Consider the following 57,671-nt stretch of genomic DNA (forward strand, 5'->3'; position numbering starts at 1 on the left):
TGCTCGCTGACGATGTTGGCGCTGTTGATGTAGATGTTGCTGGTGACGGTGGTGCCTTTCTCAACCAGAATCGCCGGTGCGTTTGGCGTATTCACCAGGACATCGTTGGCGATGGTGGTTCCCTTTTCTCCGACGATGATGGTGTCACAGGTCGCATTATTGGGATCGCAAACTTCTGCCGCCCAGGCAGTATTATAGAGGGCAGAGACAATGGCGGTATAAAGGAAAAGGTGCTGGTATTTATTCACGTGATAACCTCGGCGTTGGCAATTTTTATTGATGAATTAGAAACTCGCGCGTACGGCGACCTTAAAGTAGTCGTACTCGGTTTTCTTATCGCTATCTTTGGTTTTGATTTTCTCGTGATAATATTCAGTCATAAGGCGCCACTGATTATTAATCGGATAAGCTAATTGCAGGCTGTAACGTGACATATCTTTCTTGATCACATCACCCAAGGCATTACGCTCGGTTATTTCACTGAATACCGACTGACGGGTAGATGGTGAGATGACCAGGCCGATAGGCGTGTTCCAGCTTAGGTATAAACGTACCTGTTGGTTGCGCTGGATTTCACGCGTATCGAAATCATTTTGCTTATTGGCATGCTTGCCGCTTTGGTAATAGGCCAGCGTAGTGTTGATCTTGGGGGTGATAAAGTAGCGAATACCAGGTTCAAACTCCCATGAAAGATAATCGGTGTTAGTGGTCAAGCCTTTCTTCAGATCTTCTTTCTTTTCGATGCTGAACATGCCGCTACCGGCCAGCGCCCAGTTATTCGAGAGGTTGTAGTAATAGGAGGTTTTGGTGCTATAGAAATCGACGGTGAGGCGGTTGCCATTATCATAAGAGGTAATATCTTGACGTACCTTGAAGCTGGGTTGGATCCAGCCATTATTGATCTTGTAGCGGTAGCCCGCTTGGAGATCCAGACGCTGATAACGACTGTTGTTATCGGCTTCGCGCTGACGCAGGCCGGCGTCGAAGTACCAGTTAGATTTGGTTGGGTTAATGTTGATGTCGAGACGATAGCCGGAATAGTTAGCAGGGGTATCGTAATCGGCGGTTTCCCAGGAGAAGACGGTATTGATATTAGCGGCATGCGCACTCAATGAAGTCAGTGAAAGCGCCAGCAGCGAGCCCAGAAATAATTGGTTATTCTTGTTCATAGCATTCCTTACGATAATAATCGTGATGCATTAATGCCGTTATTTATTTTGTTATGGTAATGATGTCAACGCAGGCCAGACGGCATCCTTACTATCGCCGTAGACGATAGTAAGGTGCTGTAGGGTAATTACGTATGGTGAGTGGCGATTAGCTAGCTTTGGCGCACTCGGCCACTTTCTTATTCAGTTTATTGGTGGTCGCTGTGGTGAATTCAACCGGGCGCCAGGAGTCGCCGGTTTTTTCCAACCAAGGGAGCAACTCTTCATCGGTCAGCTTTTGAATCAATGCTTGATTACCCGCCGCAATATTTTTCATCTGGTAGGGATCGTTAATATTGTCGTACAGGGTATATTTTAGCGGTTGACCATCTTGGCGATCGATCACCAGAGTATGGCTGGCGGTACGTACGCCGCGACGTCCGAAGGAGGGCTCACCATAGGGGACGAATAAGTACAGCTGTGAGCTGGCTGTTTCACCCTTACCGCTGGTGATCCGCTCGGCTAAGTTGTTGCCCTCGACCGTCCCCGGGATCCACTGCTCCAGCCCCATCAAGCCGAGGATGGTCGGGTAGATATCCGGTGCCGACATCAATGCGTCGTCGTTGCCCGGCGCGATCTTGCCCGGCAGGCGGAACATCATCGGGATACGCATCGCCTCTTCGTAGGCAACGTTCTTGGTCGGTTGGCCGTTAGCGCCCAGGCAGCAGCCATGGTCGGAGAAGAACACCACCAGGGTGTTATCCGCCAGCCCCTGCTTATCCAACTCGGCCAGGATACGACCAAACTGCTCGTCGACCCCGTTGACCATCGCCATATACTCTTTGAAGTATTGCGGGCCGTAGCCTTCTTGGTAGTTGGCTTGCCAATCGACATTGGGACGGGTATTGAGATCGCGCGAGGTCTTACCCGCGAAGCGATCCAGATATTTTTGCGGCACCTGGTCGTAAGGCGAATGGGGGGGATTCATGGAAACCACTAACGCAAACGGCTTATCCGCCGCGCGGAAGTTACCCTCATCGTTACGCAGGAACTTGATGGCCATGTCGGCCTCATGTTCGGCACTCCACTGATCGACGAACATCGGCTTCTCGCGTGGGGTGGTGTTGCCCCAGTACATCGGACGCATGTGCAGATCGTAGGTGCCATAGGAGTACCAGAAGTCGAAGCCGTGGCGACGATCCGGGGCGGTCCAGTCGTTCCAGTAACGGCCTTCCATCGGGTTGTTGTAGCTTTCGATGTAGGGGGCATGCGGGGCATCCAGATGCCATTTACCGATGTAGCCGGTGCTGTAGTCCAGCTTCTTCAGCACGTCGGACCAACACTGAGCGTAGCGTGACAGTTCGATGCCGACCTTACCGCCGAAGTCGTGCGCATTGCCGGTGATGCCGTTGCGGATCGGGTATTGACCGGTCATCAGCATGCCACGAAACGGCGTACACAATGGGTAGTTAGAGACGGCCTGGCGCATCACACGGGATTGCTTGGCGAAGGCGTTCAGGTTGGGGGTCAGCGAGGGATCCTGCCCCATAAACTGTAGCGCCTGTGTGCGGAATTCATCGGGAAAGACGATCAGCAGGTTAGGCGCATCCTTGGGCCGGCCTGGCTTGTCTTGGCCCTGCGTTTGCCCTAGCGTGGCGGCGAGGGTCGCCGGCGCCGAGATGGCGGCGCCTCCGGCGGCCAACCCTTTCAGAAAGCTCCTGCGAGTAACGGACATTAACCCCCCTTCTTGTTCTTTGCGTTTTCTTTCGATTGGTTTTTACACATCTTATTTATACTTTTTGTGCAGCTCAAATCATAAATTAACGAAACTTTTGGAAATAGAAGCGGGATCACACTAAATCGTCTCTTATCCCCGTAGAGGAAGGGCGAGTGAGGAGGAAAACTGTGAGGGAGTTAACAAGGATAGCGATTTGTCATCCTATTATTCATGGAGTTATAACCGGTTGAGGGTTCGGTAATCGCGGAGTATAAGACGCAGGATTTCCGTCGTATCAGCGGGGGTGAGTGATCTTTCATTGTCGCTTTCGACATTGTCGCGTACGGCGTTAATCTCACGATCGAAAGCCGAGTGATTAATAGATAATTAACTATAAATTATGTGATTAGCGGCGCTTCGTTTTAATAAATTTAAAACGAAAGCCGTTTGGTGATCGATTTGTGATTAAAAATCGCTCAGTTTGTTTTCGTTGTCTTTCGTGTGGCTGGTATTTAAGCATTGCGTGAGCGCGATAACTTCGGCGTGCAACGCGCTGATAAAGGCGTCGACCGGCGCCGAGCCGGGACGATGTTGAGGCCGAATGAGGCTGATGGTGAAGGGGACGGCGATACTGAATGGCCGCCAGGCCAATCCCTGTTCGGCAAAGTCGAGCGCCGTGAGCGGATTGACGATGGATAGACCCACCCCCTGTCGCACCAAGGCGCAGATGGCGGCGGCACTGTGCGTTTCCGCGACCATACGACGCCGCACGCCGGCCTGTAGAAAGAGCGCATCCAGCGTGTGGCGGTAGCTATCGTCTGCCGCCAGACTGATGTAGGGCTGGTCGGCGAAATGCGCCGGCGTCAGGCAGGCGTAGCGCAACAGGGGATGGTTGGCGGGGAGCACGCAGACCTCGTTCATGACCGCCAGGGTATGGCGTTGGCAACCCGGGGGCGTGCGACTCTCTTCCGTTAACCCGAGATCGTAACGCTGTGCGGAGAGCCACTCTTCCAGCAGAGGGGACTCCTGGGGGGTGATGGTCAGGCTGACATCGGGATACTGGCCGAGAAAACGGCGGCAGACGAGCGGCAGCAGAGACTGGGCGAAGGCCGGTAGACAAGCGATGCTGAGGCTAGCCCGGCGGAACTGGCGGATCTGACCGGCGGCATCCACGATGCGCTCCAAGCCGTGATAGGCACGTTGCACCTCCTCGAACAGTTGGCGTCCTTGTACCGTGGGGCGTAAGCGTCCCCGCACACGATCGAAGAGTTTCAGCGCCAGGAGGTGCTCTAGCTGGGCGAGCTCGCGACTGACGGTGGGCTGTGAGGTCTGTAAGAGTGCCGCCGCCTCGGTCAGGCTACCGCTGGTCATCACGGCGTGAAAGATCTCTATTTGACGTAGGGAAACACGGCGCATGGCGTCCTCCGTTGGCACGCGTGAGCGCGGCGAGATAGCTAATCCATATCATAAATGAATAGACTTGCGACAAATAGATATTTTTTCCACGCCGCGCGGGCTGTTACATATAACCCATGGTCGACTGCTTCAGGAGCCTCGCGTCATGCCTTATCCCCTTAATCAGGCTGGTTATGCCTTAAATGACACCCTACTCGGCGCCTTACCGGCACAGTTCGGTACACCGCTATGGATCTACGATGCGGGGGTGATCTCGCGCCAGATCGACACCCTGCGCCAGTTCGATACCATTCGCTTTGCGCAGAAGGCGTGCTCCAATCTCCATATTCTGCGTCTGATGCGTCAGGCGGGCGTCAGAGTGGATGCGGTCTCGCTAGGAGAGATCGAACGCGCCTTGTTGGCGGGTTTCCAGCCGGGGGGGGATGAGATCGTCTTTACCGCCGATGTGATCGATGAGGCGACGTTGGATCGTGTGTGTGCATTGGCGATCCCGGTCAACGCCGGATCATGCGACATGTTGCGTCAACTGGGGGAGCGTGCGCCCGGCCATCCGGTCTGGCTGCGCATCAATCCCGGTTTCGGGCATGGTCATAGTCAGAAGACCAATACCGGTGGCGAGAACAGTAAGCATGGTATCTGGCATCAGGATCTGGATCAGGCCTTGGCGCTGATCGATGCCTATGATCTGCGCCTCGTCGGGCTGCATATGCATATCGGGTCGGGCGTGGATTACGATCACTTGGCGCGGGTGTGCGACACGCTGGCTAATCAGGCGATTGCCCTGGGGCGCGACATTCAGGCGATTTCAGCCGGAGGCGGCTTGAGTATTCCCTATCGCGCCGACGAGCAATCGGTCGATGTGACGCACTATTTTGGTCTGTGGGACGCTGCGCGGCGGCGTATCGCCGCGCATCTGGGGCATCCGGTGCGTCTGGAGATCGAACCGGGGCGCTATCTGGTCGCCCAGTCAGGCCTGTTGATGGCTGAGGTCCGTGCGGTGAAGACGATGGGGCAGCGCCACTTCGTCCTAGCGGATGCGGGGTTTAACGACTTGATGCGTCCGGCGATGTATGGCAGTCATCATCATATCTCTCTGTTAGCGCGGGATGGCCGTGCGCTAAGTGGTCCGCTGATCGAGACGGTCGTCGGGGGGCCATTGTGTGAGTCGGGCGATGTGTTTACCCAGCGCGAGGGGGGAACGGTTACCGCCTGCGCCCTACCGGCGGCGCAAGTCGGCGATTGGTTGGTGTTTCATGACACGGGGGCCTACGGTGCGTCGATGTCATCGAATTACAACAGCCGGCCATTGTTGCCGGAGGTCTTGGTGACGGAGCAGGGGGTCACCTTGATCCGTCGTCGCCAGCGGATGGAGGAATTATTCGCCTTGGAGCAGCTATAATAAAACACACCGTATGCAGCGGATTGACGCTTAATTAAATTGTTGCCTTATGTTTCATAACCCAACAATAACCTTATTTAACTAATTAGATCATATTTAGCCGGACTCGGATCGCCTAGACTCAGCAGCCTGACTTCTTACCGCGTAATTGGTTTGGTTATGAATAATAAAGCAACCTGTTCCTTGTCGCGTATGGAGCCGGTCTGGCAAGATTTGCTGCATCAGGCGACGCGTAGTCTACTGGCCCAGCGTAACTTGCCAGGGCTGATGCGAGCCCTGCACCAGCTCTCCTTCTCGGTGATCCGCTTCGATCGCGTCAACATTCTGCGGCTGGACCCGCTGCATAACCGCATCACCCTGTACCGCTACGATCCACAACGGGATTGCGTCACACAGGATAGCGATGTGCTGCTGGCCGACGGTCCCGGCGGCCGCGTCTGGGCCGAACAACGCCCAGTCTGTTGCTCTGGGGCGACCTTTCGCCACGATTTCGCCGCCTTGGCCGCGCTGCCACAGTACGCCGCGATTGGCGCTTACTGCCAGATGCCGCTGACCACGGAGCAACAACGCCTGGGCGGCCTCGAACTGATTAAAGAGGGGGCTGACGCCTTCAGCGAAGGGGAGTTGGCGCTGGCGGCGCCGCTGGCCGAGGTGGTGGCGCAGATCTTCGAACGCTTGCTCGAGCGAGAACAGTTTCAGCAGCAAGAGGAGCAGCTGCGGCGTGAACGCGACCACTTTCGCATTCTGGTCGATGTGACGAACGCGGTGACCAGCAAACTGGAGCTGGATGCGTTGGCGGCAGAGGTCTCGAAAGAGATCCATCGCTTCTTTGGCATCGACTATATCGGCCTGTCGCTGGTGGAGCAGCATGACGATCGTCTACGCTCCTACATCACCGGTTACCAAGAGGGCCAGCCGGTACTGCGTGAGCAGAAGCTGTTGCCGTTGGCCGGCTCTCTCGCGCAGCAAGTGATCCGTGACAAGAGCATGTTGTTGATGGATCTCTCCGATTCGGCACGCCTGGCACCACAAGATCGCCAATTGGCCCAGATGCTCAACTTCGGTCATCGCACCATCTGCCAGTTACCGTTGATCTTTGGCAATAAGGTGTTGGGGGTCTTGAAACTGGCGCAGTGCCAACCGGGGATCTTCACACCGCGTAACCTCAAGCTATTGCGCCAGATCGCCGCGCGTATCGCCATCGCCGTCGACAATGCCTTGGCCTACGGCGAGATCTCGCGCCTGAAGGATAGCCTAGTGCATGAGAACCGCTATCTGACGGAATGCATCCGCCAAGAGGGGGATTTCGGCGAGATCGTCGGTCAAAGTGAGGCGATGCGCAGCGTGCTGGAGCAGGTGGAGATGGTGGCGGCCAGCGACTGTAGCGTGTTGATTCTGGGGGAGACAGGGACCGGCAAGGAGTTGATTGCCCAGGCTATCCACAATCTTAGCCTGCGGAATCAGAAACGCATGGTGAAGATGAACTGTGCCGCCATTCCCAGCGGGTTGCTCGAAAGCGATCTGTTTGGTCACGAGAAGGGGGCCTTCACCGGGGCGAGCGCTCAACGTATGGGGCGTTTCGAACTGGCTAACCATGGCACCCTGTTTCTGGATGAGGTGGGGGACATTCCGCTGGAGCTACAGCCTAAGCTGTTGCGCGTATTGCAGGAGCGGGAGATCGAGCGGGTAGGCGGCAGCAAGGTGATCCCGGTCGATGTCCGGTTGATCGCCGCCACCAATCGCGATCTCAAGCAGATGGTGCAGGATCGTCAATACCGCAGCGATCTCTACTATCGGCTCAATGTCTTTCCCATCGTGATCCCACCGTTACGGGAGCGGCCACAAGATATCCCACTGTTGGTCAAGTTCTTCACCCGCAAGATCGCCAAGCGGATGAATCGCACCATCGACAGTATTCCGACGGAGACCATTCGCATGTTGAGCCAGTTACCCTGGCCGGGCAACGTGCGTGAGTTGGAAAATATTATCGAGCGCGCGGTGATCCTTAGCCGTGGCCCGGTGCTCACCCTGCCGATGAACGAATTGCAGTATCACCTCTCGCCTCCGCTGGCCAACCGTGCGCCGGCGGGATTGGAAACGTTGCCGACCCTGCCAGCCGCCGCGCAGGCGGACACGGCGTTGAGCGAGCGCGAGCGCATCCTACAGGTGTTGCGTGAATGCAATGGCATTGTCGCCGGTCCGCGTGGGGCGGCGATGCGTCTGGGCGTGAAGCGAACGACCCTGATCTCACGTATGCAGCGTCTGGGGATCTCTGTTCACGATCTCAGCGTGTGACGTCAGCGTTGTCTGACGGCGTCGACAGTTATGTCGACGCCGCTTGCCAGCGTGAGCGTGGCAGGTCAGCGCGCAGTCAGATTCGGCGATAAAGTCGCCATCCTCGCCGAAATTAGTTATTAACGTTACTAATTTTCTGTAAAACATCATACAAATAATTAATAATTAAAGCTGGCATGTATCCTGCTTATTTATTACCGCAGAGGGAGCGATATATGCCTCCGTCTGGTGTGCGGCGCATCACATCGCGATGCGTACAATCTTTGGGAGTATGGTGGAGTATTTACTATGAAGGTCAGCGAACTAACCGAGAAGTCGCTATTTATCCATAATAAAAATGAAAAACTGATGGCGCAGTGGGCGACCTATAAGAGCAGTCTCATTAAGGCGACCACCTCTTCCCGGCTGAAGATTTTCCATGAGTTCAGCTGTGGTGATGGCGACAGCGTCAACTTCACGGTCTTCGACCACTTTATGGTGGAGATCCGTCTGGCGGGCGAGTTTTACAGTAAGACGATCCAATATGGTTTGCGTCTGGATACGGGCGATGAGGCGCGTTTTGTCGAACTGGGACGGGCGAGCTTCGATGATGAGGGGATGCTGGACGGCCGAGTCAACAACCGTGATCGGGATGGGGTACTGGAGCACTATCTGGAGAAGATCCAGTCGCTGTATGACACCCTGTACCACGCGATGCAGGATACCCGCCCATTGAATGAGGTGCTGTTAGCGCGTTGGGGCGCCACGGCTAGCGTCTGATGCGAACCGCCGTCGGCGTTTAAGGGGAAGCCTTCCCCACTGATGCCGGCGTGGCCGGTTACGGCTCCCGCATCGCCGCCATCTGGCCCGATGGCGTGGGCGAAATCGACCGGGTGCGGGTGCACCCGGCCAAAGCTGCGTGGCATCAACAGATGCGCGGCAGCGGTTCGCTGTGTGGCAGATCGAGCAGGCGTGCGGCGCCGAACAGGCCGACCAGACGCACCTGACGCCGATCGGTGGCGACCCCGATGGTGGCCGCATCGACGCCTAACGGGTGCGCGTGCAGGCAATCCAATACCGCCTGTTCCGCCTCCGGTGCGACGGCCAGCACCAGCTTGCCTTCGTTGGCGAAGTTGAGCGGCTCCAGGCCGAGCAGTTCACAGATGCCACGTACCGCATCCTTCACCGGCAGGCTCTTCTCGTTGACATCCATGCCGCAGCCGCTGGCTTGGGCAAACTCGTGCAGGATGGCGGTCACCCCACCGCGCGTCGCATCGCGTAGGGCGCGTACCCCAGGGATGTTACGCAGCGGGGCGATCAGCGGCGCCAGGACGGCACAGTCGCTGGAGAGTTGCGCTTCCAGTCCCAGCTTTTCCCGCAGGTTGAGGATGGTGGCGCCGTGATCCCCCAGCGTGCCGCTCACGATCAGACGATCGCCAGGCTGGATCTCGCTGGCGGCCCAACGGATATCCGCAGGAATGGCGCCGATCCCGGCGGTGTTGATGAAGAGCTTATCCGCCGCGCCGCGCTGCACAACCTTGGTGTCGCCAGTGACGATCTGGATGCCCGCCTCACGGGCGGTTTGCGCCATGCTCTGTACGATCTGTTCCAGATCGCGCAGTGGCAGCCCCTCTTCCAGGATGAAGCCGCAGGAGAGGTATTTGGGATGAGCGCCGCTGACCGCCAGGTCATTGGCGGTGCCGCAGACGGCCAGCTTGCCGATGTTACCGCCGGGGAAGAAGAGCGGATCGATCACATAGCTGTCGGTGGTAAAGGCCAAGCGGTCACCCTGCTGGTTAAAACTACACAGCGGCAGTCGCGCCTGGTCTTCGCGCGCATTGAGCGCCGGATTATCAAACAACGGCAGAAACAGGCTCTCCAGCAATTGTTGCATTGCCAGGCCGCCGCTACCGTGCGCCATGGTAATCACATCGTCTTCAGACCATTTACTACTCACGGTTATTGCTCCATTCCTCGACGATATTGGTAGAACGCCGCACAGGCCCCTTCCGAAGAGACCATCAGTGCGCCAAAGGCATTCTGTGGGTTACAACGAGCGCCAAACAGCGGGCAATCCGCCGGTTTGCAGCGCCCGGTCAGGACATCGCCGCAACGTGCCTGTGGATCATCGGCGACGTGCTGGCTCTGCGGTTGGAAACGCCGCTCGGCATCGAACGCGGCGTAGGCCGGACTCAGGGCGACCCCGGAGTGTTCGATCTCACCCAGGCCGCGCCATTCGCTGCGCTCACGGGTGACGAAGACCTCGTCTAACGCCTGCTGCGCCAGGGTATTGCCGCTATCGGGGACGATGCGGCGATATTGGTTCTCTACCTCACAGCGTCCCTCGCACAGCTGCGCCAGCAACATGTCCAACGATTGCAGAATATCCAGCGGCTCGAAGCCGGTGATCACCAACGGCTTGTGGAACTCGTCGCAGATGAAGGCGTAGGGGTGGGCGCCGATCACCATGCTGACGTGCCCCGGTGCGATAAAGCCGTCGATGCGGACATCGGGCTGTTGCAACAGGCTGCGCAGGGTGGGGGTGATGGTGATGTGTTGGCAGAATACGCTGAAGTTATTGACGCCCTGGCGACGCGCCTGCTGCAGGGTGACCGCGGTGCTGGGCATGGTGGTTTCGAAGCCGAGGCCGAAGAAGACCACCTCACGGTCAGGTAGCTGTTGCGCCAGCGTCAGGGCGTCGAGCGGCGAGTACACGATGCGGACGTCCGCACCTTGGCGCTTGGCGTCTAGCAGGGAGCCGTTGCGTCCCGGGACACGCATGGCGTCGCCGAAGGTACAGAACACCACGCCGGGACGGCGGGCAATCTCGACGCATTGATCGATACGCCCCATCGGCAGCACACAGACCGGGCAACCCGGGCCATGGACAAACTCGATTTCCGGCGGTAGCAGCTGGTCGAGGCCAAACTTGAAGATGGCGTGTGTATGGCCACCGCACACCTCCATGATTTGTAAGGGTAGGCGGCAGTCGGCCGGTAGGTCGGCGGCGCGCTGGCGGATCCGCGCTAACAGCGCCTCGGCCAGTTGGGGATCGCGGAATTCATCAACAAACTGCATCGATCACTCCCCGCTGCGTGCCGCGCCGGCGCCGCCGCGCATGAAATGCGCCACGTCGGCCTCAACCGCTTCCATCGCCTGTAAGGCCTCCAGAGTATCCTGGGCCTCTTGCTCGTCCAGTATGCTCATGGCGAAGCCGACATGCACCAGTACCCACTGGTCAAGCAGATCGCTCGGCGCCCCTTCACACACCAGCGCGATGTTGACTTCGCGCTTGACGCCGCAGACATCGACTTGCGCCAGCTGATGGATATCGTCGCCCACGGCGACCACTTTTCCCGGTATTCCCAGACACATTATTGATTCTCTCCCAGCGTGGTTTCCAGCCAAGCCAACCAAGCCTCCATCCCGTCGCCACGGCTGGCGGACAGTTGGATCACCTGGATCTGCGGGTTGATGCGGCGCGCATTGGCGATGCAGGCCTCGACATCGAATTGCAGATAGGGCAGCAGATCGATCTTGTTGATGATCATCAGGCTGGATGCGGCAAACATATGCGGATATTTCAGCGGCTTGTCTTCACCTTCGGTGACGGACAGCACCGCGACTTTGTGGCGCTCGCCCAGATCGAAGCTGGCCGGGCACACCAGGTTGCCGACGTTTTCGATAAACAGCAGGCTGTGATCCGGCAGATCCAGGCGATGCATGGCGTCATGCACCATCTGTGCATCCAGATGACACCCTTTGCCGGTGTTGACCTGGATAGCGCTGACGCCGGTGGCGCGGATACGCTCGGCATCGTTGGTGGTTTGTTGATCCCCCTCGATCACCGCGCAAGGAATACGATCGGCGATGCGTTTCAGGGTTTCGGTCAGCAGTGTGGTCTTACCGGATCCCGGGCTGGAGACCAGGTTGAGGGCCGCAATGTGCTGCTGAGTGAAGTGCTCGCGGTTATGCTCGGCCAGCGTATTGTTTTTGCTCAGCACATCCTGCTCGATCTGCACCATGCGGCGCTGGCTGATGCCGGGGGCGTGTGCGCCCGCCTCGCCGTGGCCATAGTGCAGATCGTCGTGGTGTTGATGCGGAACGAATGCGCTATTGTGCTCGTGCTCGTGCTCGTGCTCGTGCTCGTGCTCGTGGCTATGGGCGTGTGTATGCGCGTGATCGTGAGCATGTTCATGCGCGTGTTCATGTTCATGTGTGTGTTCGTGCGCCTGCGCCTGTTCTGGCGTAGCGAACACATAGTGGTAGTGGTGATGCACATCACCATTATGGTGGTAGTGGTGGTGGACGTTGACGACGCGCGCGGACGCTTGCCCCTCATGGTCGTGATGATGGTCATGCTCATGATGATGACCATGGTGGTGACCATGGCGATGCGCGTGCCCGTCGTGAGCGTGGGCGTGATGGTGTTCGTCGCCTTCAATATGCAGTTCGCCGGCTGCACAGCCGCAGGTGGTACACATAAGGGGTCTCCTGAGCGTTAAGGTTACTCAATCTCAATCTGTTTGATTTGCATGCTATCGCCGTCATCGACGCGCAGGTTATGGCTCTGGCAGTGCGGGCAACCGGCATCATGGCTGGTCACCGTGATGGGCTGGCTGCAACTCCAGCACCAGGCTTGCGCCGGGATGGTGTTGATATGCAGCGCGCAGCCCTCGGCTAGCGTACCGCGACAGACGATGTCAAAACAGAAGGTTAAGGCGCTCTCCTCGATGCAGGAGAGCGCGCCGATGTCCAGCCAGACCGCGGTGACGCGCTGGGCGTCGCTGGCGCGCGCCTGGCGTTCGATAATGTCAAATGCGCTTTGGCAAAGGGATAATTCATGCATGATCGTTCTTCTTTTGTTGTGCCGGCCTATCCTCGGGGAAAGCGGGCGGCTGAACTTTGATGCGCGTCATCAGTTCACCGATTCCTCTTCGCCGGATGGCGCATCAGCGGCGGAGATCGCATCATTTTGGCGATAAGCGGCGATGATCGCCTGGCCGAGCGCCAATGCACCGTCACCGGCGGGGAGGCGTTGGGGGAGTAGCAGGCGGTAGTCCGCCAGGCGCTCCTGCAACAGTTGGCGCAGCAGTCGATTGTGCAGCACCCCGCCGGACAATACCAGCGTTTGGCACCCTTCCCGCGCGGCATGGTGACGCAGCAGCGCCGCCAGGCCATCGGCCAGTGCGCGGTGGAAGGCCAGCGCGCGCAGCGGGAGCGGGGCTTGCCAGCTGAGCCAATCGTGCCAGAAGTCCCCCATCGCCAACTCGCCTTGAGGGGTCAATCGCAGGGTGATGGGGGTCGCTTGCGGCCAGGCCTGCCAGGCTTGTGCCTCCAGGCGGCAGGCCGCCTCACCCTCGAAGCTGATCGCCTCGTGGCAGATGCCTAACGCCGCCGCCGCCGCGTCGAACAGACGGCCACAGGAGGAGGCGGGCGGGCAGTTGAGTCCCCGTTCGATCGCCTTAGCCAGCAGGGGCCAGTTCTTCTGCTGGAGGGCGTGTGTCTCCGGGTAGCGTTGCCAATCGGGGAGGAAACGCAGCAGTTGTGCCAGTAGGTTACGCCAGGGCTGGCGCGCGGCCAGATCTCCACCGGGCAGCGCCACCGCCGGCAGCCCACCCAGCCGGTGATAATCACGGTAGTCGACGCGGAGACACTCGCCGCCCCAGAACTCGCCCTCCTCGCCGTAACCGATACCGTCCAGTGCCAGGCCGATCAGCGGAGTCTGCTGCGGGGTGATGCCATGCTCGGCCATGCAGGCGACCAGATGAGCGTGATGATGTTGCACCGCAATCAACGGCAGCGCCTGTTGCTCGGCCAACTGCTGTGCCAGGCGGCGGCTGTGATAGCCGGGATGACGGTCGCAGGCGATGGCCTGCGGGGTGAATTGGTAGATCTGTTGTAGCAGTTGCCAAGTTTGGCGCATCTGCTGCTGGATACGCGCCTCCCCCAAATCACCGAGGTGTTGGCTGAGTAGGGCGCGCCCCTTGTGTAGCAGGCAGAAGGTATTTTTCAGATCGCCGCCGACGGCGGCCACATCGGGCAACCGCTGAAAGGCCTCGGGGAGATCGAGCGTATCCGGCACATAGCCGCGTGCCCGGCGTAGCATTTCGCTGCCGTCGGGATGGTAGCGCAGCAACGAATCGTCGGCGCGTTGTACGATGTCGCGGTTATGCATCAGCCACAGATCGGCGATGCCCTCCAGATCGCTCAACGCCTGGTCGTTGCTCAATGCCGGCGGTTGACCACTGGCATTGCCGGAGGTCATCACCAGCGGGCGGCCGAGGCGTGCCAGCAGCAGATGGTGCAGCGGGGTGCTGGGCAGCATCACGCCGACTTCATCCAGGCCGGGAGCGACCCCGGTCGGTACCGCGTCGGAGGCGGGGATCAGGACGATGGGCGCCGCGGGGCTGTTCAACAGGGCCACGAGTCCCGCCTCCGGCGTGGTGCGGCAGTAGCGTGCCAGCCAGTCGATTCCCGGCAACATCAGGGCCAGCGGCTTCGCCGGGCGCTGCTTACGGGTACGTAGGCGGGCGATGGCGGCGGCATCGCTGGCGTCGCAGGCGAGGTGAAATCCGCCTAATCCCTTGATGGCGACGATACCTCCGCTCTCCAGTACCTGGCAGACGGCCTGCCAGGCCTCCTCACCGTCGCGCCGCGCCTGCCCGCCCGCCTCACAGGACCACAGCGTTGGACCACACAGGGCACAGGCGGTCGGCTGGGCGTGAAAGCGGCGATCGGCGGGATCGCCATATTCGCGCGCGCAACGCGGGCAGAGTGGAAAGTCGGCCATGGCGGTGTTGGGCCGATCGTAGGGCATGCGGCGGATGATGGTGAAGCGTGGGCCACAGTGGGTGCAATTGATAAAGGGGTAGCCATGGCGTCGATTGCGCGGATCGCGCATCTCCGCCAGGCAGTGCGGGCAGGTGGCGGCATCGGGCACGATCTGGGTGTCCATGGCTCCCTGGCGACTTTCGACGATGCGAAAACCGTCGGCGGGGCAGGTCGGCCAAGGTTGGGGCTCGATGCTATCGATGCGTGCCAGCGGCGGGCAGTCGGCATACAGCCGTTGGCAGAGCGCCGCGAGATCCAGCGGTAGCCGCACCACCAGCCAGACGCCGCCGGCATCGTTGCTGACCTCGCCATGTAGCCCCATCTCGTGGGCTATCTGCCAGACATAGGGGCGAAAACCGACGCCCTGAACCTTTCCTTTTATCCGTAGTGCGATGGCGTTGTGTTCCAAAAAAATAACTCCGAGCCAGCGCGCCGCGGGGCTGGCGATGTTGCTATATAAGCGGGAAGCGCGGCGTTACGCCCTACGCGCTGAGGACGACGGTCTTGCGATGGTGGCGGCACCCTACCGTATAACCAGGCAGCCTACACGCAAATCGCGCCGCGTTAAATAAAGCGAACGGTGAATAAATTGTCGCAAATGGGCCGCGGGGGACGCAATGCGGCATGTCATATCTGAGGGATAGTTCTCGCTTTCGTGGCGGGCGAGCCGTCCAGACGAACGCCCCCGCGCAACGCGGCGCGCGGCGGGGGAGGCGGCGATTACAGCAGATCGCCGAGATTATCGAAGGCGGCGCGTTGGCGGCGCTCTTGGATCAGCGCCTGCATGGCATTGCGGTCGATCAGGCGCAGCGCCTCGGTCGGGCAGGCCTCTACGCAGGCTGGACCGTTGGCGCGGTGGTGGCACAGATCGCACTTATTGGCCTCGGCCTTGCTGCCGCTGAGGCACCCTTGGCTGCCATAGCGTTGCGTCACCGCCGTGGTGACCACCTCCATGGTGCCGTAGGGGCAGGCGACCACGCAGGTCTTACAACCGATGCATTTCTCCTGGTCAACGCAGATAAAGTCCTGTTGACGGCTGATGGCGCCATTGGGGCAGACATTGGCACAGGGGGCATCTTCGCACTGGCGGCAGAGAATCGCCGTGCTGATGTTGTCTCCCTTGATGACGTGAATGCGTGGCGTGAAGTTGTCGCGGCTGAGGTTATGCAGCTCGCTCTCTTCCCGATGGGCCATGACGCAGGCGATTTCGCAGGTACGGCAGCCGATGCATTTCTTGGGATCCGCAATGACAAACCGATTCATTCAATTACTCCCGATATCGTTATAGTGTCGCGCCGTATCGTGCCGACGGGGGGCATAGACCCTCACCGTCGGGGGGATTATCAAAAGTGATACGCGGTGTGTTAGTTTGATACGGCACCGCGTACCCCGTTGATAAGCCATTTAAAGGCGCGTTATTGTTTTGAGAGCCGTCGGCCCGTCAACCCTCTGCGCTTTCGCGTAGATGACGCTTAATGCTGTCGTACTCGCGCACCACATAGGCTTCCGCCGCCGCTTGATCGGCGATGGCTTCCAGGGTGACGGCGCAGTACTTGTATTCCGGCGTCTTGGTGATCGGACTCAAGTTCTCGGCGACCAGTTCGTTACAGGCGCCGATCCACCATTGGTAGGTCATGTAGACCGCCCCGCGGTTGGCGCGCTCGCTGACGGACGCCCGGCTGATGACCTTGCCTTGGCGTGAGCGGATCCACACCAGATCTTGATCGCGGATGCCGAAGGTCTTGGCGTCTGCGGTGTTGATCTGAACGTAGCCCGGTTCGTCGGCCAGCGCGGCCAGCGCCTTACAGTTACCGGTCATGGAGCGGCAGGAGTAATGGCCGACTTCACGTACCGTCGCCAGCACCAGCGGATAGTCGTCGCTGACGCGATCGATCGGCGGACGCCATTCGCAGGTGAAGAACTGGCCTTTGCCATTCGGCGTATCGAACTTACCGCCCTGATACAGATATTGCGTGCCGGGGCTATCCAGGGTCGGGCACGGCCACTGGACATAGGCCAGATCCGCCATCTTCTCGTACGTGGCACCATAGTAGATCGGGCACAGCTCGCGCAGCTCGTCCCAAATCTCCTGGGTGTTGTGGTAGTGCATCGGGTAGCCCATCGCCGTTGACATCAGGCTGATGATCTCCCAGTCACGCTTCACGTCACCCTCGGGCTCTACCGCCTTATAGAAACGCTGGAAGCCGCGATCCGCCGAGGTATAGACCCCTTCATGCTCGCCCCAGCTGGTGGCCGGGAAGATCACGTCGGCGATGGCCGCGGTCTTGGTCATGAAGATATCTTGTACGATCAACAGATCGAGCTGTTCGAAGGTGCGGCGAATGGTGGCCAGATCCGGTTCGGTTTGCAGCGGATCTTCGCCCATCACATAGTGCGCCTTCAGCAGACCGTGCTCGATGTTGTGCGGCACCTCGCTCAGGGCATAACCGATCTTATCGTTCAGTTTCTCGACGCCCCAGGCCTTGGCGAATTTCTCCAACACCTCCGGCTGGTTAACGTACTGGTAGCCGGGGAAGGTGTTGGGCAGTGCGCCCATGTCACAGGCCCCCTGCACGTTGTTCTGGCCGCGTACCGGGCCGACACCGACGTAAGGCTTGCCCAGGTTGCTGGTCAGCAACGCGATGCTGGTCAGGGTACGGACGGTCTCCACCCCTTGGTAGAATTGGGTCACACCCATTCCCCACAGGATGGTGGCGGTCGGCGCCTTGGCGTACATGCGCGCCGTCTCGCGGATCATCTGTGCGCTGATGCCGGTGGTCTCTTCCACCGACTCCGGGGTATAGGTGGCGACCAGATCGCGGAAGGTCTCGAACGCTTCCGTATGCTGCTCGATGAAGGCCCGGTCATGCAGGTTTTCGGCGATGATCACCTGCGCCATGGCGTTCAGGAACGCGATATTGGAGCCGTTTTTCAGCGGCACGTGAATATCGGCGATGCGCGCGGTCTCGATGCGCCGCGGATCGCAGACAATGATTTTTGCCCCTTTCGCCTTCGCCTTGATGATACGGCGCGCGACGATGGGGTGAGAGTCCGCGGCATTGTAGCCGAAGACAAAAATACAGTCGGTATCTTCAATTTCGACGATGGAGTTGCTCATGGCGCCGTTACCGACCGATCGCTGCAGACCTGCAACCGAAGGGCCGTGTCAGACGCGTGCGCAACAGTCGATATTGTTAGTACCGATCGCCGCACGGGCAAACTTTTGCATCACGTAGTTGGCTTCGTTGCCGGGACCGCGCGATGAACCGGTGGTCATGATGGCATCGGGACCATACTTCTCTTTGACCGCCAGCAGTCGGGAGCTGGCGAAGGCGATCGCCTCGTCCCAGGAAACCGCTTCCAGTTTGCCGCCGCGCTCGCGACGGATCATCGGTGACTTCAGGCGAGGCGTCAGGATCTTGGTGTCGTGGATAAAATCCCAGCCGTAATACCCTTTCAGGCACAGCTCACCCTGGTTCGTCACGCCATTCGCCCCTTCGGCGCGAATGATCCTGCCGTTATCCACCACCAGGTTGATTTTGCAACCTGAGGCGCAATAAGGGCAGACCGTGATGACTTTTTTCATCAACATTGCTCCTATTATTATGATCACCGGCGGCTTATGGCCCATCCGATGTAACGATGCTACAGAGAGCCGGGGCGCATCGCGTTGCTGCCCCGCCCGGTGACGGACGGCGTCATGACCTCTCCGCCGCGCTCTCCCGTTTATATATGCATGATGCGTGCCAGGTTTTCCCATCAAGCCGAGTGGCTTAATTGCCTGAACTATAAAGGCAGGTGGGGGAAGCCCGTGATGATCCGCATCAAAGTGCCGACGGACTCGACAAAAGTGTCGATCCCGTCGTCGCGTGACTCAGCGCATGACCTCGTCGTCCGGCACGGCCAGACGAGGGATGCCGCCATCCTCCTGCCAATGGTGTAGGCGCTGATACAACGCCTCGACCGCCTCCTTGACCGGCTGCATCATCGGCGCATAGAAGGCGACGATGGCCGGTTGGATACCGATAAAGGTGATGTCGGCGACATCCTCGCGCAGCTGGGCTATCAGGTAGCTCAGCGGCAGATTATGGGTGGTGACGATAAACAGCTCGGCGATGTCGCGCTCGTCGATGATGCGCATCTCGCCCGGCTCCAATCCCATCTCTGTCGCATCGACGATCAGCAGTTTGTCTGGACGCAGTTCTCGGATCTGGTGGGCGTAGCTCTCGGGACTACTGCCGCCGTCGATGACACGCCAACCGGGGATCGGGTGCCCGCATAGCTTCTCGGCCAGCAGCGGACCGGCGCCGTCGTCGCCCATCATGCTGTTGCCTACACACAGGATAAGATTGTCAGCCATTGTGTCGTTTCACCATCAGATAGATTGTCGGTTCATTCTCAATCAGCCGCAGGGTGTCGATCAGCGCGTGACTCCACGCCTGCTGCTGGGCGGTCATCGTCGGCCGCGCCCGATCCAGGGCACAGGCCAGCAGATGGGTGTGGCTACTGTCGATGGTGATCTCGCCGAAGCGTAGCAGCCCCGCCAGCTTACGTCGTGCCTCCCCCTCCTCCAACTGACCGATCCAGTCGCGATAGTCGCTCAGGGGCAGGGAGAGACAGGGCTTCAGGCAGTCGATCACCCCCAGGTGGTGGCCGATGGCCAGGCTGTAGTAGATCACCTCACGGGCCGCCGGCGGTGTCGCCGCTTCCTCTTCGGCCTGTTGAATAAACTTGGCGTTGAGGATGTGGAACACCACCGTCGGATCGGGGAAGTAGGCGGCGGCGCGATCGTTCATCGTATGCCTCCGTTGGGGGCGGCCTGGTTGCATACCTGCAACAGACGGCCCATCACCTCGTTTAAGCGCGGATCATTCTCGTCGGCGAGGAAGCGCGCCAGGCGCTCCTCCACGCTCAGCGCATCGCGGCTGGCCAGCAGGGTCATGAATTTGTCGGCCAGCTGGCGGCCATAACGGTAGCCGGACATGCGCCGTGCCTCACGGTCGATCAACACGCGCAGGGGTTGCGGGATCGCCGGATGCAGGATGGCGGCCTGCTCGTCTTCGCCTTGTGGGTGGTGCTCCGCCTTGAGTTTTTGATCCAGCAAGCCGAGCGCCACGGCGAAGCCATACAGCGTCGCCGCTGGCGTTGGCGGGCAACCAGGGATATAGACATCCACCGGCACGATCTTGTCGGTGCCGCCCCAGACGCAGTAGAGATCGTGGAAGATGCCGCCGCTACAGCCGCAGGCACCGTATGAGATCACGATCTTGGGATCGGGGGCCGATTGGTAGGCGCGTAGCGCCGGGACGCGCATCGCACGGGTGACGGCACCGGTAAACAGCAGGATGTCGGCGTGGCGTGGCGAGGCGACCACTTTGATACCGAAGCGCTCGGCATCGAACAGCGGCGAGATGGCGGCGAAGATCTCGATTTCGCAGCCGTTGCAGCCGCCGCAGTCGACGCGGTAGACGTAGGCGGAGCGGCGGATGTCCTTCAGCAGGGTCTGCTTCAGGCGAGCGGCCTGCTCATCCAGGGTGATCGGGATGGGTTGGCCGTTGGCGTCGCGCGGACCGATTAGATGACCTTGTGCGGACGGGGTCGTGAGGATGTGGCTCATTGTGACGCCTCCGGCATCAGGTGACGACTCAGGGTAATGCGTGTCGTCGGAATGGTGTTGTGTTTCTGCTTACAGGCCGGACAGGTTTCGAACTGAGCGCGGCGCGCCTCGGCCTGTTCGGCGCTGAGTTGACCCGCTTGCACCAGCAGGGCCATGGCGTAGTCGATCTCCTTCTGGGCGGCGTAGGGGGCACCGCACTCGACACAATGGCAGATGGCGAAGTCGGCGCGTTGTTGTAGATCCTCCTTGCGCCACACCGCCAGTTCAAACTCCGGCGAGAGCACGATGGCGGCGGTGGGGCAGACCTCCTCACAGCGGGCGCAGAAGATGCAGCGTCCCAGGTTGAGCGACCAGCGGCGCAGCCCGTTGGCGACGTCGTTCTCCATGGTCAAGGCGTTGGCCGGACAGGCGGCGGTGCAGGCGCCGCAGGCGATGCACTGGCGGGCGTCATATTGCGGCTTGCCGCGAAAGTTGGGATCGACATCCAGCGGCCGTGCCGGGTAGGCGACGGTGGCGTGGCGATGCCGTAGGGCAGTTTTGAGTAGTTTCAACATGGTCTCGGGTCTCCGGCGATCACTTCAGCGGTGAATCCTTGCGTTCCAGTCCGTAGCGCTCGATCTCCTTGTAGGGAACGGTCACCGACTTGCGGCGGTTGACGTCCACCAGGGTGACGCGGTCGGTACAGGAGTAGCAGGGGTCGAGGCTGCCGATGATCAACGGAGCATCGGACACGGTGTTGCCGCGTAGCATGTAGCGCAGGGTCGGCCAGTTGGCGTAGGTCGCCGCCCGACAGCGCCAGCGGTACAGCTTTTGGTTGTCGCCGGTCATCGACCAGTGGATGTCGTCGCCGCGCGGCGCCTCGGTGAAGCCCAGGGCGAAACGGTGCGGCACATAGTTGAAGCCTTCGACGGCCAGTGGGCCGCCCGGCAGATTATCCAGGCCGAATTCGATCATATTGAGGGCGGTGAACACCTCGTTGATGCGCACCTTGACGCGTGAGATGACGTCACAGCCCTGTTCGCTGTGCACCGTCATCGGCAGCAGATCGTACCCGGCGAACGGGTGGTCGGCACGGGTGTCGCGTGCGTGGCCGCTGGCGCGTACCATCGGGCCGACGTTACTGAAGTCGCGCGCGATCTGCGGGTCGAGGCGGCCGATGCCGACGGTGCGTTGCTCGATGTTGGGGGTACTGAACAGGATGTCGATCAGCGCCTTCACCTCGGCGCGCATCTCGGCGGCCAGCTGGCGCGTGGCGATCATATCCGCTTTCAGCATGTCGCGGCGGATGCCGCCAATCAGGTTCAGACCGTAGGTTTTGCGCGCGCCGGTGAGGATCTCCGCCATCTTCATCGACTTCTCGCGTACGCGGAAGAATTGCATGAAGCCGGCGTCGAAACCGACGAAGTGGCAAGAGAGTCCCAGGTTGAGCAGGTGACTGTGCAACCGCTCCACCTCCAACAGGATCGAGCGGATGGCCTTGGCGCGCAACGGTACCTCGATGCCTAACGCATTCTCCACCGAGCTGGTGTAGGCGGTGCTGTGAGCGAAGCCGCAGATGCCGCAAACGCGATCGGAGAGGAAGGTGACTTCGTTGTAGCCCATGCGGGTCTCCGCCAGCTTCTCCATGCCGCGATGGACATAGAACAGGCGGTAGTCGGCATCGACAATGTCTTCGCCATCGACGAATAGCCGGAAGTGGCCCGGTTCGTCGGAGGTGATGTGTAGTGGGCCGATGGGGACGATCTTGCCGCTGCCGCTCTCGTTAACGAAGGGGTAGGTCTCCTGGTCGGTGGTCGGCGCCGGACGCTGGCGATAGTCCATGGCATCCTTACGCAGCGGATAGAGATCGTCCGGCCAATCGTCCGGCAGCACCAGACGGCGCTCATCCGGCAGGCCGACGGCGATCAGCCCATACATGTCGCGCACCTCGCGCTCGCCCCAGACGGCGGCGGGGACACGCGGGGTGACGGAGGGGTATTCGCGCGTGTTGGCGTCGACCAGCGCCTTGACGGTGATCCAGCACTTGGTGCCTTGCTCCATCGACAAGACATAGTAGACCGCATAGCTGCCGCACAGCGGGCGCTCGTCGTTGCCGAACAGGACCGAGAGCCAGCCGCCTTGCTGGTAGTACAGGTATTCGACCACCTCCGGCAGCATGCCGGTCTTCACCGTGATGGTGGCCTGCGTCGCGGTCTGCCAGCTCTCGTCGAGGATGGCGTGGGGGAACTGCTGGCGCAGCGCCGCAATGTAGTGTTGTCCGATGTGTTGAGTCATTTTACTTTGCGGCCTTCTGAGTTAGGGCAAAAAAGGAGAAACGGATCGCCGAAATAGGGAATGTCATGGTTCACCTCACGCGATCAGCCAAGAGAAGAAGGCCAGTAGCGCCAGGCCGAAGCCGGCCCAGGTGGTGTAGCCGGTCTTCAGGAAGCGTAGCCGGGCCATGCTGTTTTCCAGCAGGGCGACGATGACGATGCCGACGAGCAACTTCACCAGTGCGATCACTGTCGCCAGCAGCAGGGCGCCAGCACTCAGGGTGGCGCTCTGCCCCCAGGGGAAGAACACAGCGATGAACAGTTGCAAGACCACCAGCTGTTTCAGGCCGATGCCCAGCTTGAGGATGCCCAGTCCTGGGCCCGCGTATTCGGTCAGCGGCCCCTCTTGGAGCTCCTGCTCGGCTTCGGCCAGATCGAAGGGCAACTTGCCCATCTCGATGAAGGTGGCGAAGGCACAGGCCAATAGCGCCAAGGCCAGTGCCAGCGAGGCGTGTTGCGACCAGTCACGGACATAATCGCCCATCAGCCCCAGATTGCTGGAGCCCGCCAGCAGCGCGGTGACCCACAACGCCAACATCAGGATCGGTTCGACCAGGATGCCGAGCAGCGACTCGCGGCTGGCACCGATGGCGCTAAACGGGCTACCGGTATCCAATCCCGCCAGGATGAAGAAGAAGCGGGTGACGGCGAACAGATAGACCAGGGTGATGACATCGCCCAACGCTGGCAGCGGGGTGCTGCGAGTCACCAACGGCAGGGCACTGGCGATGGTCAGCATGGTGCCGACCATGACGTATGGCATCATCTGGAACAGGGCTCCGCTACAGTGTGGCGCGATGTTCTGGCGGCGCAGCAGTTTGCCGATGTCCCGGTACTCTTGCAGGAGGCCGGGGCCACGTCGACTGTGCATCCGCGCGCGCAATACCCGCGAGATGCCGCAGGCTAGCGGTGCCAACGCCAGCAGGATCAGCGCCTGGAACAGCGCCAGCAGCAGAATGGAAAGTGAACTCATCATCATCTCCTCAGGAGAACACGGCGACTAGCAGCAGCGCCATTTCGCACAGCGCCAGTACCGGGTAGACACGCAGGGCGCCCTCGCTCAGCAGTCCGCCGCATAGCGGCGCCGGGTTGCAGAGGCGACGTAGGGTGAACAGCGGGGCAAACAGGACACGCAGTGGCTGGGCGAAACCGCCAGCAGTGACCACCATGCCCGGCTCGTGGCCGTAGCCGCAGGTCCAGGCGTCGCCGTGGCGGCGCGCCGGCAGGCGGCTGCTGCGATACAGGGCGCTCAGCAGCAGAGGTAGCAGTGGGAAGGCCAGCAACAGCAGGGCGATCAGCGGTGGTGACAGCAGGGTCATGTTGCTGCTGCCCGGCGACATGATGGCGCCCATGGTCAGCGCGTCGTTACCCATCACCAGTTGCAGCGTGTTGGCGCAGAGGTGTAGCAGCGCGGGGACGATCCACGGTGCGCCGATACCGAACAGCACACAGGCCAGGCTGAGCAGTAGCGCGGGCAGTAACAGGCTCCAGGGCGTGCGGCCCGGATTGGCGGCCGCCTCGCTACGCGCCGCGCCGAGGAAGGTCATGGCGAAGATCTTCGCCACGCACATCACCGCCAACGCTCCGGTGATCGCCAGGGCAATCATGGCCAGCGGGGCCAGCAGCCGCAACGCCCCAGGGCTTTGCTGGCTCAGACTGAACAGGGACTGGTAGGTGTACCATTCGCTGACGAAGCCGTTGAGCGGCGGCAGGGCCGCCATCGACATCAGGGCCAATAACATCAGTAGACCGGTCAGCGGCATGCGGCGCAGCAGTCCCCCCATCTTATCGATGTCGTGTAATCCGGTGGCATGCATCACGGCGCCGGCACCGAAGAATAACCCGCCCTTAAACAGGGTGTGGTTGATCAGATGGAATAGCCCGGCGAGCAGGCCCATGACGGCCAGCAGTGGGTTACCTAGGCTGAAACCGATGACGCAGGCCGCTAGGCCGAGCAGGATGATGCCGCTGTTTTCGATGGTGTGATAGGCCAGCAGGCGGCGCAGGTCGTGCTCAGCCAGGGCATACAACCCCCCGATGAACGCGGTGACGGCGCCGACGATCAGCAGCAGCAGTCCCCACCACAGCGGTGGGACACCGAGCCAGTCGATGCTGAGCTTGAGGAGACCGAACAGGCCGATCTTGAGCATCACGCTGGCAAACAGCGCCGCCGCCGGTGCCGGGGCGTTAGCGTGTAGCTCGGGGATCCAGCCGTGCAGCGGCACCAGGCCGGTGACGATGCCGAAGCCGAGCAGCCCGAGCAGCAGGATCGCCGCTTGTTGACCGTGGCTAAGGAGCGCCAGATGGAACTCGCTCAATACCAGGGTGCCACTGGCGCGCCACAGTAGCCAGAAGCAGAGCAGCAGCGCCAGAGAGCCGAGGCGAGACATCAGCCAATAGAGTCCGGCGGCGCGGCGCGCCTTGGCGTTGCCCCCCAGCCAGACCAGCAGCGCCGCGCTCAGGCTCATCAGCTCCAACATCACCATAAAGGTTGGGGCGTCGTTACATACCACCAGCAGGCTGATGGCGGCGCTGAGCAGATTCATCAACCCAGCGTGGCAGGCGGCCTTTCCGCCGGCGTGCGGCGTCGTACCGAAGGCGTACAGGGCGCAGAGCAGGCTCAGTAACGAGGTGAGCAGCAGCATTAGGCTGTTTAGTGGACTGAACAGTAATGGGACGCTGCCGAATAACAGCGTGCTGGGAGAGAGCGGTGACGCCTGCAGCAGCAGCGAGGCGGCGGCAACGCTGCCGCATAGGCCCGCCAGGATCCCGCCCGTGGCGGCGAGGCGTGCGGCGCAACGGCCAAGGCCGCCGAGTGCCAGCGCGATGACGGCGCTGATCAGATACAGTGCCAGCATCAGATTAAACAGTTGCAGAATACTCATTGGGCGTCATTTCCCCCGGATAGGCTTGCGAGCGCCAGCAGATCGGCGCGTTGGGCATCGAGAACGTGTAGACGTTTGGCGGCGCTGGCAGCCTCCAGGCGGCGCTCATCCACCAACATGATGGCGTGGGTCGGACAGGCGCGAACACAGGCGGGGCCTGCCTCGCTAAACTGGCACAGGTCGCACTTCACCGCGATGCTGCGGATGCCGGGATACCAATCTAAGAAGGGGCCAACGCTGAGGTGCGCCGGTGGCGCCGGGGGGGCCAGGGGCGAGTTGCTGTTAGCCGGAATATGCAACGGTTTGCTGCCGGCCAAGGTGATGGCGCCGAAGGGGCAGGCGATACCGCACAGCTTGCAGCCGACGCACAGGCTTTCATTGAGCTGAACGGCGCCGTCTTGGTGGGTAATGGCGTTAACCGGGCAAACCAGGGCGCAGGGTGCATCTTCGCAGTGGTGACACATCTGGGGCGCCGACTCATGGCTGGTCTTGACCAGCGTCAGGCGCGGTTGTGCCTGGAGACCTTGCGCCTCGTGCTCTTGCGCGCAGGCGGCCATGCAGGTATTGCACCCGATGCACAGTCGGGGATCCGCAATCACAAAGCGGTTCATGTTATGTCCTCAGAGACAGACTACAAAAAAGATCCGCCCGAGCTAAGCATAAACCGTGCCAATTATATTGATATTATTTATTTCATTTAAAACAATGCATTGTGATATTCCACCTCGCAAGGTGGATGGACAATGTCGATATCCGGCATGGCATATCGACACTTTTGTCGACACGTCATGCCGTCGTGACGAAATCGGCGACGGATTCCCGCAGGCGCATTTCACCGCCAAAGGGGGCAAGCGCGTCGACCGCCTCGCCCCGACTGAGGCGTAGCGCCTGTTGAATGGCGGCGGTGATCATGGCATCGATGGGGAGGTAGACGGTGGAGAGCGCCGGAGTAAGGTAGGCGGCGCTCGGTTCATCGTCGAAGCCGAACAGGGAGACCTGTTGCGGCACGCGGAGTCCGGCCTGATTCAGCGCGCGTAGCGCGCCGATGGCCATGTCGTCGTTGCAGCAAAAGAGGGCGCTGAACGGCGGTGCTCCGGTGGCCAAGAGGCGTTGGCAGGCCTGGTAGCCGCCGGCGATGCTGTTGTCGCCGTGGGCGATGCCGTGTGGCGCGAGACTAACGCCTTGTGCCAGCAGGGCATCACGGTAGCCTTGCAGACGTGCCTGCCCGGTCGGCGTATCGATGGTCAGGGTGATGCAACCGATGTGGCGATGACCGCGGCTAATGAGGTACTCGACCGCCTGGCGCGCGGCGGCGCGCTGTTCGAAGTAGACACAGCGTTCTGGTGCCTGGGGTAAGGCGCGGTTGATCACCATCAGCGAGGGGTATTGGCGCACCAGGGCCATCAGATCGGCCTCGGACATGAAACGGGTATACAGCACGATAGCGTCGCAGCGCCGGTCGCTCAGCATCTGTACCGCCTGGCGCTCACCCTCGGGCGTATCGTGGCCATCGGTGACGATCAGCTGTTTGCCGCTGGCTTCCACCTGGCTCGCCGCCTGGCGCAGTAGTCGGCCAAAGTAGGGGCCGTCAAAGTGGGAGATCACCAACCCCAGGGTGTTGGAGGTCTGATTGGCCAGCGCCTGCGCCAGCAGGTTTGGCCGATAGCCTAACTCCTCCATGGCATGAAATACGGCGTTGCGGGTGCTCTGCTTGACTTGCCCGGTAGCGTTGAGCACGCGCGATACCGTGGCTTTAGACACGCCCGCGCGGCGTGCGACGTCAAGCATGGTGATCATAATCCTTCCTCTCGTTACAGCGTGTGGCGGTGATGGCACACAGTGTATCACACCGCCTTACGAGGAGAGACGGAGTGGCGGCAGACCAGGGTCGGATTAAACATGTTGGTGGTAGGGGGGAGCTCACGCCCGGCGGCCAGCGCTAAGGCCAACTCTGCGGCCTGGGTCGCCATGGCGATGACCGGGTAGCGGATGGTGGTGAGGCGCGGGCGCAGATAACGCGCGATGAGGACGTCATCGAAGCCGATCAGCGAGACGCTACCCGGCACGTCGATGCCATTATCGTTAAGCACCGACAAGGCGCCGGCAGCCATCGGATCGTTATAGCAGGTGACGGCGCTGAAATCGCTGCCGTGACCTAGCAGCTCGGTCATGGCCTGCTCCCCGCCGATCTCATCGGGGGAGGCATAGGCGATCAGGCGTTCGTCGATCGGGAGTTCATACTGATGCATGGCGTCGAGATAGCCTTGCAGGCGATCCTGGGCATCGGAGATGGCGTGATTGGAGCAGATGCAAGCGATGCGGCGGTGCCCCTGATGAATGAGATGGCGCGTCGCCAGCCAGCCGCCATGGCGATCGTCCAGCGCCACACAGCGCTGCTCATACCCGGGCAGCGTGCGGTTGATCAGCACCATGCCGGGGATCTGCTGCATCAGGGCGGCCAGCTCGTCGTCGGGGATCATCTTGGCGTGGACCACCAGCGCCGCGCAACGGTGGCGGATCAGCTGTTCGATGGCCTGACGCTCTTTCTGCTGCTCATGGTAACCATTACCGATCAGCAGGAAGTTACCGGTCTGGTAAGCCACCTGCTCGACCGCCTTGACCATGGCGCCGAAGAAGGGATCGGAGACATCGCAGACCACCAGTCCGAGGGTCTCCGTCGCCTGTTGGGCCAAGGCGCGGGCATTAGCGTTGGGGTGGTAACGTAGTTGCGCCATGGCGGCCTGCACCGCTTCACGCGAGCTATCGCTGGCCTTCGGGGAATTATTGATGACGCGGGAGACGGTGGCGACTGATACGCCGGCCAGTCTGGCAACATCCTTGATCGTAGCCATGATCGGGAGTATCCAACTGCAAGTGGTAAACGTTTACACCAGTGTTGCGGAAAAGCGCTCAGCCTGCAAGCGGGTGTGCGCGTTTGAGCGTCTAATATTTGCGTAAATCAACAAAGTTCACCGCTAGTTACATTTTGCTGCCGAATGTTGCTATTCGGGACTTCATGGATGAGCACGAAGCCTCGTATGCTGAATGTCCCAGAGGTATTGATTGGTGAGAGTTCAGTTTTCAGTTGCTGAAGCCAACAAAATTACACCGACCTACGCGGATGCGTAGGTTTTTTTTGCCTATTTTTTGTCGAACCGCGCGACACGGTTACGCCACGCCGACTCCGCTTACATTCTGTTTCATTGTTTACTGCTAGCTTGCGAATTATTCGTGGTGGTGATGGCCGATCTTTTCCTACACTGATTATCCCAGAGGTATTGATTGGTGATGTGAGGATCTTCCCGCCGGAAGATCGACCAACAATTACACCGACCTACGCGGATGCGTAGGTTTTTTTTTGCCTGTCGCTCTTCGCTGTGTGTCGACGCAGATATTCCCCTCCCTGCGGTTTGCGCGCTTGCGGCCATGGGGTAGTATGCTTGCGCCCCCCATTTCTGCCGCACATAGGGAGATGTTCATGCTGTACCGATTGATCGGCGCGTTGCTGAAACGGTTGTTTCGCCTGCGCCTAAGCGGTTTCGATCAGCGTTTTGATTATGACAAATTGTTGATTGTTCCCAACCATGTCTCATTTCTCGATGGGGTTCTCCTGGCGTTGTATCTGCCGGTGCGTCCGGTGTTCGCCGTCTACAGCTCCATCGCCGACAGTAGGTTGATGCGCCTGGTTGGGCGCTTCGTCGATATTGTGGCGTTAGATCCGCGTAAACCGATGGCGGTGAAGCGCCTGATCCGCCTGGTAGAACAGGGACGCCCGGTGGTGATCTTCCCCGAGGGGCGCATTACCGTGACCGGATCATTGATGAAGGTCTACGAGGGGGCGGCCTTCGTGGCGGCGCGCTCCGGCGCTACCCTGATGCCGGTGCGGATCGAAGGTGCCGAGTTTAGCCACTTCGGTCGCTTGAAGGGATTGTTCCCGCTGCGTTGGTTGCCGCCGCTGGCGATCCACCTGCTACCGGTCACCCGACTGGCGATACCGCAGGCTGCGCGGGCGCGTGAACGCCGCCAATTGGCCGGGGAGCGCCTGCATGCCATCATGATGCGTGCCCGTCTGGATACGCAGCCGGTCACCACGCTGTTTGCCGCCTATCTGGCGGCGATGCGGCGTTATGGGGCGGGCAGCAAGGCCATCGATGATATTAATCTGTGCGAAGATAGCTACCGCGGCTTGTTGAAGAAGAGCCTCGCGGTGAGCCGCATCCTGCAAAGCTTTACCCGCGAAGAGGAGCACGTCGGCCTGTTGTTACCCAACGCCACCATCACGGCGGCGACCATCCTCGGCGCGACGCTGCGTAATCGCGTGCCCGCGATGCTGAACTATACCGCCGGCGCGGCCGGACTACGCAACGCGTTACTCGCGGGTAACATTGCGACTATCGTGACCTCACGTCAGTTTCTGCTCAAGGCGCGTCTGGAGGCGTTGCCGGACCAACTGCCACAGGCACGTTGGGTCTATCTGGAGGATCTGCGTTCGAGTCTACGCGCGCGCGATAAGATCTGGATCCTGTGGCATCTGCTGCGCCCGGCCCAGGCGATGTTGGCGCGTGATCCCGATCAGGCGGCCTTGATCCTGTTTACCTCCGGATCGGAGGGGAATCCCAAGGGGGTGGTGCACTCGCATCGGAGCCTGCTGGCGAATGTGGAGCAGATCCGTTGCGTGGCAGACTTCACGCCGCGCGATCGTTTCATGTCGGCGTTGCCGCTGTTTCATGCCTTTGGTTTGACGGTCGGCCTATTGACGCCGCTCCTGTGCGGTAGCCGGGTGTTTCTCTATCCTAGCCCGCTGCACTATCGCATGGTGCCGGAGATGGTCTACGACCGTAACTGCACCGTGTTGTTTGCTACCTCGACCTTCCTGGGGCACTATGCGCGTTTCGCCCATCCTTACGATTTCGCCCGCCTGCGTTATGTGGTGGCCGGTGCGGAGAAACTGGCCGCAGATACCGCTCGGATCTGGTTCGAGAAGTTCGGTATCCGCATCCTCGAAGGGTATGGCGTCACCGAGTGCGCGCCGGTGGTGGCGATCAATGTGCCGATGGCCGCGCGGGTGGGCAGCGTCGGGCGTATTCTTCCCGGCATGGAGGCGCGTCTGATCCCGGTGGCGGGCATCGCCCAGGGTGGGTGCCTGCAACTGCGAGGCCCCAACATCATGCGGGGTTACCTGCGGGTCGAGGCGCCGGGCGTACTGGAGCCGCCTCAGGCGACGAATGTCGACGGCGTGCGGGAGCCTGGCTGGTACGACACCGGGGATATTGTGACGCTGGACGAGCAAGGTTATTGCACCATTCAAGGGCGCTTAAAGCGTTTTGCTAAACTGGCCGGAGAGATGATATCGCTGGAGCTGGTGGAGCAATTGGCGCGGGAAGCGAGTCCTACGGGGGAGCACGCCGCCAGCGCACGGGGCGATCGGCAGAAGGGGGAGGCCTTGGTCCTCTTTACGACCGATGCGACCTTAGGGCGCGAAGGCTTACTGACAGCCGCCCGCCGCGCGGGGATTCCGGAGTTGGCGGTGGCGCGCGATATTCGTTATCTGCGCACCTTGCCGTTGTTAGGTAGCGGTAAGGTTGACTTCGTGACGCTGCGCCGCATGGCAGAGTCGGCAGAATCGACGGAGGTGGCGGATGCGTGAGGTCCCCATCGGCGACGACGGCATCGCCGGGCGTGGCATGAAGGCGGTGATCGTCGCCCAATTCTGCTCGGCCTTTGGCGATAATGCCTTACTCTTTGCTACCCTGGCGTTATTGCAGACACTGCATTTTCCACCGTGGAGCCAGCCGGCGTTGCAGATCGCGTTTGTTGCGGCCTATATCGTCTGCGCGCCGTTTGTCGGCCGCCTGGCCGACGGCTTTGCCAAGGGACGGGTGATGATGCTGGCCAATGGCCTAAAGCTGCTGGGGGCGCTGCTGATTTGTCTCGGCGTTAATCCGTTTATCGGTTACACCCTGGTCGGCATCGGTGCGGCGGCCTATTCCCCCGCGAAGTACGGCATTCTCGGCGAGTTGACCGGTGGCGCTCACCTGGTGAAGGCCAACGGCTTGATGGAGGCGTCGACCATCGCGGCGATCCTCATCGGTTCCGTCGCTGGTGGCATGCTGGCTGACTGGCATCTGCCAGCGGCGTTCACGGTGTGCGCGTTGATCTATGCTGCAGCGTTGATTGCCAACGTCGCGATTCCTCGTCTCGCCCCGGCTCGGCGCATTGATGATTGGCGGCCGGGGGGGATGTGGACGGAGTTTAGCGCCGCCTGCCGCACGCTGTGGCATAACACGGAGGCCCGCTTCTCGCTGGTGGGAACCAGCCTATTTTGGGGCGCCGGGGTGACGCTACGCTTCCTGTTGGTGCTATGGGTGCCGACGGTGTTGGGATTGACGGACAACACCACACCGACCCTGCTCAATGCGATGGTGGCGGTCGGCATCGTGGCCGGCGCCGCCGCCGCCGGACGCTGGGTGACGCTGGATACGGTGGGGCGCTGCATGCCGGCGGGGATCCTGATCGGCCTGCTGGTGTTATCCTTCTCCCTCCAGCACAGTCTGCCGCTTTCGTATGGCCTACTGTTGCTGGTCGGCGCCTGCGGCGGCTTCTTCGTGGTCCCGCTGAACGCCCTGTTACAGCAGCGTGGGCGGGAGAGTGTCGGTGCCGGCCACGCCATCGCAGTACAAAACCTCGGGGAGAATGTGGCGATGTTGCTGATGTTAGCCGCCTACTCGGTCGCTATCCGTTGTGGGGCCGGGGTGGTGTGGGTTGGCATGGGCTTCGGTCTACTCTTCGCCCTGGCCATCGTCGCCGTTTGGCGCTGGGGACGACGCTGAGGCGTAGCGGGACGGCCCGAGATGCGCTGTCATCGCGCGGTCATCGGGCTGTCACCGCATAGACATCTTCTCTCCTTATACTCCGAGTCAATTCATTAAATAACCAATATTTATTTCCTTCGACACGGAGTTTTGTCATGGCATGTGATAAGCGCTTTTCCCTTTCTCTATTGATGTTGTCGTTGACGTTGGCCCTGCCGCTTCAGGCCTCGCAGGCGGCTCCCTCCAGCGCCGATGCGCAGCGTATCCTCAGCGATCGTGCCGCCCAAGGCGACATTACCCGCCAGGGCGGTGCCCGCCGCCTGTTGGGCGATCAGACCGAGGCCTTGCGCGCTTCGCTGAGCAATCGTCCGGCGAAAAATGTGATCCTGCTGATCGGCGATGGGATGGGTGATGCGGAGATTACGGCGGCGCGCAACTATGCGGCGGGCGCCGGCGGTATGCTACCCGGTATCGATGCCTTGCCGTTGACCGGGCAATACACGCATTACGCCTTGGATCGTAAGACCCATAAGCCCAATTATGTGACCGATTCGGCCGCCTCGGCCACCGCCTGGAGCAGCGGCGTGAAGACCTACAATGGTGCGCTGGGCATCGATGTGACGGGGAAGGCCTATCCGACGCTATTAGAGATGGCGCGCGCCGCCGGCAAGGCGACCGGCAACGTCTCTACCGCCGAATTACAGGACGCCACGCCGGCGGCGATGTTCGCCCATGTCAGCGGACGTAAGTGTTATGGTCCGCAAGAGACGCGCGAGAAATGCCCGGAGAATGCCCTGGAGAATGGCGGCGCCGGATCGATCACCGAGCAGATGCTACAGACTCGCGCCGATGTGACGCTGGGGGGCGGGGCAAAGAGCTTCGCTCAGACGGTGGGTGCCGGTGAGTTTAAGGGGAAGACGTTGTTGCAGCAGGCCCAAGCCCAGGGTTACCACATCGTCAATGATCTGGCCGGGATGGATGCCGTCACGACGGCAGATCAGCAGCGCCCGCTGTTGGGGCTGTTCGCCGCCGGCAACATGCCGGTGCGTTGGCTAGGCCCCAAGGCGACCCGCCATGGTAACCAGCAAGCACCGGTGACCTGTCAGCCTAACCCACAGCGTAATGCCGACCAGCCGACGTTGGCGCAGATGACCAATAAGGCGATCTCCCTGTTGAGCAAGAATCCAAACGGTTTCTTCTTACAGGTCGAGGGCGCCTCGATCGATAAGCAGGATCACGCCGCTAACCCGTGCGGCCAGTTCGGTGAGACGGTCGATCTGGATGAGGCGGTACAGGCGGCATTGGATTTCGCCCGGCGCGAGGGGAATACGCTGGTGGTGGTGACGGCCGATCATGCCCATACCAGCCAGATTATCCCCAATGACGCGAAGGCGCCGGGGCTGACGCAGACCCTGCTGACCCGTGATGGCGCGCCGATGACCATCAGCTACGGGACCTCGGAAGAGGACGATAGCCAGGAGCATACCGGCGCTCAACTGCGTATCGCCGCCTATGGCCCCCATGCGGGCAATGTGGTGGGGTTAACGGATCAGACCGATCTGTTCTTTACCCTGCGCGATGCCCTGGGATTGCCGGCTCAGAATAATCAATAAGCGGGACGTGACACGCCGCAGTGGCACAGACACGGCACGGCATCGCCCGTGCCGTTATCATTCTGATGAATAATAAAACTATCTGTGACCTACTTATTATTCTTGTGGTATGTTTTATGTGCATTTATTCAAGATATTAATTAAATATGCTCATAAAACATCCCATTTCGCTCGGCGCCGATGAGGACCATAACGCGGAATCCGATGATCATCTGCGTTTTTATCAGTTGTGCGGGGTGATGGCGGCGGCGAGTTGCGTGCTGCTGACGCTGTTGATGCTGGTCATGTTCCCCGAGGACTTTTCGGCCCGTCCTTTTCGGGTGGCGGCGGGCTATCTGGGGCCGGTCACCCTGCTGCTCTTACTGGCGATGCTGCGTTTCCCGCGCAGCGCGAGCTGGGCGTTACTGCTGGGGTTTAACGCCTTACTGCTCTACCTGTTTTATCAGGGAAGTTCTTTCAACCTGGTGATCAGCTTTCTGTTCGTGCTGTTTTTCATGCTGGGGGTCGTCGCGGCGGTCCAACGCGCGCGTCGGCGGACGCTGTGGCTGGCGCGGCGTGGCTGGCGGCCCATCTCGGCGCTGGTGCTATTAGCCTTGCTGATGAGTGGGTTGAGTAGCGGTTTCGTCCTACGCTGGCTGGCGAAGAAACAGGAAAATCCCTTGCTTTGGGTCGAGTATCGCCGCCAGATGTTGGATCACTATCAGCGTCTGGCAGGACGCGAGACGCCACAGTCGCCGGGGATCGGATTGCGGCGCGTTCGACTGGAGGGGCGCACTTTGGTGCTGGTCTATCGGGTACACTTAACGGGCGAGGAGGCCAGCGATGCGCGTTTGCGGCGTCACGCCCTGAATCACTTCATCAAACATTGCCACGAACGGGGAGTCAATCAGTTCGGGATGAAGGTGATGTATGTGTACCACGTCCAGGAGGAGGAGCGTATTCAGGTGTTGAACCGTAAGGATTGCCCGGATCGCGACGCGCAAGCGCGTTAGCGCGTCGGTGGAAAGATAAAAAAAGAGGGGGGCGAATGCCCCCTCTGTGTCACTGAACCGAACAGGCTAGGCGTTATTCGCCGTCGTTGCTCTTCTTGTTGCGGATCAGATTGAGGCTTTCGACCGCCATGGAGAAGAACATGGCGAAATAGATGTAGCCCTTAGGAACGTGGACGGCGAAGCTTTCCAGGATCAGGGTGAAACCGACCAGGATCAGGAACGCCAATGCCAACATCTTGACGGAGGGGTGGCGGGCGACGAACTCACCGATCGGCCGCGCGGCGAACATCATGACGCCGACGGCGATGACCACAGCCGCCATCATGATGAACAGATGGTCGGACAGGCCGATGGCGGTGATCACCGAGTCGAGACTGAAGATGATGTCCAACATCATGATCTGCACGATGGCCCCCATAAAGGAGTGCACGTGGGTGGCGAGGTTATCATTATTCCCTTCGATGGTTTCATGGACCTCTTTGCTGGCCTTATAGATCAGGAATAGCCCACCGAGTAGCAGGATCAGATCTCGAGCGGAGACCGGATGACCCATGATCTCGAAGAGTGGGTGAACCAGATGTGCCACCCAGGCGATGGAGGCCAACAGACACAGACGCATCCCCATTGCTGCTAATAGGCCAATACGGCGCGCCTTGTTTTGTTGTTTCTTGGGGAGTTTGGCTACCACCAGAGAGAGGAAGATGATGTTATCAATGCCCAGTACGATTTCCAGAATCGTCAGCGTACCCAGTGCAAGCCAGGCATTCGGATCGACAATCCACGCAAACATAGAGATAAATACCTAAACGAACCATAAACGAGCAGTATACACCGATAGCCCCGTCCCGCGCAGTGTGCGACGGGAGAAATCTGTGTTTACACCAGGAAATGGCGTGCCAGCAGCGCCGCGGTAAAATGCTTCTTCAGATAGAAACCGCGTGGCAGCGTCATGATCGGCTCACCGTGCGGCCCGATACCTTCGGTCAATGCGCGGCTGTTGGCCGCCTTGGGGCGTAGCTGTAACACCTCACCGTGGCGCGCGCTGATGGTGTCGACGCGCCCTAAGACGATCAACTCCATCAACTCCTCCCAGTCATGCCGTAACGCCTGCTCCTCTTGTGCCGAGGGGCTCCACAAGAGTGGCGCGCCGACGCGGCGTTGTGCCAGCGGGATCTGACGTTCACCCTCGACAGGGATCCACAGGACGCACTGCAGTTTTTGCCGTAGGTGGCAACTCTCCCAGGTAATGCCGGTGTTGCCGGTGAGCGGGGCGACGCAGACAAAGGTGGTCTCTAGCGGGCGCCCGTGAGCGTCGATGGGAATACTCTTCAGCTCGACGCCCAAATCGGGGAAGTCCTGTTGCGCTTTACTGCCGGAGCGGGCTCCGAGACAGCGTTCCAGCAGCGTGCCGACCCACCCCTTGTCCCGTCGGAGATCGTGCGGTAGCGGGATCGCGGCCAGTTGCGCCAACTCGGCATAGCTATAGCCAGCCAAGCGCCAGGCTCGCTGCAATAATATCTGGCGATCGGCGGGGGGGGTCAGCGGTGGAAAGGGATCGTTTATCATCTGGTTAAAAAATGTACGCTCATTTTACGCTTATCAACAATGGGACCACGGATGGCCGGTGGCATGATTAATACGATGATTCATAATAAGATTTTTCATCATATCCTCTGCGCCTTCGGCGACACGACGCTATTGTGCACTACTAGCCACTGGCAATGAACAGGATCTTACACCTATTTATCCACAGATATTTTGGATAACCCATTATTACCGTCGACACTGGTTTGATTTACAGCCTTGACGAGGGGGGGTTTTTACGAAATTGCTGCCGCAGTGTGCAAGTTTTGCGGATATGTTGTGGATAAAATCGGCATTGTGCGATCTTTAGACAGCGCAGGATCCTAAGCGTGCCTAGATCACATTTTATCTCCGTGGATAACACTACTTTCAATATTAACACCATGAATCATATTGAAATATTTATTATGGTCATTTTGACCATTTGGCCGTCGCGAGAAGTTTTACCCTTCTTTCCAGACAGTTCTGCACACCTATATCCACAGAAAAAGTGAATAAACGTGTCATGACATCCTGCCCTGTGTTTATAACTTTGCACTTATCTGTGAGTTATCCCGGATTTATACGGTAGGACGGATCCTAATCTTGGCGTAGCGCCAATGGTTTACCGCTTGGTGGGAGTGTGAAACAATCAGGGTATCTTGCGATTTTGCTATCGAGGTAGTCTGGTGATCGATGATGATGGCTACCGCCCGAATGTGGGTATTGTAATTTGTAATCGTCAGGGACAGGTGTTGTGGGCTCGCCGTTATGGGCAAAACTCCTGGCAGTTCCCCCAAGGTGGGATCAATGCCGGAGAGACGCCTGAGCAGGCGATGTATCGCGAACTGTTCGAAGAGGTGGGGCTGGGGCGTAAGGATGTGAAAATACTGGCCTCCACGCGTAACTGGTTACGCTATAAATTACCAAAACGTTTGGTGCGTTGGGATACCAAGCCGGTCTGTATTGGCCAAAAGCAGCGCTGGTTTTTACTGCAGCTCCAGTGTAACGAGGCAGAGATCAATATGCAGCGCAGCAACACACCGGAGTTTGATGGCTGGCGCTGGGTCAGCTACTGGTATCCGGTGCGTCAGGTTGTGTCGTTTAAACGCGATGTCTACCGTCGGGTGATGAAGGAGTTCTCATCCGTTGTGATGTCTTTGCAGGAGAGCGTAGCCCAGGGGGGGCGTTCGGCTCCCGGCTATCGCCGTAAAAGAGGTTAAGTGGCCGTTATCATGCTTACGCGCCTGCGCGAGATCGTGGAGAGGGTGGCCGCCGCCGCCAGCCTGAATGAAGCGCTGAATGTGTTGGTGGATGAAACCTGCCGGGCGATGGAGACGGAGGTCTGCTCCGTCTACCTGGCCGATGACGATCGCCAGTGTTACTACCTGATGGCCACGCGTGGCCTGCAGAAGCCACGCGGCAGGGTAGTGGCGCTCTCTTTCGACGAGGGGATAGTCGGCCTGGTTGGCCGCCTGGCCGAGCCGGTCAACCTGGCTGATGCACCGAAACATCCCAGTTTTAAATACCTTCCCCAGGTGCGGGAGGAGCGTTATCGCGCCTTCCTCGGGGTGCCGATGATCTACCGCCGCCAGTTGTTGGGGGTCTTGGTGGTTCAGCAACGCGCCTCACGCCAGTTCGATGAGGTCGAAGAGTCCTTCTTAGTCACGCTGGCCACGCAGCTGGCGGGTATCTTGTCGCAGACTCAACTCAATAGCCTGTTCGGCCGTCTACGCCAGAACCGCCTGCGCGCTATCGCCACCTCGCCCGGGGTCGCGGTGGGTAAGGGGTGGATGGATATCAGCCAGCCGGCGCTGGAGCATGTCTATGAGGCCTCGACCCTGGACACGGAGAGTGAGCGCGAACGCCTGGCGCGGGCCTTGGAAGAGGCGGCCAGCGAGTTTCGCCGCTACAGTAAACGCTTCGGTGCCAGCGCACAGAAAGAGAGCGCAGCGATCTTCGATCTCTACTCTCACCTGCTCAATGATCCGCGCCTGAAACGCGAGTTGATGCGCCACGTGGATGGCGGCGCGGTGGCGGAGTGGGCGGTGAAGCAGGTGACGGAGCATTTCGCCGCACAGTTTGCCAGCCTGCAAGATAGCTACATGCGCGAGCGCGCCAGCGATCTCCGCGCGCTTGGCCAACGTCTGTTGTTCCATTTGGATGATAACGCGATCGGCCCGGCGCCTTGGCCGGATCGCTTCATTCTGGTCGCCGACGAGTTGACGCCGAGTCTGCTGGCCGAGATCCCGCAATCCTGTCTGTTGGGGGTGGTGGTGCGCGACGGCGCCTCTAACTCCCATGCGGCGATCATCCTGCGAGCGATGGGGGTGCCCACGGTGATGGGGGCGGATATCCGTCCCGCCCTGTTGCATGAACGGTTGCTGGTGATCGATGGCTACCGTGGCGAGGTGTTGGTGGAGCCGGAGCCGGTGCTGGTGCAGGAGTACCAGCGCTTGATCAGTGAGGAGCTGGCGCTGAGTCGTAAGACCGAGGCGGAATCGGATCGCCCGGCTCAGTTGCGCAGCGGTGAGCGTATCAGCGTGCTGCTGAATGCCGGTCTGAGTGCCGAACATGAACAGCGTCTGGAGGGGTGCGTCGACGGGGTGGGGCTGTATCGTACCGAGATCCCCTTCATGCTACAGAGCGGTTTTCCCTCGGAAGAGGAGCAGGTCGCCCAGTATCAAGGGATGTTGCAGATCAATCCCGAGAAACCGGTGGTGCTGCGCACCCTGGATATCGGCGCCGACAAGCAGTTGCCCTACATGCCGATCAGCGAAGAGAACCCGAGCCTGGGGTGGCGCGGGCTGCGTATCACCCTCGATCAGCCGGAGATCTTCCTGGTACAGCTGCGCGCCATGCTGCGTGCCAACGCCGCCAGCGGCAACCTGAGTATTCTGTTGCCGATGGTGACCACCCTGGCGGAGGTCGACGAGGCCCGTCGGCTGATCGAGCGTGCCGGACGCGAGGTGGAGACCATGTTGGGCTATGCCCTACCGCGCCCGCGTGTCGGCGTGATGCTCGAGGTCCCGGCGTTGGCCTATATGCTGCCGGAGCTGGCCACGCGCGTCGACTTTATCTCCGTGGGCACCAACGATTTGACCCAGTATCTGCTGGCGGTGGATCGTAACAATACTCGGGTGGCTGCGTTGTATGACGGGCTGCATCCGGCGATGTTGCGCCTGCTACAGCAGGTGGTGCGCGAGTGTAATACGCTCGCCCTGCCGGTCAGTGTCTGTGGCGAGATGGCGGGCGATCCGATGGGGGCGTTGCTGTTGGTCGGGCTGGGCTTTCGCCAACTGAGCATGAACGGTCACAGCGTACCGCGTATTAAGTACCTGCTGCGTCATCTGGATCTGGCGGATATGGAGCGGCTGGCCGCCCGCATGGTGGCGACCCACTCCTCGACCGAGGTTCGCCACCTGACGGCCTCTTTCTTAGAGCGGCGCGGCGTCGGCGGTCTGATCCGTGGGGGGATGTAATGCCGTGTGCACGCGGGGAATTTTACCGCCCATTATGGAGTCCCGACGGAAGTTATGGGATGATTGGGCGGTTTTTCAGGGGGCGTGAATGGGTAAACTGACGCTATTGTTGATGGTGTTGTTAGGCTGGCTACAGTATTCGCTGTGGGTCGGTAAGAATGGCCTCCATGATTATATGCGGGTGAAGCAAGACGTGGCGGTACAGCAGGCGAATAACGCTAAGCTGAAGTCGCGCAACGACCAACTGTTCGCCGAGATCGACGATCTGAACGGTGGGCAGGAGGCGATCGAAGAGCGCGCCCGCAATGAGTTGGGCATGATCAAGCCGGGGGAAACCTTCTACCGCTTGGTGCCCGATCAGAACAAACGCCGCATGGCCGGGAGCGCTCCCCAGCCAAACTCGACGTCCCCATCGGTGATGTCGAATCGCTGAATTCTCTGCATGGCGACGGCCATGCCTTCATAGTCGATAACGAAACTCGCTGATGAACGATCATGATTCAGGTAGGGCGCCGTCCATCGTCGCCATTGTGCCGGCCGCTGGCATCGGTAGCCGGATGCAAAGCAGTACGCCTAAGCAGTATTTACCGCTGGCCGGAAAGACCATTCTGGAGCACGCCGTCGCGGCGCTGCTCCGCCATCCCTCGGTGCCGCAGGCGATCGTCGCGCTGCATCCGCAGGATCGACACTTTTCCACGCTCGCCTTGGCGGATGATGGGCGGGTGAGTCGCGTGGCCGGGGGAGAGACCCGCGCCGAATCGGTGCTCGCCGCGCTGCAGGCGGCCTCGGAGGCCGAGTGGGTTTTGGTGCATGACGCCGCGCGCCCCTGCCTCCACGCCGATGATCTGGCCCGTTTACTCAGCTGCGTGAATACGGCGCACCAGGGGGCGATACTGGCGGCACCGGTGTGCGATACCATGAAGCGCGCCGAGGCGGGCCGCCCGCTGATCGCCCATACCGTCGATCGCCAGGATCTGTGGCATGCATTGACGCCGCAGCTGTTCCCACGGGATCTACTGTTGCAGTGCTTGCAACGCGCCCTGGATGAGGGGGCAACGGTGACCGATGAGGCGTCGGCGCTAGAGTATTGTGGTTACCATCCGCGATTGGTGCACGGGCGAGCGGATAATATCAAAGTTACCCGTCCGGAAGATTTGGCGTTGGCAGAGTTCTATCTGGCGCGCTCGACCTCCTTGGCGCATTGACAGGAGTAATAACCGATGAGAATTGGTCACGGTTTTGATGTCCACCGCTTTGGCGGTGAGGGGCCGCTGATTATCGGCGGCGTGCGTATCGCGCATCCGCAGGGATTATTGGCCCATTCCGATGGCGATGTCGCCCTGCATGCCGCGACGGACGCCCTGTTAGGGGCGGCGGCGCTGGGGGATATTGGCAAGTTGTTCCCGGATACCGATCCGGCCTATAAGGGCGCGGATAGCCGCGCGCTGTTGCGCGAGGCCTATCGCCGTATTCGCGCTAAGGGCTATCGTCTGGGGAACCTGGATATTACTCTCATCGCCCAGGCACCGAAGATGGCGCCGCATATTCCGCAGATGCGCGTCTTCCTCGCGGAGGATCTGGCCTGCCATATCGACGACGTTAACGTCAAGGCGACCACCACCGAGCGTCTGGGATTCACCGGCCGGGGCGAGGGGATCGCCTGCGAGGCGGTGGCGTTATTGGTCAAGGAGTGATCGATGGATTTTGCCTCGCTACAGTATTTGCATGGCCGCCCGACGGCGACCGGGGTGCTCAAGGCGTTCGCCGAGGATTTCTTTGTCGCCGAGGATCTGGGCTTCACGCCTGACGGCGACGGCGAGCACGTGTTGGTACGCCTGCGCAAAGAGGGCTGTAATACCCAGTTTGTGGCGGAGAATCTGGCGCGTTTTGCACGTCTCTCGCCGCGTGCCGTCAGCTACGCCGGGTTGAAGGATCGTCACGCGGTGACGGAGCAATGGTTCTGTCTGCATCTGCCGGGAGCGGATACGCCGGATTTCAGTCAGTTTGTGTTGGAAGGCTGCCAAGTATTGGCGGTAACCCGCCATCGTAAGAAGTTGCGTATCGGTACGCTGCGCGGCAATGCGTTCCGTCTGGTGCTGCGCCACATCAGCGACAGCGCCGAGGTCGAAGAGCGTCTACGCCGGGTGGCGGCGCAGGGGGTGCCCAACTATTTCGGTGAGCAGCGTTTTGGGCGTGGTGGTAACAACCTACATCAGGCACGTCGCTGGGCGGCCGATCAGATCCGTGTCAAGGAGCGTGCCAAGCGCGGCTTCTATCTCTCCGCCACGCGCAGCGCGCTATTCAACCAATTGGTGAGCGAGCGACTGGCTGCCGGCTGTTTTGGCCGCGTGCTGGAGGGTGACGCCTTGCAGTTAGCCGGACGCGGTAGCTGGTTTGTCGCGCCACAGACGGAGCTGGCGGCGCTCCAACAGCGTCTGGATGCGGGCGAGTTGCGTATCACGGCCGCCTTGCCCGGCGACGGTGATGGCGGTATCTGCGGCGAGGCGTTAGCCTTCGAGCGCCGCGTCCTTGAGGCTTATCCTGACTTGCTGGCGCTATTGGCGCGCGAGCGAGTCGAACCGGCACGCCGGGCGGTACTGTTGCAACCGCAGGCGCTGGCCTGGAACTGGTGGGATGACGCCACCGTCGAGCTGACCTTTGCGCTGCCCGCCGGTAGTTTCGCCACCAGTGTGGTGCGTGAACTGTTCTGTCAGGAAAACCCCGATGCGGATCTTGCTGAGTAATGACGATGGTGTGAGGGCGCCGGGCATTCAGACGCTGGCTAGCGCCTTACGTGAGTTTGCCCAGGTACAGATCGTCGCCCCTAATCGTAACCGCAGCGGGGCGTCGAATGCCTTAACGTTGGAGTCACCGCTGCGCAGTGAGACGCTGGCTAACGGCGATATCAGCATCATCGATGGCACGCCGACCGACTGCGTCTATCTGGGGGTGAACGCCCTGATGCGCCCGCGTCCCGATATCGTCATCGCTGGCATCAACGCCGGTCCCAATCTGGGCGATGACGTCATCTATTCGGGCACGGTGGCCGCGGCGATGGAGGGGCGTCATCTGGGCTTCCCCGCATTGGCCGTGTCGCTGGATGGCGAGCGCCATTATGAGACGGCAGCGGCGATTACCTGCCGTTTGCTGAGAATGCTGGCCGGCGAGCCGCTGCGTAGCGGGCGTATTTTGAATATCAACGTGCCCGATCTGCCGTTGGAGGCGATCCGCGGCTGGCGAGTCACCCGTTGCGGGAGTCGCCAACCGGCGCAGACGGTGATCCATCAGCAGGATCCGCGCGGTAAACCGCTGATGTGGATCGGGCCGCCGGGCGCCAAGCAGGATGCGGGCGACGACACTGACTTCGCCGCGCTGGCGGCGGGTTACGTCTCGCTGACGCCGCTGCAGGTGGATCTCACGGCGCACAGCGCGCGTGAACGGTTGAGCGATTGGCTGGGGCGTGCCGATAAGGGCGGTGCGGCATGGTAGATCGCCGAGTATTGTTACTGATCCAACAGTTGATGCGTCAAGGGATCCGCGATGAGGCCGTGCTGAAGGCCATCGCCGAGGTGCCGCGTGAGCGCTTTATCGACGAGGCGATGTCCCACAAGGCCTACGATAATACGGCCTTGCCGATCGGGTTGGGGCAAACCATTTCGCAGCCTTACATGGTGGCGCGCATGACCGAGCTGTTGGCCCTACAGCCCAACTCGCGTGTGTTGGAGATCGGCACCGGTTCCGGTTACCAGACGGCGGTACTGGCTCATCTGGCCCCCCATGTCTATTCGGTCGAACGCATCAAGAGCCTACAGTGGCAGGCGAAGCGCCGTCTCAAACAATTGGATCTGCATAACGTCTCTACGCGTCACGGTGATGGCTGGCAAGGTTGGGCCTCACGGGGGCCCTTCGATGCGATTATCGTGACCGCCGCCGCGCCGGAGATCCCGCCGGCATTGTTGGCGCAACTGGCCGAAGGGGGGCGTTTGGTGTTGCCCGTCGGCGAAGCGGCTCAGCCACAATTTCTGCGTCGTATCCAGCGGCGGGGCGATGAGTATCTGGTCGAGTCTATCGAGCCGGTACGTTTCGTCCCGTTGGTGGGGGGCGAGTTAGCGTGAAGAATTAATGGCACACGGCGCCGTGCAGGGTGACGAGATTACCATTATGCTTCATTCACCACGCGCCACGCCGTAGCCGAGGCGGCGTCCATCGCGCCGAGAGGGAGCGAGGGGAGAGGGTCGGTGAGGGCGGGGGAAGAGTCCGAAAGCGCGAGAATAAGGGGGATGTTGACGGCATCCCGATTTGACCTAGATGGGCTTTTTAGTGTCCAATTCATCCTCTTACGCTATAGGCTACCGCGCTAAGCGGTGAATACCCGTCGTTTTTGGCCGGTTTGGGCCGCGCGCGATTCGGCATTTTCGGGTATATCGAATGAATGATCTTTTTAAGAAAAGAATGCTGTCATGGGGGAATCATGAGCACGGGAAGCCCAATGATTAAGTGGCGCCGGGTGGCGATGTGTACGCTGGTTACCATGTGGCTGGCGGGGTGTAGCAGCAACGAGAATTCTGCGCCGATCAGCTCGGTCAATGGCTCAAGCGGCGGTGGCCGCATGCTCTCTTCGGGTGGCCATGTCCAGACCGATGCCAGTGGACATATTATTTATAACCGTAGTTATCAGTCGATTCCTAAGGGGAGCTATAACGGCGAAAGCTATACCGTTAAGCGTGGCGATACGCTGTTTTATATCGCCTGGATCACCGGCAACGATTTTCGCGATCTGGCCTCACGTAATAATATTCAGGCGCCTTATAGCTTGAATGTTGGCCAGGTGATTCGCATTAACGGTAATGGTGGCGGCGGTGGCATGTTGGCGGCCAATAATAATATTGTTCCCAGTCAGCCAAGCAGCGCACAAATTCAATCGGCGAATATTGATTCTAAATCAGCCAGCGCGTATTCTGACTCTTCGGGTAAACAGAATGTAGGCAAGATGTTGCCTGCGGCCGGCGCAGCAAGCAGTGCGACGGCGGTTTCTGCATCGTCATCCAGCTCGGCGCCGGTAGGGACTTGGCGTTGGCCTGCTGACGGTAAGATCATCGAAAACTTCTCGTCTGCCGAAGGGGGCAACAAGGGGATCGATATCGCGGGTTCGCGTGGGCAACCGGTGCTGGCCACCGCCAATGGGCGGGTGGTGTACGCCGGGAATGCGTTACGCGGCTACGGAAACCTGATCATCATTAAACACAATGATGACTACCTGAGCGCCTACGCCCATAACGACACCATGCTGGTCCGGGAGCAACAAGAGGTGAAGGCGGGTCAAAAAATTGCCACCATGGGCAGTACCGGTGCCAGCTCAGTAAGATTGCATTTTGAAATTCGTTACAAGGGAAAATCCGTAAACCCGCTGCAATATCTGCCGCAGCGATAGTTTGAGCAGGGTCGCTGTATCCTGCTCGCAAATCACGGGTAGGGTACAGCTATGAGTCATACTACGCTGAAAGCTAACGAATTACATGACGAAATCGAATTGGAGGATGGCGTTGAGGATGGTTTTGACGAGAAGGCTCTCGTTGACGAGTCCATGGAAAATGACCTCGTCGATGATGAATTGCTGTCTCAGGCTATCTCGCAACGCGTCCTCGACGCGACGCAACTTTATCTTGGTGAAATCGGTTATGCACCGCTGCTGACTGCCGAAGAAGAGGTTTTCTTCGCCCGCCGCGCTTTGCGTGGGGATGAGGCATCGCGTAAGCGTATGATCGAAAGTAACCTGCGTCTGGTGGTGAAAATCTCCCGGCGCTACAGTAATCGTGGTCTGGCATTGCTCGATCTGATCGAAGAGGGCAACCTGGGTCTGATCCGGGCGGTGGAGAAGTTCGACCCCGAGCGCGGTTTCCGTTTTTCTACCTATGCCACCTGGTGGATCCGTCAGACTATCGAACGGGCCATTATGAACCAGACCCGCACCATTCGCCTCCCTATCCATATTGTCAAAGAGCTGAACGTCTATCTGCGTACCGCGCGCGAACTGTCACATAAGCTGGATCATGAGCCGAGTGCAGAGGAGATCGCCGAGCAGCTGGAGAAGCCGGTGCATGATGTCAGTCGCATGCTGCGTCTTAACGAGCGTATCACCTCGGTCGATACCCCGTTGGGTGGCGATTCGGAGAAGGCGCTGCTGGATATTCTGACCGATGAGAATGAGAGCGGTCCGGAGGATTGCACCCAGAACGATGATATGAAGCAGAGTATCGTCAAATGGTTGTTCGAATTGAACGCCAAGCAGCGTGAGGTGTTGGCGCGTCGTTTTGGCCTGTTGGGCTACGAGGCGGCCACCTTGGAGGATGTCGGTCGGGAGATCGGCCTGACGCGCGAGCGGGTGAGGCAAATCCAAGTGGAGGGGTTGCGGCGCCTGCGTGAGATCTTGCAGGGACAGGGGCTGAGTATTGAGGCGCTGTTCCGTTAACTCAGGGATGTGCGCTAAGAAAAAACGGTGAAGCTAGGGCTTCACTGTTTTTTTATGTCGAGACTGTGTGGCCGTATCAGGCGGGCTTATAGCATCCCCTTGAGACGATACAACCAATCCAAGGCCTGACGCGGGGTCAGGCTATCGGGATCGAGCGTCGTCAGTGCCTCCAGCGCCGGGCTCGGTTCGACCTCGGCCAGTAACGGCAGTTGGGCGCGCTCCGCCTGACTGTGGCTACCCTGCTGTGATAAGAGCTCCAGCTCTCGCAGCTTCTGGCGCGCCCGCTTGATGACATCGCGTGGAACCCCCGCCAGTGCCGCGACGGCCAGGCCATAACTCTTACTGGCCGCGCCCTCTTGCACGCTGTGCATAAAGGCGATGGTATCGCCGTGCTCCAGGGCGTCGAGGTGTACGTTGTACACCCCTTCTAACTGCTCCGGCAGGGTGGTCAGCTCGAAGTAGTGCGTGGCGAACAGGGTCATCGCCTTGATGCGACTCGCCAGACTCTCGGCGCAGGCCCAGGCCAGGGAGAGGCCATCGTAGGTAGAGGTGCCCCGGCCGATCTCGTCCATCAGCACCAGACTATGCTCGGTGGCGTTATGCAGGATGTTGGCGGTCTCGGTCATCTCTACCATGAAGGTGGAGCGGCCGGAGGCGAGATCGTCGGCGGCGCCGACGCGGGTGAAGATGCGATCGACCGGGCCGATGACGGCGCGTTCGGCGGGGACGAAGCTGCCGATATGGGCCAACAACACGATCAATGCCGTTTGACGCATGTAGGTGCTCTTACCGCCCATGTTCGGGCCGGTGATGACCAGCATGCGGCGCGCCGGTGAGAGATGCAGCGGGTTGGCGATAAACGGCTCTTTCAGCACTCGCTCGACCACCGGATGACGCCCCTCATCGATGCGAATGCCGCTGCGCTCGACCAGTTCCGGTCGCACGTAGGCGAAGCGTTCGGCGCGCTCGGCCAGGCTGCTGAGCACATCTAATTCGGCCAGCGCGGCCGCGCTCTGTTGCAATTCGGCCAGGTGCGGTAGCAGCAGATCGAACAGCTCGTCATACAGCTGTTTTTCCAGCGCCAGCGCTTTCCCCTTGGAGGTGAGCACCTTGTCCTCATACTCCTTCAGCTCGGGGATGATGTAGCGCTCGGCATTTTTCAGCGTCTGGCGGCGCACATAGTGGATCGGTACCAGATGGCTCTGGCCACGGCTGACCTGGATGTAGTAGCCATGGACCGCATTAAAGCCGACCTTGAGGGTGTCTAGACCGAGCTTCTCGCGTTCGCGGATTTCTAGCCGATCGAGGTAGTCGCTGGCGCCCTCCGCCAGGGCACGCCACTCATCCAGCTCGGCATGGTAGCCGCTGGCGATCACGCCCCCATCGCGTACCAGCACCGGCGGCGTCTCGACCAGCGCCCGCTCTAACAGTTCGCACAGGGCGTCGAAGCGCCCCGCCTGATGCGCCAGCGGCGCCAGCGCCGAGCCACCCTGTTCAGCGAGTAGGGTTTGCACGGCGGGCAACTGTTGGAAGGCGAGGCGCATGCGCGCCAGATCGCGTGGCCGTGCGCTGCGCAGCGCCAGGCGCGCCAGAATCCGCTCCAGATCGCCGACTTGGCGGAGCAGGGGCTGCAGATCCGCCACGATGGGCTGTAGTGCCGCGATGGCGTCCTGTCGCTGCTGCAGGACCTGCCGATCGCGGATCGGCATATGCAGCCAGCGTTTCAGCATGCGGCTGCCCATCGCGGTGACGCTGGCGTCCAATACCGCCGCCAGGGTGTTCTCCTGGCCGCCCGCCAGGTTTTGCGTTAGCTCCAGGTTACGCCGGGTTGCGGCATCCATGATGATGCCATCCTGTTGGCGCTCCATGGTGATGGCGCGGATGTGGGGCAGCATGGTGCGCTGGGTATCCTTGGCGTACTGTAACAGGCAGCCGGCGGCGCGTAGCGCCAGTGGGGCCTGCTCCACGCCGAAACCGCTTAAGTCGCGGGTGCCAAACTGTAGCGTGAGCTGTTGGCGAGCGGTCTCCAGTTCAAACTCCCACATCGGTCGGCGGCGTAGGCCGCGACGCTGTTCGATCAGCGCCATGGCGGCAAACTCCTCCGGATAGAGCAGTTCGGCCGGATTGGTGCGTTGCAGCTCGGCGGCCATGCTCTCGGCATCCTGTGGCTCGGCAGCACGGAAGCGACCAGAGCTGATATCCAATGTGGCGTAACCGAAGCCGTTGGCAGACTGCCAGATCGCGGCTAGCAGGTTATCCTGACGTTCGTTGAGCAGGGCCTCGTCGCTGACGGTACCGGGGGTGACGATGCGCACCACCTTGCGCTCGACCGGTCCCTTGCTGGTGGCCGGATCGCCGATCTGTTCGCAGATGGCGGCCGACTCACCCAGTTGCACCAGCTTGGCGAGATAGTTTTCCACCGCATGATAGGGCACCCCGGCCATGGGGATCGGCTCTCCGGCCGAGGCCCCGCGCTTGGTCAGCGAGATATCCAGCAGTTGAGACGCACGGCGGGCATCGTCATAGAACAGTTCGTAGAAGTCCCCCATCCGATAGAACAGCAGGATGTCCGGGTGCTGCGCCTTGAGGCGGAGATACTGCTGCATCATCGGGGTGTGGGCGTCAAAGTTGTCCGTGGTGGTCATGAGTCTGCGTTATCCGTGTGATTGATGCCGGCCTGGGGTAGTGGGCGCGGAAAGCTTGCCGCCGCGCTCGGATGCTAGGGCCGGAAACCGTTAGCACAGCATGATAACCAACTCTGCCGGACGGGGAAACCGCACCAGCGGATACGCGGTGCGATTTCGCCGTGGTTTCAGGGTAAGGGGGTGCGGCGTCGCTTGATGGCGAAGGTGGGCGACTGCAGTAGCGAGGCGGAGAGCTGCAGCCATTCTCGGGTTCGCGTCAGCCCTAGCTTATGCAGCGCGGTACGGCGTTGGGTATAGAGACACTTGACGCTGACACCGCATTGTTCGGCCATCTGTGCGAGAGGAACGCCCTGTGCGCTCCATTTTAAGACCCGCAACTCGCGCTCGGTCAGGTAGGGGCGCACTGTCGCCGTTAGCCTCTCGGGCGAAGCGTCGAGCCAGCAGGCGAGTTGAAATAGCCAGCGTGACAGGTCGCGCGAATCATAGAGGACGGCATCGAAGCCGAGCGCACAGAGCACGCTGGTTAACCCGGCGTGTTGCGGCTCGACGATGGCGAGGGCCGGGAGTTTGTCGGCGTGGCGCCGTGTCAGCCGTGCCATCTGTTGGCTGAGCTCCGCCAGACGCTGACTATTGAGTTGGCCGGGGCAGACGATGAGGCGACCGTTCAGCGCAGTATGAGTGAGCAAGGGGGTGAGTGAGGGGAAACATTGGGTCTCGAGATGGGGCGTGAGTAAGGCGGCCAGCCCGGTGGCAAAGAGTGGGTTCGGGGTGACGATATAGACGCGCTGCCTCGATGGGGATGGGGGAAGGGGAACGCTGTGCATAACGCCTCCAGGGTGTGCGACAAGAGCCCATTAAGTGTAGGCGTTGTCGGCACGCTGTCCATTTCGGCGGCGGCGCGTGGAACCGTGCCTGGCATCGTGTGACGTCAGGCACGATGGGACGATCAGTGTGCGGCCTTGACGGCGGATTTCATGGCGTCTTTCAGATCGCGGAGTTTTTGCTGCGGATGCTGTTTACAGCTCTCCAGGACCTTCGGCACCGAGAAGGTTTCGACCTCGCTCCAGTCAACGTAATCGCCGCCACGGTAGTCGGTATCTTTGTTGAGCAGCCAGAACGCTACAGGCGTCATCGCCTTGGGATTGAGGTTGATAAACTCCTTGCAGGTCATCTGTTGCGGGGTGGTGTCTGTCGCAGCGTGTGCGAGATTGACGGTAGCGCATGCTAGGGCGGCGAATAGGGTGACGCGTGTCATCTTCAGTATGCTCATTATGGTCATAGCCTCATTTCAGCGAGAATAACGGAACGGCCTAATTATATTATAAATATTATTTTTCATCTGAATGAATGCTGTTTTTGTCTGCTTTGTAGAGGGGCCATCGCCCGCCCGTCACGGGCGCATGGCGCGGGCTGACGCGGATTATCCGGCGCCATCATGGGAAGCCCGCCACGATGAATTCGTCATTCCTATCCTATTGATAGGCGATATCTCGCGATAATCGTCTGAATCATCTCGCTTTCGCGCCGATAGTGTCAGGGTGGATAACGATCCAGGGAGACGTCGGGCCGATGGGCTGGCTCGGTGGTGATAGCGTTGCGCGAGTCAACGAAGGGAGTGCGAAAACACGATTTTGTCGCCGGAGTGGCGGCGTTTTACTTGAGGGAAGGTCATGTTGGCGGCAGTACGCGATTATCTTCAGCGGGTCTCCATCGGCGGCAGGATTGTTATCTGTTTTGCGCTGGTGTTGGTACTGGTCTTAGTGTTAGTGGGCGTTAGCGTCTGGCAAGTTGAGAAAATAAATAGTTCGTTAGAGCAAATCAATGACGTTAACAATGTAAAACAGCAGCTGGCCGTCGACTTGCGCGGTAGCGTGCACGATCGCGCGATCGCGCTGCGTGATGTGCTCTTGGTGGATAGCGCGGCGTTGCCCGCTGTCGTGCGCGATATCGAGCGCTTAGGCGGCGATTATCAGCGCGCCTGGCAGCATTTGGAGCAGTTGCGTGCCGGGCAAGTGGGGTTAAGCGCCCAGGAGCAGACGTTGTTGCACCAGCTGGCGACGACGGAGTCACAGACCTTGCCGTTGATGCGGCAGATCATCGCCCTGCGTGAGGCGGGGCAGAGCGGGGCGGCGGCACAACTCCTGTTGCAACAAGCGGGTCCTCACTTTGTGACCTGGCTTAAGCAGATCAACGCCTTTATCAGCGTCGAGGAGGGCTACAGTAACGCCCAGACGCAACTGGCGCGCGGTGTCTCCGAGCACTTCCGCTTCCTGATGCTGATCTTGGCCGGACTGGCGGCGGCCACGGTCGTGTGGATCGCTCGCTCCATCCGGCGCACGATTCGTGTGACCCTGGGAGCGGAACCGGTGGCGTTGCGGCGCCTGATCAATGCCATTGCGCAGGGTGACTTGCAGTACCGCCTGGCGCAATCGGCGGCGCCGGGCAGTATTCTGGCGACGACACAGGCGATGCAGAGTGCCTTGACTCACCTGTTGGGGCAGGTAAAAAACTCAGAGCAGCAGTTGGCTGGCGTTAGCCAAGGGCTGACCAGCGGTAGTGGCGAGCTGGCCGCGCGCAGTGATAGTCAATCCTCTTCGATTCAACAGACGGCGGCGGCGATCGCGCAGTTTGCCGCGGCGGTGAAGCGTAACTCGGAGAATGCCGCTCAGGCGGATAGCCTGGTGGCCGATGCCGGCGAGCAGGTGTCTGAGGGCAGTCGCGTGATCCATGATGTGGTGGCTGATATGGAGTTGATTATTAAGGATTCGGCGGAGATTTCCGACATTACGCAGATCATCGAGTCTATCGCGTTTCAAACGAATATTTTGGCGCTGAATGCGGCGGTCGAGGCGGCGCGGGCCGGGAGTCAGGGGCGCGGGTTTGCGGTGGTCGCCTCCGAGGTCCGGGCCTTGGCGCAACGTTCTTCGCTGGCGGCTCGCGATATCGGCCAATTGCTGGCGAAATCGGTCCAACGGGTACGTCGTAATGCCGACTCGGTCGATAGTGCGGCCAGTTGCATGGCGCGGATCGATGCGGCGATGTTGCAGGTGAAACAGGCGGTGAATCTGATCAGTGCCGACTCCGCCGAGCAGGCGGGGACGGTTGATGGCGTGGTCAGCGCCGTGGCCTTTATGGATGAGAGTATTCGCCAGAATGCCGCGCTCTCCGAACAGCTGGCCGGTGATGCCCGTGCGCTGGAGGGACACGCTCAGGAGCTGCATGGCAGTATCGATCGTTTCCGGATCTAATTCTCCACTGGAGCGCCCCTTGCGGGCGCTCACATTAGCCCCTTCTCGCCGATATTTTTTTATTCCTTACTTTCTCATTGCTTAGCGTTATTTATTTAATCCTTATCCTAATCTTTCTATAAATAATCACTCTCAATAATTTGCCTGTTCACCTATTTTGGCGATCACTTAAAGGGCATAGGACGACGTGTGGCGATCGCGCTTCACCCTTCGGTATCTGTCGTCAACGATTGGCTTGTTGGGAGAGAGAGAATGAAAAAAGGTCATGATATTCATGGGGAGTATTTGGATTCTCGTTTTGGCTCGGAAGCGATCCGTACGGCGGCGGAGGCTCATCAATTTCCTCAGGGGGAGATGCGTGAGGATATCGCCTTCCAGGTGATCAACGATGAGCTGTTTTTAGACGGAAACGCCCGGCAAAATTTGGCGACCTTTTGCCAGACCTGGGATGACGATTATGTGCATCGCCTGATGGATATTTCGATCAATAAGAACTGGATCGACAAAGAGGAGTATCCACAATCGGCGGCCATCGATCTGCGCTGCGTTAACATGGTCGCCGATCTGTGGCACGCGCCACGCCCTGCTAACGGTCAGGCGACTGGCACCAATACCATCGGCTCCTCCGAGGCCTGCATGCTGGGGGGGATGGCGATGAAGTGGCGCTGGCGCGCCAAGCGTCTGGCTCAGGGTAAGCCGGTGGATAAGCCGAATCTGGTGTGTGGCCCGGTGCAGGTCTGCTGGCATAAGTTCGCCCGTTACTGGGATGTCGAGTTACGTGAAATCCCGATGGCGCCCGGCAAATTGTTCATGGATGCGGAGCGGATGATCGCCGCCTGCGACGAGAACACCATCGGCGTGGTGCCGACCTTCGGCGTCACCTATACCGGCAACTATGAGATGCCCGATGCGTTGCATCAGGCGTTAGATGATCTGCAGGCGCGTACCGGCCTGGATATCGATATGCATATCGACGCCGCCAGCGGCGGCTTCTTGGCACCATTCTGTGCGCCTGACATCGTCTGGGACTTCCGTCTGCCACGCGTCAAATCCATCAGCGCCTCTGGGCATAAGTTCGGTCTGGCACCGTTGGGCTGCGGTTGGGTGGTCTGGCGCGACGCCGCCGCGCTGCCGGACGATCTGGTGTTCAAGGTGGATTACCTCGGCGGTCAGGTCGGCACCTTCGCGATCAACTTCTCCCGCCCGGCAGGCCAAGTCATCGCCCAGTACTATGAGTTCCTGCGTCTGGGACGAGAGGGGTATACCAAGGTCCACACGGCGAGCTACCAGGTGGCGCAGTTCCTGGCGGCGGAGATCGCCAAGCTCGGGCCCTATGAGTTCATCTGCAGCGGCGATCCGCAACAGGGGATCCCGGCGGTCTGTTTCCGCATCCCGGCGGGTAAGGAGCTGGGCTATAGCTTGTATGACCTCTCCGAACGTCTACGCCTGCGTGGCTGGCAGGTGCCAGCTTTCGCGTTGAATGGTGAGCTGTCCGACGTGGTGGTGATGCGCATCATGTGCCGGCGTGGTTTCGAGATGGACTTCGCCCAACTGTTGATGGACGATTTCCGCGCGGCGTTGGCTTACCTCAAGGCGCACCCGGCGGTGGCGCATGTCGCGCATCAGAATAGCTTCAAGCATTCCTGAACCGAACCGTCCACCCTTGGCGTAAGGAGTGACTATCATGGCTACGAAAACAACCGCTGGCGCCCCCGTGTCGGTGAAGAAACTGAGCATCATGACCCTAGCGATCATGAATATTGTCGCGGTGGTCAGCTTACGTGGCTTACCGGCGGAGGCGGAGTATGGGCTTAGCTCGATCTTCTACTATCTGTTTGCGGCGATCTTCTTCCTGATCCCGGTCTCGCTGGTGGCGGCGGAGCTGGCCACCGGCTGGCCGGAGAAGGGCGGGGTGTTTCGCTGGGTCGGTGAGGCCTTCGGGCCACACTGGGCCTTCCTGGCGATGTTTATGCTGTGGACAGAGGTGACGGTGTGGTTTCCGACCGCGCTAACCTTCGGTGCTGTGTCCTTGGCATTTATCGGTCCCGATCAACGTTGGGATGAGGCGCTCTCGGCTAACCGCTTCTTCATCCTACCGATCGTACTCTGTATCTACTGGCTGGCGACCTTCATCGCGTTTAAGGGGGTGAATACCTTCGCCAAGGTCTCCAAGTGGGGAGGCATGATCGGCACCATCATTCCGGCGGCGATTCTGATCGTGTTAGGTTTCGCCTACCTGATCGGTGGTGGGACGCCGCAGATCACCCTGAGCTGGGATCAGGTGGTGCCCGACTTCACCAACTTCAACAACGTGGTGTTAGCGGCCAGTATCTTCCTGTTCTATGCCGGGATGGAGATGAACGCCATTCACGTCAAGGATGTGGAGAATCCACAGCGAAACTACCCGATTGCCATCATGTTGGCGGCATTGGGGACCGTGGTGATCTTCGTCTTCGGTACCCTGGCTATCGCCTTTATCATTCCGCAGTCCGACATCAACCTGACTCAGAGCCTGTTGGTGGCCTTTGATGACATGTTCAAGTGGGCGCATGTGGAGTGGCTCGGGCCGGTGATGGCCTGCGCATTGGCCATCGGGGTGCTGGCCGGGGTGGTCACCTGGGTCGGCGGCCCCAGCTCCGGTCTGCTTGAGGTGGCGAAGGCGGGCTATCTGCCGCGCTGGTGGCAGCATACTAATCAGAATGGCATGGCGACTCATATCCTGCTGCTGCAGGCGGTGATCGTCACCATCCTCTCCATCCTGTTCGTCATTCTGCCGTCGGTACAGGCGACCTATCAGATCCTCAGTCAGCTGACGGTGATCCTGTATCTGATCATGTACATCCTGATGTTCTGTGCGGCGATCTACCTGCGTTACAGCCAGCCGAACCGTCCTCGCCCCTACCGTATCCCCGGCGGAGCGATAGGGATGTGGATCATCGGCGGTGCGGGTCTGGTGGGATCGATCTTGGCCTTCATTCTCAGCTTCGTGCCGCCGAGCCAGATCGCGGTGGGGAGCCCGATGGCGTATGTCGGGATCCTGATCGCCCTGTCGCTGTTCTTCTGCCTGGTGCCTTTCGCCATCTATGCGTTGCGTAAGCCACACTGGCGGGCGGAGAACAACGATTTCGCCCCCTTCACCTGGCAGGCGGAAGGGGGGCATCCGGGCATTCCGACGGACTCCTCCGCCCATCCTAGCGTGCTGGCGGCTCAGGCGCGCGCTGACACACCGCACGAGCCTGGCAACACGCCTCCGGCGGCGGGCCGCTGAAACTCGCCGTGTCGTAGGTCAGTGGTTGGATGAGGTAGTCGGGCAGGGCATAGACCCTGCCCCTTTTCGCGAGAGGAGTCGTACCATGACGCTAGAGGCAGCAGCTTTACAACAGGCCGTCGATCAGGCACACCGCCAGTATGGTGCGTTGCCTGGCGGCAAGAATGCGGACTATATCCCCTATCTGGCGGGCGTTCCGAGTCAGTTGGCGGCGGTGGCCATCGTGACGCGTGACGGCGCGGTGTACTGCGTCGGTGATAGCGCTTACCGCTTCGCTCTGGAGTCGATCTCGAAGGTGTGTACCTTGGCGCTGGCGCTAGAGGATGTCGGCCCGCAGGCGGTACAGGACAAGATCGGCGCCGATCCGACCGGCCTGCCCTTTAACTCGGTGATGGCGCTTGAGTTGCATGGCGGCAAGCCGTTATCACCGTTGGTTAACGCCGGGGCGATGGCCGCGGCCAGCCTGATTCAGGCGCCTGATCGTGAGCAGCGTTGGCAACGTATCTTGGCGATCCAGCAACAGCTGGCGGGTGAGAAGGTGGCGCTGTCGGACGAGGTGAACCAGTCGGAGCAAACCACCAATTTTCATAACCGCGCCATCGCCTGGCTGCTCTATTCGGCAGGCACCATGTACTGCGATCCGATGGAGGCCTGCGACGTGTATACCCGCCAGTGCTCGACGCTGATCGATACCGTCGAGTTGGCGACGCTGGGCGCGACTCTGGCGGCGGGTGGGGTGAATCCGCGTAGCGGGCAGCGAGTATTACAGGCCGATAACGTGCCCTATATCTTGGCCGAGATGACCATGGAGGGATTGTATGGCCGCTCCGGTGACTGGGCCTACCATGTCGGTCTGCCGGGCAAGAGTGGCGTGGGCGGCGGCATTCTGGCCGTGGTGCCCGGCGTCATGGGGATCGCGGCCTTCTCGCCGCCATTGGATGAGGCGGGCAACAGCGTCCGCGGGCAGAAGATGGTGGCGGCGGTGGCGGCACAGCTGGGGTATAACCTGTTTAAGGCCTAAGCATCATGAGCGCGCGCGAGCAAGAGAAACCCTTGGGGTTGTGGCATGTGGTGGCCATCGGCATCGGCGCGATGGTCGGGGCCGGGATCTTCGCGCTGCTGGGACAAGCGGCGTTGTTGATGCGGGCCTCGACCTGGCTGGCGTTTGCCTTTGGTGGGATCGTCGCCATGTTCTCCGGTTACGCCTATGCGCGCCTGGGGGCGCGTTATCCCAGTAACGGCGGGATCATCGACTTCTTCCATCAGGGATTCGGGGGCGGGGTGCTGACGTTGGCGCTGTCGTTGCTGTATCTGGTGACCTTAGTGCTGACCATTGCCATGGTGGCGCGTGCGTTTGGCGCCTATGCCGCCGATCTGTTGCATGACGGTAGCCAAGACCAGCGGGTGATCTTGAGCTACGCCCTGGGGGTGATCGCCGTGATGGCGCTGTTTAATGCCTTGAGCAGCCATGTGGTGGGGCGCTTGGAGCTGGGGCTGGTGGCGGTGAAGCTGGCCATTCTCCTGTTGTTGATCGTCGCCGGGGTCTGGAGTCTGCATCCGGCACCGTTGACGATCGCCTCGCACATTGGCTCTGGTGCCTTCTTCTCCGCCATCGGTATCACCTTCCTCGCCTATGCCGGCTTTGGCATGATGGCCAATGCGGCGGATAAGGTACGCAACCCCGCGGCGACCATGCCGCGCGCCTTCGCCTTGGCCATCGGGGTGACGGCGTTGCTGTATATTATCTTGGCCTGGGTGTTAGTCAGTGATGTGCCGGCAGCCGAGCTAGAACGCTATGCCGACACGGCGGTGGCTCATGCGGCGTATCCCTTGTTGGGGCGCGTCGGTTATACCATTGTGGCGATCGGGGCCCTATTGGCGACGGCCTCGGCGATCAACGCCACCCTGTTTGCCGCCTTTAATATCATGGCCAGTATGGCTCAGAAGGGCCAGCTGCCAGGTGCCTTTCGCCAGGCG

49 protein-coding genes (2 of these 49 cut by a window edge) are annotated in these 57,671 nt (G+C 60.2%); 22 read left to right on the top strand and 27 right to left on the bottom strand.

Annotated features, from left to right (window positions below):
* The 4 genes from ACEQFP_RS11995 to ACEQFP_RS12010 form a co-directional block, all read right to left on the bottom strand.
* A protein-coding gene (locus tag ACEQFP_RS11995; RefSeq protein WP_068870335.1) for an autotransporter outer membrane beta-barrel domain-containing protein crosses the window boundary here: on the bottom strand, window positions 1-248 show its 5' portion. 1,843 nt of this gene lie to the left of the window's left edge; 248 of the gene's 2,091 nt are visible here — the first part of the coding sequence; it begins with the start codon at window positions 246-248; the stop codon falls past the left edge of the window.
* Window positions 249-284: 36 nt separating this feature from the next.
* Window positions 285-1,169 carry an OmpG porin family protein gene (locus tag ACEQFP_RS12000; protein WP_005282047.1) on the bottom strand — a complete coding sequence of 295 codons (885 nt, stop codon included), beginning with the start codon at window positions 1,167-1,169 and terminating at the stop codon, window positions 285-287.
* A 148-nt stretch (window positions 1,170-1,317) separates the two neighbouring features.
* Complete coding sequence (locus ACEQFP_RS12005; protein ID WP_035596591.1) at window positions 1,318-2,883, bottom strand: sulfatase-like hydrolase/transferase; 1,566 nt, start codon at window positions 2,881-2,883, stop codon at window positions 1,318-1,320.
* A gap of 447 nt (window positions 2,884-3,330) precedes the next feature.
* Entirely contained in the window at window positions 3,331-4,281 is a 951-nt protein-coding gene (locus ACEQFP_RS12010) for a LysR family transcriptional regulator (RefSeq protein ID WP_005282044.1), read from the bottom strand.
* A gap of 145 nt (window positions 4,282-4,426) precedes the next feature.
* Here ACEQFP_RS12010 and lysA point away from each other — a divergent pair, with 145 nt between their 5' ends.
* The 3 genes from lysA (at window position 4,427) to hycA (ending at window position 8,734) form a co-directional block, all read left to right on the top strand.
* A complete protein-coding gene (gene lysA / locus ACEQFP_RS12015; RefSeq protein ID WP_005296384.1) occupies window positions 4,427-5,680 on the top strand; it encodes a diaminopimelate decarboxylase in 1,254 nt (417 codons plus the stop codon).
* A gap of 159 nt (window positions 5,681-5,839) precedes the next feature.
* On the top strand, window positions 5,840-7,975 hold the full coding sequence (gene flhA, locus ACEQFP_RS12020; protein ID WP_074428717.1) for a formate hydrogenlyase transcriptional activator FlhA: 2,136 nt from the start codon (window positions 5,840-5,842) through the stop codon (window positions 7,973-7,975).
* 288 nt (window positions 7,976-8,263) lie between these two features.
* The gene (gene hycA, locus ACEQFP_RS12025; RefSeq protein WP_005282037.1) at window positions 8,264-8,734 is read left to right on the top strand and encodes a formate hydrogenlyase regulator HycA; all 471 of its coding nucleotides are present in this window, start codon (window positions 8,264-8,266) and stop codon (window positions 8,732-8,734) included.
* A 145-nt stretch (window positions 8,735-8,879) separates the two neighbouring features.
* Here the strand turns inward: hycA and hypE are convergent, their stop codons facing one another.
* The 18 genes from hypE to galR form a co-directional block, all read right to left on the bottom strand.
* Complete coding sequence (gene hypE, locus ACEQFP_RS12030; RefSeq protein ID WP_005282035.1) at window positions 8,880-9,875, bottom strand: hydrogenase expression/formation protein HypE; 996 nt, start codon at window positions 9,873-9,875, stop codon at window positions 8,880-8,882.
* 38 nt (window positions 9,876-9,913) lie between these two features.
* Window positions 9,914-11,032 carry a hydrogenase formation protein HypD gene (gene hypD, locus ACEQFP_RS12035; protein ID WP_370547212.1) on the bottom strand — a complete coding sequence of 373 codons (1,119 nt, stop codon included), beginning with the start codon at window positions 11,030-11,032 and terminating at the stop codon, window positions 9,914-9,916.
* A gap of 3 nt (window positions 11,033-11,035) precedes the next feature.
* Complete coding sequence (hybG, locus tag ACEQFP_RS12040; protein ID WP_302529063.1) at window positions 11,036-11,329, bottom strand: hydrogenase maturation factor HybG; 294 nt, start codon at window positions 11,327-11,329, stop codon at window positions 11,036-11,038.
* Window positions 11,329-12,438 (bottom strand): hydrogenase nickel incorporation protein HypB, encoded by a 1,110-nt coding sequence (gene hypB, locus ACEQFP_RS12045; RefSeq protein ID WP_370547213.1) that lies wholly within the window; start codon window positions 12,436-12,438, stop codon window positions 11,329-11,331. Before hypB ends, hybG begins: the two co-directional genes overlap by 1 nt.
* A 23-nt stretch (window positions 12,439-12,461) precedes the next feature.
* Window positions 12,462-12,803: a hydrogenase maturation nickel metallochaperone HypA gene (hypA, locus tag ACEQFP_RS12050; RefSeq protein WP_005282024.1), complete on the bottom strand. Its 342-nt coding sequence runs from the start codon at window positions 12,801-12,803 to the stop codon at window positions 12,462-12,464.
* A 69-nt stretch (window positions 12,804-12,872) separates the two neighbouring features.
* On the bottom strand, window positions 12,873-15,197 hold the full coding sequence (gene hypF, locus ACEQFP_RS12055) for a carbamoyltransferase HypF (RefSeq protein WP_005282020.1): 2,325 nt from the start codon (window positions 15,195-15,197) through the stop codon (window positions 12,873-12,875).
* Window positions 15,198-15,508: 311 nt separating this feature from the next.
* The gene (gene hydN, locus ACEQFP_RS12060) at window positions 15,509-16,051 is read right to left on the bottom strand and encodes an electron transport protein HydN (RefSeq protein WP_005296393.1); all 543 of its coding nucleotides are present in this window, start codon (window positions 16,049-16,051) and stop codon (window positions 15,509-15,511) included.
* Between the two features lie 178 nt (window positions 16,052-16,229).
* Window positions 16,230-18,374: a formate dehydrogenase subunit alpha gene (gene fdhF / locus ACEQFP_RS12065; protein ID WP_370547214.1), complete on the bottom strand. Its 2,145-nt coding sequence runs from the start codon at window positions 18,372-18,374 to the stop codon at window positions 16,230-16,232.
* Window positions 18,375-18,662: 288 nt separating this feature from the next.
* Complete coding sequence (gene hycI / locus ACEQFP_RS12070) at window positions 18,663-19,148, bottom strand: hydrogenase maturation peptidase HycI (protein WP_047059167.1); 486 nt, start codon at window positions 19,146-19,148, stop codon at window positions 18,663-18,665.
* A complete protein-coding gene (locus ACEQFP_RS12075; protein WP_068870326.1) occupies window positions 19,141-19,584 on the bottom strand; it encodes a formate hydrogenlyase maturation HycH family protein in 444 nt (147 codons plus the stop codon). Before ACEQFP_RS12075 ends, hycI begins: the two co-directional genes overlap by 8 nt.
* A complete protein-coding gene (locus ACEQFP_RS12080; protein WP_005296401.1) occupies window positions 19,581-20,405 on the bottom strand; it encodes an NADH-quinone oxidoreductase subunit B family protein in 825 nt (274 codons plus the stop codon). The genes ACEQFP_RS12075 and ACEQFP_RS12080 overlap by 4 nt, the downstream gene beginning before the upstream one ends.
* Window positions 20,402-20,959, bottom strand: coding sequence for a formate hydrogenlyase complex iron-sulfur subunit (locus ACEQFP_RS12085; RefSeq protein WP_005282001.1), 558 nt, complete (start codon window positions 20,957-20,959; stop codon window positions 20,402-20,404). The genes ACEQFP_RS12080 and ACEQFP_RS12085 overlap by 4 nt, the downstream gene beginning before the upstream one ends.
* A 19-nt stretch (window positions 20,960-20,978) precedes the next feature.
* Entirely contained in the window at window positions 20,979-22,679 is a 1,701-nt protein-coding gene (locus ACEQFP_RS12090; protein ID WP_035598670.1) for an NADH-quinone oxidoreductase subunit C, read from the bottom strand.
* Window positions 22,680-22,754: 75 nt separating this feature from the next.
* Complete coding sequence (locus ACEQFP_RS12095) at window positions 22,755-23,693, bottom strand: respiratory chain complex I subunit 1 family protein (protein ID WP_370547540.1); 939 nt, start codon at window positions 23,691-23,693, stop codon at window positions 22,755-22,757.
* Window positions 23,694-23,700: 7 nt separating this feature from the next.
* Window positions 23,701-25,602 (bottom strand): proton-conducting transporter membrane subunit, encoded by a 1,902-nt coding sequence (locus ACEQFP_RS12100; protein ID WP_370547215.1) that lies wholly within the window; start codon window positions 25,600-25,602, stop codon window positions 23,701-23,703.
* Entirely contained in the window at window positions 25,599-26,213 is a 615-nt protein-coding gene (locus ACEQFP_RS12105) for a 4Fe-4S dicluster domain-containing protein (protein ID WP_005296409.1), read from the bottom strand. Before ACEQFP_RS12105 ends, ACEQFP_RS12100 begins: the two co-directional genes overlap by 4 nt.
* Window positions 26,214-26,388: 175 nt before the next feature.
* Window positions 26,389-27,399, bottom strand: coding sequence for a LacI family DNA-binding transcriptional regulator (locus tag ACEQFP_RS12110; protein ID WP_005281988.1), 1,011 nt, complete (start codon window positions 27,397-27,399; stop codon window positions 26,389-26,391).
* A 47-nt stretch (window positions 27,400-27,446) separates the two neighbouring features.
* On the bottom strand, window positions 27,447-28,454 hold the full coding sequence (gene galR / locus ACEQFP_RS12115) for an HTH-type transcriptional regulator GalR (protein WP_005281987.1): 1,008 nt from the start codon (window positions 28,452-28,454) through the stop codon (window positions 27,447-27,449).
* Window positions 28,455-29,080: 626 nt separating this feature from the next.
* On the opposite strand from galR, the gene aas reads away from it, so the two are divergent.
* The 4 genes from aas to ACEQFP_RS12135 all read left to right on the top strand — a co-directional run bounded on the left by aas (window position 29,081) and on the right by ACEQFP_RS12135 (window position 35,019).
* A complete protein-coding gene (gene aas / locus ACEQFP_RS12120) occupies window positions 29,081-31,249 on the top strand; it encodes a bifunctional acyl-ACP--phospholipid O-acyltransferase/long-chain-fatty-acid--ACP ligase (protein WP_370547216.1) in 2,169 nt (722 codons plus the stop codon).
* Window positions 31,242-32,432, top strand: coding sequence for a lysophospholipid transporter LplT (lplT, locus tag ACEQFP_RS12125; protein WP_370547217.1), 1,191 nt, complete (start codon window positions 31,242-31,244; stop codon window positions 32,430-32,432). Before aas ends, lplT begins: the two co-directional genes overlap by 8 nt.
* 137 nt (window positions 32,433-32,569) lie before the next feature.
* The gene (phoA, locus tag ACEQFP_RS12130) at window positions 32,570-34,027 is read left to right on the top strand and encodes an alkaline phosphatase (protein WP_035596880.1); all 1,458 of its coding nucleotides are present in this window, start codon (window positions 32,570-32,572) and stop codon (window positions 34,025-34,027) included.
* A 146-nt stretch (window positions 34,028-34,173) separates the two neighbouring features.
* Window positions 34,174-35,019, top strand: coding sequence for a hypothetical protein (locus ACEQFP_RS12135; protein WP_005281975.1), 846 nt, complete (start codon window positions 34,174-34,176; stop codon window positions 35,017-35,019).
* Between the two features lie 73 nt (window positions 35,020-35,092).
* Here ACEQFP_RS12135 and ACEQFP_RS12140 read toward each other — a convergent pair whose 3' ends face one another.
* Together ACEQFP_RS12140 and mutH are read right to left on the bottom strand one after the other, a co-directional pair.
* Window positions 35,093-35,809, bottom strand: a complete 717-nt coding sequence (locus ACEQFP_RS12140) for a TerC family protein (RefSeq protein WP_005281973.1) — start codon at window positions 35,807-35,809, stop codon at window positions 35,093-35,095.
* Between the two features lie 86 nt (window positions 35,810-35,895).
* Window positions 35,896-36,585 carry a DNA mismatch repair endonuclease MutH gene (mutH, locus tag ACEQFP_RS12145; RefSeq protein WP_005296423.1) on the bottom strand — a complete coding sequence of 230 codons (690 nt, stop codon included), beginning with the start codon at window positions 36,583-36,585 and terminating at the stop codon, window positions 35,896-35,898.
* Between the two features lie 686 nt (window positions 36,586-37,271).
* Between mutH and rppH the strand changes: the two genes are divergently transcribed.
* The 10 genes from rppH (at window position 37,272) to rpoS (ending at window position 46,533) form a co-directional block, all read left to right on the top strand.
* On the top strand, window positions 37,272-37,805 hold the full coding sequence (rppH, locus tag ACEQFP_RS12150) for an RNA pyrophosphohydrolase (protein WP_005281964.1): 534 nt from the start codon (window positions 37,272-37,274) through the stop codon (window positions 37,803-37,805).
* A 12-nt stretch (window positions 37,806-37,817) separates the two neighbouring features.
* On the top strand, window positions 37,818-40,064 hold the full coding sequence (ptsP, locus tag ACEQFP_RS12155; protein ID WP_068870387.1) for a phosphoenolpyruvate--protein phosphotransferase: 2,247 nt from the start codon (window positions 37,818-37,820) through the stop codon (window positions 40,062-40,064).
* Between the two features lie 88 nt (window positions 40,065-40,152).
* A complete protein-coding gene (gene ftsB, locus ACEQFP_RS12160) occupies window positions 40,153-40,497 on the top strand; it encodes a cell division protein FtsB (RefSeq protein ID WP_005281959.1) in 345 nt (114 codons plus the stop codon).
* Between the two features lie 52 nt (window positions 40,498-40,549).
* Window positions 40,550-41,269: a 2-C-methyl-D-erythritol 4-phosphate cytidylyltransferase gene (ispD, locus tag ACEQFP_RS12165; RefSeq protein ID WP_005281957.1), complete on the top strand. Its 720-nt coding sequence runs from the start codon at window positions 40,550-40,552 to the stop codon at window positions 41,267-41,269.
* A 15-nt stretch (window positions 41,270-41,284) separates the two neighbouring features.
* Window positions 41,285-41,758 carry a 2-C-methyl-D-erythritol 2,4-cyclodiphosphate synthase gene (gene ispF, locus ACEQFP_RS12170; RefSeq protein ID WP_005281955.1) on the top strand — a complete coding sequence of 158 codons (474 nt, stop codon included), beginning with the start codon at window positions 41,285-41,287 and terminating at the stop codon, window positions 41,756-41,758.
* 3 nt (window positions 41,759-41,761) lie between these two features.
* Window positions 41,762-42,808 carry a tRNA pseudouridine(13) synthase TruD gene (gene truD / locus ACEQFP_RS12175; RefSeq protein ID WP_005281953.1) on the top strand — a complete coding sequence of 349 codons (1,047 nt, stop codon included), beginning with the start codon at window positions 41,762-41,764 and terminating at the stop codon, window positions 42,806-42,808.
* Entirely contained in the window at window positions 42,789-43,553 is a 765-nt protein-coding gene (gene surE / locus ACEQFP_RS12180) for a 5'/3'-nucleotidase SurE (RefSeq protein WP_077999810.1), read from the top strand. The genes truD and surE overlap by 20 nt, the downstream gene beginning before the upstream one ends.
* Window positions 43,547-44,179, top strand: a complete 633-nt coding sequence (locus ACEQFP_RS12185) for a protein-L-isoaspartate(D-aspartate) O-methyltransferase (protein WP_005281948.1) — start codon at window positions 43,547-43,549, stop codon at window positions 44,177-44,179. Before surE ends, ACEQFP_RS12185 begins: the two co-directional genes overlap by 7 nt.
* Before the next feature lie 374 nt (window positions 44,180-44,553).
* On the top strand, window positions 44,554-45,495 hold the full coding sequence (gene nlpD / locus ACEQFP_RS12190; RefSeq protein WP_005281946.1) for a murein hydrolase activator NlpD: 942 nt from the start codon (window positions 44,554-44,556) through the stop codon (window positions 45,493-45,495).
* A 51-nt stretch (window positions 45,496-45,546) separates the two neighbouring features.
* Complete coding sequence (gene rpoS, locus ACEQFP_RS12195; RefSeq protein ID WP_005281944.1) at window positions 45,547-46,533, top strand: RNA polymerase sigma factor RpoS; 987 nt, start codon at window positions 45,547-45,549, stop codon at window positions 46,531-46,533.
* Between the two features lie 86 nt (window positions 46,534-46,619).
* Here the strand turns inward: rpoS and mutS are convergent, their stop codons facing one another.
* The 3 genes from mutS to hdeB form a co-directional block, all read right to left on the bottom strand.
* A complete protein-coding gene (mutS, locus tag ACEQFP_RS12200; protein WP_047059180.1) occupies window positions 46,620-49,178 on the bottom strand; it encodes a DNA mismatch repair protein MutS in 2,559 nt (852 codons plus the stop codon).
* 167 nt (window positions 49,179-49,345) lie between these two features.
* Window positions 49,346-50,002 (bottom strand): LuxR C-terminal-related transcriptional regulator, encoded by a 657-nt coding sequence (locus tag ACEQFP_RS12205; RefSeq protein ID WP_337977676.1) that lies wholly within the window; start codon window positions 50,000-50,002, stop codon window positions 49,346-49,348.
* Window positions 50,003-50,124: 122 nt separating this feature from the next.
* A complete protein-coding gene (hdeB, locus tag ACEQFP_RS12210) occupies window positions 50,125-50,448 on the bottom strand; it encodes an acid-activated periplasmic chaperone HdeB (protein ID WP_232517012.1) in 324 nt (107 codons plus the stop codon).
* 400 nt (window positions 50,449-50,848) lie between these two features.
* Here hdeB and ACEQFP_RS12215 point away from each other — a divergent pair, with 400 nt between their 5' ends.
* From ACEQFP_RS12215 to ACEQFP_RS12235, 5 genes are all read left to right on the top strand, one after another.
* Window positions 50,849-52,426 (top strand): methyl-accepting chemotaxis protein, encoded by a 1,578-nt coding sequence (locus tag ACEQFP_RS12215; RefSeq protein ID WP_005281935.1) that lies wholly within the window; start codon window positions 50,849-50,851, stop codon window positions 52,424-52,426.
* Between the two features lie 252 nt (window positions 52,427-52,678).
* Window positions 52,679-54,073, top strand: coding sequence for a glutamate decarboxylase (locus tag ACEQFP_RS12220; RefSeq protein ID WP_005281933.1), 1,395 nt, complete (start codon window positions 52,679-52,681; stop codon window positions 54,071-54,073).
* A gap of 37 nt (window positions 54,074-54,110) precedes the next feature.
* Window positions 54,111-55,694 carry a putative glutamine/gamma-aminobutyrate antiporter GadC gene (gadC, locus tag ACEQFP_RS12225; RefSeq protein WP_005281931.1) on the top strand — a complete coding sequence of 528 codons (1,584 nt, stop codon included), beginning with the start codon at window positions 54,111-54,113 and terminating at the stop codon, window positions 55,692-55,694.
* A gap of 85 nt (window positions 55,695-55,779) precedes the next feature.
* Entirely contained in the window at window positions 55,780-56,715 is a 936-nt protein-coding gene (gene glsA / locus ACEQFP_RS12230; protein ID WP_370547218.1) for a glutaminase A, read from the top strand.
* A gap of 5 nt (window positions 56,716-56,720) precedes the next feature.
* On the top strand, window positions 56,721-57,671 hold the 5' portion of the coding sequence (locus tag ACEQFP_RS12235; RefSeq protein WP_370547219.1) for an APC family permease. It continues 345 nt past the right edge of the window; only the first 951 of its 1,296 coding nucleotides appear in the window; it begins with the start codon at window positions 56,721-56,723; the stop codon falls past the right edge of the window.

It is taken from the genome of Edwardsiella sp. A.80236 (genome assembly GCF_044540725.1).
GTDB classification, from domain to species: domain Bacteria; phylum Pseudomonadota; class Gammaproteobacteria; order Enterobacterales; family Enterobacteriaceae; genus Edwardsiella; species Edwardsiella tarda.

Excerpts from the sequence above, each read along its gene's own strand:
- lysA (WP_005296384.1), top strand. The coding sequence starts at position 4,427 with ATGCCTTATCCCCTTAATCAGGCTGGTTATGCCTTAAATGACACCCTA.
- ACEQFP_RS12105 (WP_005296409.1), bottom strand. The coding sequence starts at position 26,213 with ATGAACCGCTTTGTGATTGCGGATCCCCGACTGTGCATCGGGTGCAAT.
- hycA (WP_005282037.1), top strand. The coding sequence starts at position 8,264 with ATGAAGGTCAGCGAACTAACCGAGAAGTCGCTATTTATCCATAATAAA.
- ACEQFP_RS12080 (WP_005296401.1), bottom strand. The coding sequence starts at position 20,405 with ATGAGCCACATCCTCACGACCCCGTCCGCACAAGGTCATCTAATCGGT.
- ACEQFP_RS12095 (WP_370547540.1), bottom strand. The coding sequence starts at position 23,693 with ATGATGAGTTCACTTTCCATTCTGCTGCTGGCGCTGTTCCAGGCGCTG.
- rpoS (WP_005281944.1), top strand. The coding sequence starts at position 45,547 with ATGAGTCATACTACGCTGAAAGCTAACGAATTACATGACGAAATCGAA.
- lplT (WP_370547217.1), top strand. The coding sequence starts at position 31,242 with ATGCGTGAGGTCCCCATCGGCGACGACGGCATCGCCGGGCGTGGCATG.
- mutS (WP_047059180.1), bottom strand. The coding sequence starts at position 49,178 with ATGACCACCACGGACAACTTTGACGCCCACACCCCGATGATGCAGCAG.
- ACEQFP_RS12075 (WP_068870326.1), bottom strand. The coding sequence starts at position 19,584 with ATGAACGATCGCGCCGCCGCCTACTTCCCCGATCCGACGGTGGTGTTC.
- ACEQFP_RS12100 (WP_370547215.1), bottom strand. The coding sequence starts at position 25,602 with ATGAGTATTCTGCAACTGTTTAATCTGATGCTGGCACTGTATCTGATC.
- nlpD (WP_005281946.1), top strand. The coding sequence starts at position 44,554 with ATGATTAAGTGGCGCCGGGTGGCGATGTGTACGCTGGTTACCATGTGG.
- ACEQFP_RS12000 (WP_005282047.1), bottom strand. The coding sequence starts at position 1,169 with ATGAACAAGAATAACCAATTATTTCTGGGCTCGCTGCTGGCGCTTTCA.
- hybG (WP_302529063.1), bottom strand. The coding sequence starts at position 11,329 with ATGTGTCTGGGAATACCGGGAAAAGTGGTCGCCGTGGGCGACGATATC.
- ACEQFP_RS12135 (WP_005281975.1), top strand. The coding sequence starts at position 34,174 with ATGCTCATAAAACATCCCATTTCGCTCGGCGCCGATGAGGACCATAAC.
- ACEQFP_RS12005 (WP_035596591.1), bottom strand. The coding sequence starts at position 2,883 with ATGTCCGTTACTCGCAGGAGCTTTCTGAAAGGGTTGGCCGCCGGAGGC.
- mutH (WP_005296423.1), bottom strand. The coding sequence starts at position 36,585 with ATGATAAACGATCCCTTTCCACCGCTGACCCCCCCCGCCGATCGCCAG.
- hycI (WP_047059167.1), bottom strand. The coding sequence starts at position 19,148 with ATGGCTGACAATCTTATCCTGTGTGTAGGCAACAGCATGATGGGCGAC.
- ACEQFP_RS12085 (WP_005282001.1), bottom strand. The coding sequence starts at position 20,959 with ATGTTGAAACTACTCAAAACTGCCCTACGGCATCGCCACGCCACCGTC.
- surE (WP_077999810.1), top strand. The coding sequence starts at position 42,789 with ATGCGGATCTTGCTGAGTAATGACGATGGTGTGAGGGCGCCGGGCATT.
- aas (WP_370547216.1), top strand. The coding sequence starts at position 29,081 with ATGCTGTACCGATTGATCGGCGCGTTGCTGAAACGGTTGTTTCGCCTG.
- galR (WP_005281987.1), bottom strand. The coding sequence starts at position 28,454 with ATGGCTACGATCAAGGATGTTGCCAGACTGGCCGGCGTATCAGTCGCC.
- hdeB (WP_232517012.1), bottom strand. The coding sequence starts at position 50,448 with ATGAGCATACTGAAGATGACACGCGTCACCCTATTCGCCGCCCTAGCA.
- ACEQFP_RS12140 (WP_005281973.1), bottom strand. The coding sequence starts at position 35,809 with ATGTTTGCGTGGATTGTCGATCCGAATGCCTGGCTTGCACTGGGTACG.
- ACEQFP_RS12185 (WP_005281948.1), top strand. The coding sequence starts at position 43,547 with ATGGTAGATCGCCGAGTATTGTTACTGATCCAACAGTTGATGCGTCAA.
- ACEQFP_RS12220 (WP_005281933.1), top strand. The coding sequence starts at position 52,679 with ATGAAAAAAGGTCATGATATTCATGGGGAGTATTTGGATTCTCGTTTT.
- ACEQFP_RS12010 (WP_005282044.1), bottom strand. The coding sequence starts at position 4,281 with ATGCGCCGTGTTTCCCTACGTCAAATAGAGATCTTTCACGCCGTGATG.
- ACEQFP_RS12215 (WP_005281935.1), top strand. The coding sequence starts at position 50,849 with ATGTTGGCGGCAGTACGCGATTATCTTCAGCGGGTCTCCATCGGCGGC.
- hydN (WP_005296393.1), bottom strand. The coding sequence starts at position 16,051 with ATGAATCGGTTTGTCATTGCGGATCCCAAGAAATGCATCGGCTGCCGT.
- hypE (WP_005282035.1), bottom strand. The coding sequence starts at position 9,875 with ATGGCGCACGGTAGCGGCGGCCTGGCAATGCAACAATTGCTGGAGAGC.
- glsA (WP_370547218.1), top strand. The coding sequence starts at position 55,780 with ATGACGCTAGAGGCAGCAGCTTTACAACAGGCCGTCGATCAGGCACAC.
- hypD (WP_370547212.1), bottom strand. The coding sequence starts at position 11,032 with ATGCAGTTTGTTGATGAATTCCGCGATCCCCAACTGGCCGAGGCGCTG.
- ispD (WP_005281957.1), top strand. The coding sequence starts at position 40,550 with ATGAACGATCATGATTCAGGTAGGGCGCCGTCCATCGTCGCCATTGTG.
- hypA (WP_005282024.1), bottom strand. The coding sequence starts at position 12,803 with ATGCATGAATTATCCCTTTGCCAAAGCGCATTTGACATTATCGAACGC.
- ACEQFP_RS12205 (WP_337977676.1), bottom strand. The coding sequence starts at position 50,002 with ATGCACAGCGTTCCCCTTCCCCCATCCCCATCGAGGCAGCGCGTCTAT.
- hypB (WP_370547213.1), bottom strand. The coding sequence starts at position 12,438 with ATGTGTACCACCTGCGGCTGTGCAGCCGGCGAACTGCATATTGAAGGC.
- ACEQFP_RS12090 (WP_035598670.1), bottom strand. The coding sequence starts at position 22,679 with ATGACTCAACACATCGGACAACACTACATTGCGGCGCTGCGCCAGCAG.
- ptsP (WP_068870387.1), top strand. The coding sequence starts at position 37,818 with ATGCTTACGCGCCTGCGCGAGATCGTGGAGAGGGTGGCCGCCGCCGCC.
- phoA (WP_035596880.1), top strand. The coding sequence starts at position 32,570 with ATGGCATGTGATAAGCGCTTTTCCCTTTCTCTATTGATGTTGTCGTTG.
- ACEQFP_RS12110 (WP_005281988.1), bottom strand. The coding sequence starts at position 27,399 with ATGATCACCATGCTTGACGTCGCACGCCGCGCGGGCGTGTCTAAAGCC.
- gadC (WP_005281931.1), top strand. The coding sequence starts at position 54,111 with ATGGCTACGAAAACAACCGCTGGCGCCCCCGTGTCGGTGAAGAAACTG.
- ftsB (WP_005281959.1), top strand. The coding sequence starts at position 40,153 with ATGGGTAAACTGACGCTATTGTTGATGGTGTTGTTAGGCTGGCTACAG.
- ispF (WP_005281955.1), top strand. The coding sequence starts at position 41,285 with ATGAGAATTGGTCACGGTTTTGATGTCCACCGCTTTGGCGGTGAGGGG.
- truD (WP_005281953.1), top strand. The coding sequence starts at position 41,762 with ATGGATTTTGCCTCGCTACAGTATTTGCATGGCCGCCCGACGGCGACC.
- flhA (WP_074428717.1), top strand. The coding sequence starts at position 5,840 with ATGAATAATAAAGCAACCTGTTCCTTGTCGCGTATGGAGCCGGTCTGG.